The 56,919-nt window shown below is 51.4% G+C and carries 53 protein-coding genes and 3 pseudogenes (1 of these 56 only partly in view); 36 read left to right on the plus strand and 20 right to left on the minus strand.

Translation table 11 applies throughout. The features are described 5' to 3' along the window. The 3 genes from holA to HMPREF1028_RS01850 all read right to left on the minus strand — a co-directional run. Positions 1-654 (minus strand): DNA polymerase III subunit delta (holA, locus tag HMPREF1028_RS01840; RefSeq protein ID WP_009311102.1); only part of this gene is annotated, 654 nt, incomplete at its 3' end. Then, positions 654-1,133, minus strand: coding sequence for an LPS assembly lipoprotein LptE (gene lptE / locus HMPREF1028_RS01845; RefSeq protein ID WP_003741184.1), 480 nt, complete (start codon positions 1,131-1,133; stop codon positions 654-656). The genes lptE and holA, both read right to left, overlap by 1 nt. A gap of 190 nt (positions 1,134-1,323) precedes the next feature. After that, positions 1,324-1,947: a hypothetical protein gene (locus HMPREF1028_RS01850; RefSeq protein ID WP_009311103.1), complete on the minus strand. Its 624-nt coding sequence runs from the start codon at positions 1,945-1,947 to the stop codon at positions 1,324-1,326. A 161-nt stretch (positions 1,948-2,108) separates the two neighbouring features. Here HMPREF1028_RS01850 and pip point away from each other — a divergent pair, with 161 nt between their 5' ends. From pip to HMPREF1028_RS01875, 5 genes are all read left to right on the plus strand, one after another. Then, entirely contained in the window at positions 2,109-3,044 is a 936-nt protein-coding gene (gene pip, locus HMPREF1028_RS01855; protein WP_009311104.1) for a prolyl aminopeptidase, read from the plus strand. A 24-nt stretch (positions 3,045-3,068) separates the two neighbouring features. Continuing rightward, entirely contained in the window at positions 3,069-3,593 is a 525-nt protein-coding gene (locus HMPREF1028_RS01860; protein WP_009311105.1) for a DUF4189 domain-containing protein, read from the plus strand. 91 nt (positions 3,594-3,684) lie between these two features. Then, the gene (locus HMPREF1028_RS01865; protein WP_009311106.1) at positions 3,685-4,206 is read left to right on the plus strand and encodes a DUF4189 domain-containing protein; all 522 of its coding nucleotides are present in this window, start codon (positions 3,685-3,687) and stop codon (positions 4,204-4,206) included. Positions 4,207-4,297: 91 nt separating this feature from the next. Continuing rightward, on the plus strand, positions 4,298-4,810 hold the full coding sequence (locus tag HMPREF1028_RS01870; RefSeq protein WP_009311107.1) for a DUF4189 domain-containing protein: 513 nt from the start codon (positions 4,298-4,300) through the stop codon (positions 4,808-4,810). An 83-nt stretch (positions 4,811-4,893) separates the two neighbouring features. Next, complete coding sequence (locus tag HMPREF1028_RS01875) at positions 4,894-5,418, plus strand: DUF4189 domain-containing protein (RefSeq protein WP_009311108.1); 525 nt, start codon at positions 4,894-4,896, stop codon at positions 5,416-5,418. A gap of 8 nt (positions 5,419-5,426) precedes the next feature. Here HMPREF1028_RS01875 and HMPREF1028_RS01880 read toward each other — a convergent pair whose 3' ends face one another. From HMPREF1028_RS01880 to HMPREF1028_RS01890, 3 genes are all read right to left on the minus strand, one after another. Then, positions 5,427-6,329 carry a glycosyltransferase family A protein gene (locus HMPREF1028_RS01880; protein ID WP_009311109.1) on the minus strand — a complete coding sequence of 301 codons (903 nt, stop codon included), beginning with the start codon at positions 6,327-6,329 and terminating at the stop codon, positions 5,427-5,429. A 104-nt stretch (positions 6,330-6,433) separates the two neighbouring features. Continuing rightward, positions 6,434-7,627: an amino acid aminotransferase gene (locus tag HMPREF1028_RS01885; RefSeq protein WP_009311110.1), complete on the minus strand. Its 1,194-nt coding sequence runs from the start codon at positions 7,625-7,627 to the stop codon at positions 6,434-6,436. A 104-nt stretch (positions 7,628-7,731) separates the two neighbouring features. Further along, on the minus strand, positions 7,732-8,154 hold the full coding sequence (locus HMPREF1028_RS01890; RefSeq protein WP_009311111.1) for a VTT domain-containing protein: 423 nt from the start codon (positions 8,152-8,154) through the stop codon (positions 7,732-7,734). A 251-nt stretch (positions 8,155-8,405) separates the two neighbouring features. On the opposite strand from HMPREF1028_RS01890, the gene HMPREF1028_RS01895 reads away from it, so the two are divergent. From HMPREF1028_RS01895 to nagZ, 7 genes are all read left to right on the plus strand, one after another. Further along, complete coding sequence (locus HMPREF1028_RS01895) at positions 8,406-9,629, plus strand: sugar MFS transporter (RefSeq protein WP_009311112.1); 1,224 nt, start codon at positions 8,406-8,408, stop codon at positions 9,627-9,629. Between the two features lie 230 nt (positions 9,630-9,859). Continuing rightward, positions 9,860-10,492, plus strand: a complete 633-nt coding sequence (locus HMPREF1028_RS01900; RefSeq protein WP_009311113.1) for an alpha/beta fold hydrolase — start codon at positions 9,860-9,862, stop codon at positions 10,490-10,492. 180 nt (positions 10,493-10,672) lie between these two features. Then, positions 10,673-12,061: a Na+/H+ antiporter NhaC gene (gene nhaC / locus HMPREF1028_RS01905; RefSeq protein ID WP_003758210.1), complete on the plus strand. Its 1,389-nt coding sequence runs from the start codon at positions 10,673-10,675 to the stop codon at positions 12,059-12,061. Positions 12,062-12,173: 112 nt separating this feature from the next. Next, positions 12,174-12,806 carry an endonuclease III gene (gene nth / locus HMPREF1028_RS01910; protein ID WP_003758214.1) on the plus strand — a complete coding sequence of 211 codons (633 nt, stop codon included), beginning with the start codon at positions 12,174-12,176 and terminating at the stop codon, positions 12,804-12,806. Between the two features lie 222 nt (positions 12,807-13,028). After that, the gene (locus HMPREF1028_RS01915) at positions 13,029-14,531 is read left to right on the plus strand and encodes a DegQ family serine endoprotease (protein WP_036528958.1); all 1,503 of its coding nucleotides are present in this window, start codon (positions 13,029-13,031) and stop codon (positions 14,529-14,531) included. 189 nt (positions 14,532-14,720) lie between these two features. Continuing rightward, complete coding sequence (locus tag HMPREF1028_RS01920) at positions 14,721-16,241, plus strand: Na+/H+ antiporter NhaC family protein (protein ID WP_003765874.1); 1,521 nt, start codon at positions 14,721-14,723, stop codon at positions 16,239-16,241. A gap of 70 nt (positions 16,242-16,311) precedes the next feature. Beyond that, positions 16,312-17,400, plus strand: coding sequence for a beta-N-acetylhexosaminidase (nagZ, locus tag HMPREF1028_RS01925; protein ID WP_009311114.1), 1,089 nt, complete (start codon positions 16,312-16,314; stop codon positions 17,398-17,400). A gap of 311 nt (positions 17,401-17,711) precedes the next feature. Here nagZ and gdhA read toward each other — a convergent pair whose 3' ends face one another. Next, positions 17,712-19,049 (minus strand): NADP-specific glutamate dehydrogenase, encoded by a 1,338-nt coding sequence (gene gdhA, locus HMPREF1028_RS01930; RefSeq protein WP_003776652.1) that lies wholly within the window; start codon positions 19,047-19,049, stop codon positions 17,712-17,714. 531 nt (positions 19,050-19,580) lie between these two features. On the opposite strand from gdhA, the gene HMPREF1028_RS01935 reads away from it, so the two are divergent. After that, positions 19,581-20,375 (plus strand): thymidylate synthase, encoded by a 795-nt coding sequence (locus HMPREF1028_RS01935; protein ID WP_009311115.1) that lies wholly within the window; start codon positions 19,581-19,583, stop codon positions 20,373-20,375. Positions 20,376-20,435: 60 nt separating this feature from the next. Here the strand turns inward: HMPREF1028_RS01935 and lapB are convergent, their stop codons facing one another. After that, positions 20,436-21,605, minus strand: a complete 1,170-nt coding sequence (gene lapB / locus HMPREF1028_RS01940) for a lipopolysaccharide assembly protein LapB (protein ID WP_003761889.1) — start codon at positions 21,603-21,605, stop codon at positions 20,436-20,438. Between the two features lie 12 nt (positions 21,606-21,617). Then, positions 21,618-21,962: a lipopolysaccharide assembly protein LapA domain-containing protein gene (locus HMPREF1028_RS01945; protein ID WP_009311116.1), complete on the minus strand. Its 345-nt coding sequence runs from the start codon at positions 21,960-21,962 to the stop codon at positions 21,618-21,620. A gap of 388 nt (positions 21,963-22,350) precedes the next feature. On the opposite strand from HMPREF1028_RS01945, the gene ilvE reads away from it, so the two are divergent. From ilvE to HMPREF1028_RS02035, 18 genes and pseudogenes are all read left to right on the plus strand, one after another. Continuing rightward, positions 22,351-23,349 (plus strand): branched-chain-amino-acid transaminase, encoded by a 999-nt coding sequence (gene ilvE, locus HMPREF1028_RS01950; RefSeq protein ID WP_009311117.1) that lies wholly within the window; start codon positions 22,351-22,353, stop codon positions 23,347-23,349. A gap of 716 nt (positions 23,350-24,065) precedes the next feature. Beyond that, positions 24,066-26,811, plus strand: a pseudogene (locus HMPREF1028_RS12915) (right-handed parallel beta-helix repeat-containing protein). A 156-nt stretch (positions 26,812-26,967) separates the two neighbouring features. Beyond that, complete coding sequence (locus tag HMPREF1028_RS01965) at positions 26,968-28,275, plus strand: hypothetical protein (RefSeq protein WP_003776667.1); 1,308 nt, start codon at positions 26,968-26,970, stop codon at positions 28,273-28,275. Positions 28,276-28,401: 126 nt separating this feature from the next. Continuing rightward, positions 28,402-29,076 (plus strand): site-2 protease family protein, encoded by a 675-nt coding sequence (locus HMPREF1028_RS01970; protein WP_009311120.1) that lies wholly within the window; start codon positions 28,402-28,404, stop codon positions 29,074-29,076. Positions 29,077-29,209: 133 nt separating this feature from the next. Next, the gene (dusB, locus tag HMPREF1028_RS01975; protein WP_009311121.1) at positions 29,210-30,214 is read left to right on the plus strand and encodes a tRNA dihydrouridine synthase DusB; all 1,005 of its coding nucleotides are present in this window, start codon (positions 29,210-29,212) and stop codon (positions 30,212-30,214) included. Between the two features lie 38 nt (positions 30,215-30,252). Further along, positions 30,253-30,624, plus strand: coding sequence for a hypothetical protein (locus HMPREF1028_RS01980; RefSeq protein WP_009311122.1), 372 nt, complete (start codon positions 30,253-30,255; stop codon positions 30,622-30,624). 111 nt (positions 30,625-30,735) lie between these two features. Then, on the plus strand, positions 30,736-31,050 hold the full coding sequence (locus tag HMPREF1028_RS15680) for a LysE family translocator (RefSeq protein WP_009311123.1): 315 nt from the start codon (positions 30,736-30,738) through the stop codon (positions 31,048-31,050). Further along, the gene (locus tag HMPREF1028_RS01985) at positions 30,968-31,300 is read left to right on the plus strand and encodes a LysE family transporter (protein WP_283119081.1); all 333 of its coding nucleotides are present in this window, start codon (positions 30,968-30,970) and stop codon (positions 31,298-31,300) included. Before HMPREF1028_RS15680 ends, HMPREF1028_RS01985 begins: the two co-directional genes overlap by 83 nt. Positions 31,301-31,538: 238 nt before the next feature. Further along, positions 31,539-31,778, plus strand: a complete 240-nt coding sequence (locus HMPREF1028_RS01990) for a Fis family transcriptional regulator (protein WP_009311125.1) — start codon at positions 31,539-31,541, stop codon at positions 31,776-31,778. A gap of 31 nt (positions 31,779-31,809) precedes the next feature. Further along, positions 31,810-32,583, plus strand: a complete 774-nt coding sequence (locus HMPREF1028_RS01995) for a gamma-glutamyl-gamma-aminobutyrate hydrolase family protein (RefSeq protein ID WP_009311126.1) — start codon at positions 31,810-31,812, stop codon at positions 32,581-32,583. 46 nt (positions 32,584-32,629) lie between these two features. Continuing rightward, positions 32,630-33,493: an EamA family transporter gene (locus tag HMPREF1028_RS02000; RefSeq protein WP_009311127.1), complete on the plus strand. Its 864-nt coding sequence runs from the start codon at positions 32,630-32,632 to the stop codon at positions 33,491-33,493. A gap of 100 nt (positions 33,494-33,593) precedes the next feature. Further along, positions 33,594-34,412, plus strand: coding sequence for a hypothetical protein (locus HMPREF1028_RS02005; RefSeq protein WP_009311128.1), 819 nt, complete (start codon positions 33,594-33,596; stop codon positions 34,410-34,412). Positions 34,413-34,466: 54 nt separating this feature from the next. Continuing rightward, entirely contained in the window at positions 34,467-35,693 is a 1,227-nt protein-coding gene (locus HMPREF1028_RS02010; RefSeq protein WP_009311129.1) for a chloride channel protein, read from the plus strand. A 375-nt stretch (positions 35,694-36,068) separates the two neighbouring features. Further along, complete coding sequence (locus HMPREF1028_RS02015; protein WP_009311130.1) at positions 36,069-36,548, plus strand: hypothetical protein; 480 nt, start codon at positions 36,069-36,071, stop codon at positions 36,546-36,548. A 112-nt stretch (positions 36,549-36,660) separates the two neighbouring features. Then, complete coding sequence (gene purH / locus HMPREF1028_RS02020; protein ID WP_009311131.1) at positions 36,661-38,241, plus strand: bifunctional phosphoribosylaminoimidazolecarboxamide formyltransferase/IMP cyclohydrolase; 1,581 nt, start codon at positions 36,661-36,663, stop codon at positions 38,239-38,241. Positions 38,242-38,507: 266 nt separating this feature from the next. After that, a complete protein-coding gene (locus tag HMPREF1028_RS02025) occupies positions 38,508-39,221 on the plus strand; it encodes a YafY family protein (RefSeq protein WP_009311132.1) in 714 nt (237 codons plus the stop codon). A gap of 118 nt (positions 39,222-39,339) precedes the next feature. Continuing rightward, the gene (locus tag HMPREF1028_RS02030; protein ID WP_009311133.1) at positions 39,340-39,933 is read left to right on the plus strand and encodes a glutathione S-transferase family protein; all 594 of its coding nucleotides are present in this window, start codon (positions 39,340-39,342) and stop codon (positions 39,931-39,933) included. A 539-nt stretch (positions 39,934-40,472) separates the two neighbouring features. Then, positions 40,473-41,126: an isochorismatase family protein gene (locus HMPREF1028_RS02035; protein WP_009311134.1), complete on the plus strand. Its 654-nt coding sequence runs from the start codon at positions 40,473-40,475 to the stop codon at positions 41,124-41,126. A 170-nt stretch (positions 41,127-41,296) separates the two neighbouring features. On the opposite strand, the pseudogene HMPREF1028_RS15285 reads toward HMPREF1028_RS02035, so the two are convergent. The 4 genes and pseudogenes from HMPREF1028_RS15285 to fnr all read right to left on the minus strand — a co-directional run. Beyond that, a pseudogene (locus HMPREF1028_RS15285) lies at positions 41,297-41,359 on the minus strand (transposase); the annotation flags it as partial. A gap of 93 nt (positions 41,360-41,452) precedes the next feature. Next, on the minus strand, positions 41,453-43,045 hold the full coding sequence (locus HMPREF1028_RS02040) for an L-lactate permease (RefSeq protein WP_009311135.1): 1,593 nt from the start codon (positions 43,043-43,045) through the stop codon (positions 41,453-41,455). 542 nt (positions 43,046-43,587) lie between these two features. Next, positions 43,588-44,661, minus strand: coding sequence for an MBL fold metallo-hydrolase (locus tag HMPREF1028_RS02045; protein WP_009311136.1), 1,074 nt, complete (start codon positions 44,659-44,661; stop codon positions 43,588-43,590). Positions 44,662-44,740: 79 nt separating this feature from the next. Next, entirely contained in the window at positions 44,741-45,475 is a 735-nt protein-coding gene (gene fnr / locus HMPREF1028_RS02050) for a fumarate/nitrate reduction transcriptional regulator Fnr (protein WP_009311137.1), read from the minus strand. A gap of 143 nt (positions 45,476-45,618) precedes the next feature. Between fnr and hemN the strand changes: the two genes are divergently transcribed. From hemN to HMPREF1028_RS02070, 4 genes are all read left to right on the plus strand, one after another. Beyond that, positions 45,619-47,040: an oxygen-independent coproporphyrinogen III oxidase gene (gene hemN, locus HMPREF1028_RS02055; RefSeq protein ID WP_009311138.1), complete on the plus strand. Its 1,422-nt coding sequence runs from the start codon at positions 45,619-45,621 to the stop codon at positions 47,038-47,040. A 129-nt stretch (positions 47,041-47,169) separates the two neighbouring features. Then, positions 47,170-47,502 carry a hypothetical protein gene (locus tag HMPREF1028_RS02060; protein WP_003761972.1) on the plus strand — a complete coding sequence of 111 codons (333 nt, stop codon included), beginning with the start codon at positions 47,170-47,172 and terminating at the stop codon, positions 47,500-47,502. 235 nt (positions 47,503-47,737) lie between these two features. Further along, a complete protein-coding gene (locus HMPREF1028_RS02065) occupies positions 47,738-48,043 on the plus strand; it encodes a hypothetical protein (RefSeq protein WP_009311139.1) in 306 nt (101 codons plus the stop codon). Between the two features lie 132 nt (positions 48,044-48,175). Further along, positions 48,176-48,439 (plus strand): DUF1289 domain-containing protein, encoded by a 264-nt coding sequence (locus tag HMPREF1028_RS02070; protein ID WP_009311140.1) that lies wholly within the window; start codon positions 48,176-48,178, stop codon positions 48,437-48,439. Positions 48,440-48,590: 151 nt separating this feature from the next. Here HMPREF1028_RS02070 and HMPREF1028_RS15290 read toward each other — a convergent pair. The 6 genes and pseudogenes from HMPREF1028_RS15290 to HMPREF1028_RS02095 all read right to left on the minus strand — a co-directional run. Next, positions 48,591-48,653 (minus strand): annotated as a pseudogene (locus HMPREF1028_RS15290) (transposase); the annotation flags it as partial. 8 nt (positions 48,654-48,661) lie between these two features. Next, positions 48,662-49,999: a sodium-dependent transporter gene (locus HMPREF1028_RS02075; RefSeq protein ID WP_036492995.1), complete on the minus strand. Its 1,338-nt coding sequence runs from the start codon at positions 49,997-49,999 to the stop codon at positions 48,662-48,664. Positions 50,000-50,361: 362 nt separating this feature from the next. Next, positions 50,362-52,914, minus strand: coding sequence for a right-handed parallel beta-helix repeat-containing protein (locus HMPREF1028_RS02080; protein ID WP_009311141.1), 2,553 nt, complete (start codon positions 52,912-52,914; stop codon positions 50,362-50,364). A 194-nt stretch (positions 52,915-53,108) separates the two neighbouring features. Continuing rightward, positions 53,109-54,341: an MFS transporter gene (locus HMPREF1028_RS02085; protein WP_009311142.1), complete on the minus strand. Its 1,233-nt coding sequence runs from the start codon at positions 54,339-54,341 to the stop codon at positions 53,109-53,111. Positions 54,342-54,498: 157 nt separating this feature from the next. Next, positions 54,499-55,125 carry an alpha-ketoglutarate-dependent dioxygenase AlkB gene (locus HMPREF1028_RS02090; protein WP_009311143.1) on the minus strand — a complete coding sequence of 209 codons (627 nt, stop codon included), beginning with the start codon at positions 55,123-55,125 and terminating at the stop codon, positions 54,499-54,501. After that, complete coding sequence (locus HMPREF1028_RS02095; protein WP_009311144.1) at positions 55,115-55,948, minus strand: methylated-DNA--[protein]-cysteine S-methyltransferase; 834 nt, start codon at positions 55,946-55,948, stop codon at positions 55,115-55,117. The genes HMPREF1028_RS02090 and HMPREF1028_RS02095 overlap by 11 nt, the downstream gene beginning before the upstream one ends. Before the next feature lie 171 nt (positions 55,949-56,119). Between HMPREF1028_RS02095 and HMPREF1028_RS02100 the strand changes: the two genes are divergently transcribed. Then, positions 56,120-56,881, plus strand: a complete 762-nt coding sequence (locus tag HMPREF1028_RS02100) for an SDR family oxidoreductase (RefSeq protein WP_009311145.1) — start codon at positions 56,120-56,122, stop codon at positions 56,879-56,881. Positions 56,882-56,896: 15 nt separating this feature from the next. On the opposite strand, the gene HMPREF1028_RS02105 is transcribed toward HMPREF1028_RS02100, so the two are convergent. Continuing rightward, positions 56,897-56,919: the final stretch of an NAD(P)H-dependent oxidoreductase gene (locus HMPREF1028_RS02105; RefSeq protein ID WP_009311146.1), read on the minus strand. Its footprint extends 553 nt past the window's final position; the window shows 23 of its 576 coding nt (coding positions 554-576); the start codon falls outside the window, past its right edge; its stop codon occupies positions 56,897-56,899.

Here is a 56,919-nt window from a genome sequence, read left to right on the forward strand (position 1 = left end):
GCCGGAGAGCTGGAACACGTCGAAACGGGCGACGTTGGCGACGGCGGCTTCGGCATCGGCGATGTTGACGGTATGGTTTTGCGGGTGCAGCAGGGCGAGTTTGTCGATTTCTTGGCGGGCGGCGAGCAGGTTGCCTTCGACGCGTTCGGCAAACAGGGCGAGCGCGTCGGGTTCGATGTCGAGTCCGACCTTTTTCAGACGACCTTTTATCCACTGCGGCAGGGCTTGCGCGCTAATGGCTTTGGCTTCGAGTACCGTGCCTTTGGCGGCGAGCGCGGTGAACCATTTTGCCTGCGTTTGGGCTTTTTCGAGCTTGGGCAGCAGAATCAGGGTGACGGTGTCTTCGGGCAGGCGTTCGGCAAAGGTTTGCAGCGCATCGCCCCCGTTTTTGCCGGGCTTGCCGTTCGGAATGTGGATTTCCAAAAGTTTCAAATCGGCGAAAAGCCCCGCGCTGCCTGCGCTTTGCAAAAGTTCGTCCCAATCGGCGCCGTTGTCCGCCGTAAAGACTTCGCGGTTGAGGTAACCTTGTTTTTTGGCAGCGGCGCGCAGAGTGTCGAGGGCTTCGATGCGCAACAGGTCTTCTTCGCCGTGAATGATGTACAGCGGCGAAAGCGGCATATCCGCGCTGACCTGCTCGATATTCATGACCGCCATCAATACGCTTTCAGGAACGTCAGGCGGCGGACGATTTGGTCGGCGGCATCGGCGCGCATTTCCGCCCAGATGGTTTCGCTTTCTTCCTGTTTGCCCAACACTTCGCTGTCGTTGTAATCCATCGTGCGGTTGACGAGGATGGTCATCGGTTCGCCCACAGGCTCGCCGTTGCGCATGGCTTGGGCTTCGACGCGTAAGGTCAGCAGGTATTCGTTGACCAACGCGGCGCGGGTGATGGTGTAGATGTCCTGACGGGTTTCAATGTTCTTGATGTGCAAAGTCATTTGCGCTTCGGCGGCGGAAACGGGTTTGCCGTCGGCGCGGCGCAGGGCGTTTTCCAAAGCCTTTTGCATGACGGAGGCGTTTTGGATGTGCCAAGCGGGATATGGCAGCGTGCGTGCGGTGCCGCCCATGCCTTTGAGGTGGAAGCCGCAGGCGGACAGAAGCAACACGGCGGCGGTCATCAGGATTTTGTTCATTTCATTCTTTCGGTTGCGCGGGTATCGGGGAATTATAGCGGATAGTCGGGCGGTCGGGAAACGCGGCGGCAGAAGGGGGAAAGTGAGCAAAATATAAATATTGAATAATACAAAAAACTGAAAATATAAAAAAACCGCCCTTTGCGGCGGTTTTTATAAAAATTTTAAAATTATCAATTTCTTCAGAGAGTTAGAAATATTCCCATTTTAAACCTGAAACATCAAACTTGAACTGGCGCGCCCCTGTTTGGAAAAATTCAACCTCAATTATGGCTTTTTTCGACTTTTTCAAGTTGTTTGTAAAATTAGTTACGGATTTGCTGCTATTGATAAAGATAATGTCGTGATTTCCTGAGTCAGATCCAACCATATTGAAAGTCTGAATAGCCCCATTATCAAACTTAACTTTCATTGTACAACCAAGTCCGCATGTAAACTGTCCTTTTGAAATCCCAATAATTACATCATTTCCATATTCCGGATTTTTCCGAATTGTGATTTCTAACCTTGAACCACCGTTATATGGGAAATCAAATTCTGTAGTGTTTTCTGATTGAATGCTAGCCCAATGAGAAGTTTGATTTCTCATTTCATCTTTATTTTCTCCATAATTCCAATTTGATTGTTCTTTCTCAACTTTAGCATCTGTAGTATTTTCTACATTGGAAACAGATTCCTTCTGCAAGGCAGTATTATCTTGCTGACTACCATTTCCTTGCTGACTGTTATTGCCTTGATGATTATTACCAGAAAAAAGACCAATCACAAATAAACCGCCTAAAACAATAACGACCCATTTCAATACTTTTTTCATTTGTTAAACCCTTAAAATGTTAACCAATATTAAGTATTATAAAAAAATTTTAAAATTCGTCATGTTTTCCATATGACAACATAACTCAACAACAAATTATTACCTTTTAAGCCGTCAAATCCCTTATGTACAATCCTTTATCAGACAACAGGAGAAACATCATGCACCCCATCCGCGAACCCATCCGCAGCGGTCTGCTGCCCGTATCGGACATCCATCAAATCTATTGGGAAGAATCCGGCAACCCCGACGGGCTGCCCGTCATCTTCCTGCACGGCGGCCCGGGTGCGGGCGCATCGCCTGCCTGCCGCGGCTTTTTCAATCCCGACGTGTTCCGCATTGTCATTATCGACCAGCGCGGCTGCGGCCGTTCGCTGCCTTACGCCTGCACCGATGACAACACGACTTGGGACTTGGTTGCCGACATCGAAAAAGTCCGCGAAATGCTGGGCATCCGAAAATGGCTGGTGTTCGGCGGCTCATGGGGCAGCACCTTGTCGCTGGCGTATGCCGAAACCCATCCCGAACGCGTTGCCGGACTCGTTTTGCGCGGGATATTCCTGTGCCGTCCGTCCGAAATGGCGTGGCTGGACGAAGCAGGCGGCGTCAGCCAGATTTATCCCGCGCAATGGCAAAAATTCCTCGCGCCCGTCGCCGAAGAAAAACGTGGCGGCCTGATTGCGGCGTATCACGAAATGCTGTTCGGCGAAGACGAAGCAGGTCGTCTGAAAGCCGCCAAAGCCTGGGCGGACTGGGAAAGCTACCTGATCCGCTTCGAGCCGCAAGACGTCGATGAGGACGCTTACGAATCGCTCGCCATCGCCCGCTTGGAAAACCATTATTTCGTCAACGAAGGCTGGCTGAAGGGCGACAAAGCGATTTTGGCGAACACGGACAAAATCCGCCATATCCCGACCATCATCGTACAAGGGCGCTACGACTTATGCACCCCCATGCAAAGCGCGTGGGAACTGTCGCAAGCGCTGCCCGAAGCCGAACTGCGCGTGATTCAGGCGGGACACTCGTCGTTTGATCCGCCATTGGCAGCGGCGTTGGTGGAAGCGGTGGAAGATATGAGGGAACGCGCGGCGTGGTGAGACATGATTTGAAAGGACAAATTGATGAAAAAGCTGCTTTTAATCGCATTGGGCTTGGTAAGTTTTGATGTAAATGCCGACCCTACCTATGATGCAACCAGAGGGGCGTTACAAAACAATTCGGCATTGTGTGGTTATGGTTATAACCCGAACTGTTCTTCAGGCAGCCGTAGCGCACCGCCTCCTAAAAAAATCATTTACCATGACGTCTTGGTACCTTCTAAATTTGGGGCTTTGGCTGTTAGTGTGAAGGCTGGGCATATTGCCGGTTCGTTGAATCATAACTCTTTAGCCGAAGCAAAAAGAGAAGCAGTCAAACATTGCCAGCAAGGCAGTCGCAATACGCCTTGCAAAGCCATCACATGGGTAAGAAACGGCTGCCTCGCGGCTGCAAAAGGAAAAGTGAAAAACAACCTGTTTATTTTAGCCGATGCAGCAGGTCCGCAAGGAACGGTCGAACAGGAGGCTTTACAAAAATGCAGTAACAGAGGGGCAACGGAATGCGAAATCATCATGCCCGAAGGCTGCTCCCTGCCTCAATTGCAATAATCAAATTTTATTTAAAAGGTCGTCTGAGAACTATTTTCAGACGACCTTTTCTAAACCAAGTTAAAGATGAGCTGGGAGAAAGGATAAATTTATGAAAAAGCTGTTTTTGATAGTATTAGGACTGATCAGCTTTAATGCAAATGCTGATCCTACCTATGATGCAACCAGAGGGGCGTTGCAAAACAATTCGGCATTGTGTGGTTATGGTTATAACCCGAACTGTTCTTCAGGCAGTCGCAGCACTCCGCCTCCTAAAAAAATCATCTATCACGATGTGAAGGTTCCTTCCAAATTCGGGGCTTTGGCTTTCAGTGAAAAATCAGGTCACATCGGTGGGGCGTTAAATCAAAACTCAAAAGCCGAGGCACAAAGTGCAGCCATTAAGCAATGTGAGAAGGGGAGTAGAAATGCACCATGTAAAGCGATCAGTTGGGTTAGAAACGGCTGTATTGCCGCTGCTTCAGGCAAATTGAAAAACCAAACTAAAGTAATTGGAGGTGCGGCAGAACCCGGACTTGCAGAACAGGCTGCTATTACAAACTGCAAAAATGCAGGAATGACTGAATGCAAAGTCTTAATGCCCGAAGGCTGCTCCCTGCCTCAATTGCAATAATCAAATTTTATTTAAAAGGTCGTCTGAAAACTATTTTCAGACGACCTTTTCTAAGCCAAGTTAAAGATGAGCTGGGAGAAAGGATAAATTTATGAAAAAACTGTTTTTAATCGCATTGGGTTTGGTAAGTTTTAATGTTTATGCCAATGGCTGTGGTGGAGAATACCAAGCTGCCACGGGAACCTGCCGTATCATAGACGGAAGCGGTCGGCAAATTTTATACAATGTGCCGCCTCCCCAATCAGGTAACAGCACACCACCTTCGAAAAAAATAGTCTACGTCTCCAAATATGGTGCAGTAGCTACTAATGAAAAAACAGGTATTTCGAGCGGGGCTTTAAATAAAGATTCTATTGAGGAGGCTAAACATGAAGCAATTAAAGCGTGTGAGCAGGGCGGGCGAAATGCCCCGTGTAAAGTTGCCATTTGGGCAGGTAATGCCTGTTTAGCAGCGGCAACGGGCAAAGAAGGCAAGAAATTTAGAGTATTTTATACAGCTAGGGAAAAGCCAGGGCAGGCAGAACCCGCAGCATTGAAACAATGTAATAAAGCGGGATTGAAAAACTGTGAAATCACCATTCCTGAAGGTTGTTCTTTCCCTTAATTGTTATTTTTTGATTAAAGGGTCGTCTGAAAACTTTTTCAGACGACCTCCGATATCGTATTAATCCGAAAAAGGATGCCCTTATGAAAAAACTGTTTTTAATCGCATTGGGCTTGGTAAGTTTTAATGTTTACGCCAATGGATGTGGCGGAGAATACCAAGCTGCCACGGGAACCTGCCGTATCATAGACGGAAGCGGTCGGCAAATTTTATACAATGTGCCGCCTCCCCAATCAGGCAACAGCACCCCGCCTCCTAAAAAAATCATCTATCACGACGTGAAAGTTCCTTCTAAATTTGGGGCTATTGCCATTAATGAGAAAGCGGGTGCTGTCGCTGCATCGTCCAATATGCCTTCGATTGCTGAAGCCAAGCGCGAAGCAATTAGACTATGTGAAAGCGATGGGCGATATGCTCCTTGTCGGGATAATGGCTGGGTCAGAAACGGCTGTATTGCTGCTGCTTCGGGTAAGAAATCATCAAAATTTCAGTTGTTTAATGGGATAGGTGAGCGTGGCGAGGCTGAGCGTCTTGCGATAAATCATTGTAATAAAGCCAAAGCCTTCGAATGTCAGATTATTGTTCCCGAGACATGTTCTCTACCCTAAATTTCATACTATGAATAAAGGTCGTCTGAAAACAAGATTTCAGACGACCTTTTTGCTTCAAGCAATGTAATGCAGCCGTTCGGGAGGGCTTTGCGCTTATGCCCGCTTATTCGTACTCGGGATAGAGCGGCATGGTGCCGGCTTCTTCGAAGGTCGAGTGTGCTTTGTACTTCTTGCAGGCGGCGGCTGATGCGGCGGGTGACGGCTTCGGCTTCGTTTTGGTGGTCTATGGTCAGTCCGGGGACGGTTTTGCCGAAAAGTTCGGCATCGAGCAGACGCTCGGCGTGGATGCCGGGGCGGTAGTTGTGTCTGACGGCGGGGTCGCGTTCTTCAAAGAGGTAGCCGACGACGCTGTCGCGGGTCAGTGCGATGCCGAGTGCGGCATCTTCGCCGCCGAAGATTCGGAAGAGTTCGTCTTGCGGAAAGCCGCCGCAGGCGAGAAAGATGCTGCGGCGGAATACGGTGTTGCCGCCGACGGTCATTTGCAGCCGTTCCCATGCGGTGGGGAATTGCGGGTGGTTGAGGTAGTGTTCGGGAAAGCCGACGGGACGCAATTTGAGGCGGACCAGGCTGAGGTAGGAATAGGCTTCCAAGCCGAGGTAGGCGGCATTGAGGACGTTGTTTTCATAGACGTCGTCGGCGTCGAGGAAGGCGATGAAGTCGGCTTGGCTTTGCATGGCGCCCCAGTTGCGGGCTTTGGCGGCGCCGCCGTTTTCGAGCATGTATTCGCAGCGGACTTTGGGATGGATGGCGGCGAGGTCGCTCATGATAAGGCGTGTGTCGTCGATGGAGGCGTCGTCAATCAGCCAGACGTTTTCGACGGCAGGTTGGGAAACGGCGCTCTCGACAGCCGCTTGAAGGGTGGCGGCGGAGTTGTAGCAGGGGATGATGACGTCTAGTGTGGGTCTCATAATGTGATGCTTTAAGGGGGTTGTTGTGTCAAACGGTGGGGAAAGGTCGTCTGAAAACGGTATTTCGGGTTTTCAGACGACCTTTTGGTATTGCCTGATGCGGATTACAACACTTTTACGATGCTTTCGCACAGGTAGTCGATGTTGTCATCGGTAATGCCGGCGACGTTGATGCGGCCGGAGCGCACGGCGTAGATGGCGAACTCGTTTTTCAGGCGGTCGACTTGTTCGGGCGTGAGGCCGCTGAAGGAGAACATGCCGTTTTGTCCGATGATGAAGTCGAAGTCTTGATTTGCGCCTTTGGCTTTGAGCAGTTCGACGAATTTTTGGCGCATGGCTTTGATGCGGCCGCGCATTTCGTCGAGTTCGGCAATCCATTGTGCTTTCAAATCCGCGTCTTTCAACACGAGGGCGATGGTGTTCGCGCCATGTGAGGCGGGATTGGAGTAGAGGGTGCGGATGATGGTTTTGACTTGGCTGTGGGCGCGGGCGGCGGTCGCTTCGTCTTCTGCGACTAAGGTAAACGCGCCGACGCGTTCGTTATACATGCCGAAGTTTTTGGAATAGGAGCTGGCGATGAGCAATTCTTTGTTGTATTTCAGGAAGGTGCGCAAGCCGTATGCGTCTTCTTCGAGACCGTTGCCGAAGCCTTGGTAGGCGAAGTCAAACAGGGGCAGCCAGCCTTTTTCGGCGGAGAGTTTGGCGAGGGTTTCCCATTGTTCGGGCGTGGGGTCGATACCGGTGGGGTTGTGGCAGCAGCCGTGCAACAGGACGACGTCGCCTTTTTGCGCTTGGCCGAGGTCTTCAATCATGCCGTCCCAGTCTAGGCCGTGTTTGGCGGCGTCGTAGTAGCGGTATGGCTTGTCTTGGATGCCGACGGCTTTGAAGATGGCGTTGTGGTTGGGCCAGGTGGGGTTGGAAATCCAGACGGTTTGTGCGTTCAACTGGCGTTTGGCGAACTCGGCGGCAATGCGCAATGCGCCTGTGCCGCCGAGGCTTTGGGCGGTTTTGGCGCGGCGGCTGGCGACGATTTCGTGGTCTGCGCCGAAAAGAAGGATTTGGGTTTGCTCGTTGTAGTCGGCAACGCCGTCGATGGTGAGGTAGTTTTTGGTGGTTTCGCTCTCGAGCAGGCGTTTTTCGGCTTCTTTGACGGCTTTGACGATGGGGGTCGCGCCGGATGCGTCTTTATAAACGCCGATGCCGAGGTTGACTTTTTCGGGACGGGTTTCGGCTTTGAATGCTTCGCCCAAGCCTAAGATGGGGTCGGCGGGGGCGGCTTCGATGTGCTTGAAGAACATGGTTTCTCGCTTTGCAAAAAATGAAGGGACGGGATATTTCCTTTGGGATTTTACGCTGTTTCAGGTCGTCTGAAAATGAATGCGGCAGGTTTTGCGCAAATGGTTTACATCATGCCTTTGATGCCGGCGAGGATGATGCCGTAGCGCAGGATTTTTCCGGTCAGGAGCATGAGTGCGGAGGTATAGGGGTTGAGCCTGAGCCAGCCTGCGGCAATGGGCAGCGCGTCGCCGATGACGGGCAGCCAGGCAAACAAAAGGGGCAGGGTGCCCCAGCGTCGGAGCAGGCGCAGGGTCTTTTCAGACGACCTTTCAGACGACCTTTTCTTGGACGGAATCAGCCGCCCCATCCAATAGGAAACCATGCTGCCCAAGCCGTTTGCCAGTCCGGCACACAACCACGCGCCGTATGCCTGTTCGGGATAGGTGTAGATAAATGCGGCGAAGGCGGCTTCGGACGTGCCGGGCAGGATAGTGGCGGAGGTAAAGGCGGAGGCGGCAAGTCCGAGATAGGCGTAAATGAGGGGCATGGCGGATAAGTTTGCGTCAGGTCAAAGGTCGTCTGAAATAAGATTTTAAGTCGTTTGCGGGTAGGTTAATTGTAAAATTCAGACGGATTCTGTCTATAAAAATGCGTTATCGGACAGAATCTTGCTGAAACTCTATGTAGTCGGCGTGTTTCCAGTGTTTGCAAGAATGGCAAAAGCCAGTATGATTCGGCCCGTTATTAACGGATATTAACTGTTTGTACGGTCAATTCCAATAAATCGAAAGGCAAATCATGTCTGCGCCATCACAGCAAAACCATAATTCCGCGCTGGTCGTCCTGACCACGCTCTTCTTCATGATGGGTTTCATCACCTGCATGAACGACATCCTGATTCCGCATCTGAAAGAAATTTTCGAGCTGACTTATGTTCAGGCGATGCTGATTCAATTCTGTTTTTTTACCGCCTATGCCATCATGTCGATTCCGATGGGGCATCTCGTCGGTAAAATCGGCTATAAAAACGGCGTCATCGGCGGCTTCTTGCTGACCGCCGTCGGATGCTTGCTGTTTTATCCCGCTGCGGGCAGCCACTCTTACCCGACTTTCTTGGGCGCGCTCTTCATTCTTGCTTCAGGCGTAACCCTATTGCAGGTTGCAGGCAACCCGTATGTAACCTTGTTGGCGAAACCGGGCAAAGAATCCGCTACGCTGACTTTGGTGCAGGCGTTCAACTCACTGGGTACGACCATTGCCCCGCAAATCGGCGCATTCCTGATTCTGGCAGATGCAACGCAGACCGCCAGCAAAGCCGAACAGATTTCCTCCGTTCAAATCCCTTACTTGGGTTTGGCAGGCCTGTTGATTATCCTCGCCGTTTTCGTAAAAATGATCCGCCTGCCTGACGCGCGCAAAATCGCTGAAGAAGAAAGCGAACACAACCACGACGGCAAAAGCAGCGTGTGGCAATACAAACACCTCGTCCTCGGTGCGGCAGGTATTTTCTGCTACGTCGGTGCCGAAGTATCCATCGGCTCATTGATGGTCAATGTCTTGGGCTTCCTGAAAGGGATGGATCATGCTTCCGCCGCCCAATACCTGTCGTTCTACTGGGGCGGCGCCATGGTCGGACGCTTCCTCGGCTCGGCAGTTATGGCGAAAATCGCGCCCAACCGCTACCTTGCCTTCAATGCCACTATCGCTGTTGTCCTGCTCATCATCGCCATGATGACCGGTAAAGGCAATGCCGACGTCGCCATGTGGTCGCTGCTTGCCATCGGCTTCTTCAACTCCATCATGTTCCCGACCATCTTCTCGCTGGCGACCAAAAATCTCGGTAAATTCACCAATGCTGCTTCAGGCGTACTCTGTACTGCCATTGTCGGCGGTGCGATTGTTCCGGTCGTACAAGGTTGGGCGGTCGATACTTACAGCCTGATGTCGTCTTTTGTCGTATCAGCCGTGTGCTACCTCTACATCGTCTTCTTTGCCCTCAAAGGTTATAAAGCCGACGAGTAAGCATGGTTTGAACAAAAGGTCGTCTGAAAACTTGGAAATCAGGTTTTCAGACGACCTTTTTGCTTTGCGGCAGACTTTTAAACCTGATCCGTTCCAACAGAGGTCGTCTGAAAATACGGCAACAGATTTTAACCGGAGCTTAAACCCGTTTTCAAAAGACAAAATGCGTCCGCAATACGGTCTGACTGACTTATGGCATAATGCTGGCGGCAAAAATACAGGAGGTCTTCATGTCGAAAATCATCTTATTGCACGGACTGCACATGCATTCTTGGGTGATGAAACCTTTAGCGGATATGCTGGCAAAGCAGGGCTTTGACGTTGCCCTGTTCGGTTATTACAGCGTCTGGCACACCATGCCGCAGCACACGCAGGCATTGGCGGAATTTGTTGAAAAACACGATACGGGCGAGCCTCTGCATTTTGCCGGACACAGTCTGGGCGGGCTGGTATTGCGCCACTTTGCCGCCACCCATCCCGAAAAAATTACCGGACGCATCGTTACCTTCGGTACGCCCCACCAAGGCAGCCGGGCTGCGCAAAGGGTGTTCCGGCTTGGATTGAAAACCCCCGTACTCGGCGGTGCGTATCGCGATGCGCTCGACGGCGGCACGCCCGATTTGCCTGAACATATCGAATTGGGCAGCATCGCTGGTAACAAACCGCTCGGGCTGGGGCGCGTATTGGGTTTGCACGGCGAACACGACGGTACGGTTTTGGTCAGCGAAACCCGCTGTCCGAATATGCGCGACCACGTTATCTTACCCGTCAGCCACAGCGGTATGCTGTTTAAACACATTACTGCCGAGCAGACCGCAACATTTTTGCGCGAGGGGCAGTTTAATCATAATAAAAAGAAATAATACGGCTTTATTTTGAAAATAAGGATATTTTGTTTCAAAAAATCAAATTTAAAACCATATCGCATCAACTAAAATCCGTTATTACATTCATAAAAAATCACGGGGTCGTCTGAAAAGCGGTTTTTCAGACGACCCCGTGTGCTAAACTTCGTTAAATACACACAAAACAGGCAAAGCAATATGTTTGCATTCAAATCACTGCTCGATATGCCGCGCAAAGAGGCGCTTGCCGTCGTTGCGGCGTTAATCGGAGCGATGGGTTATACCATCATTTCGCTGGGCTGGCTGCCCCATATGTCCATCATCGCCGCCATTACCGTCCTCATCCTCTACGGTCTCGCGCGCGGGTTGAAATATAACGATATGCAAAAAGGCATGGTCGGCGCGGTGGGGCAGGGCATGGGCGCGATTTACCTGTTTTTCTTCATCGGGCTGATGGTCAGCGCGCTGATGATGAGCGGCGCGATTCCAACGCTGATGTATTACGGTTTCGGGCTGATTTCCCCTACTTATTTCTATTTCTCCGCCTTTGCGCTTTGTTCCGTCATCGGCGTGTCCATCGGCAGCAGTTTGACCACTTGCGCCACCGTCGGCGTTGCCTTTATGGGCATGGCGGCGGCGTTTCATGCCGATTTGGCGATGACGGCGGGCGCGATTGTTTCCGGTGCGTTCTTCGGCGACAAAATGTCTCCGCTCTCCGATACCACGGGCATTTCCGCCTCCATCGTCGGCATTGATTTGTTCGAACACATCAAAAACATGATGTACACCACCATTCCCGCGTGGCTCATCAGCGCAGCATTGATGCTGTGGCTCTTGCCCAATGTTGCCGCCCACGATTTGAACAGCGTCGAATCCTTCCGCAGCCAGCTCGAAGCGACGGGCTTGGTGCACGGCTATTCGCTGATTCCGTTTGCGCTGTTGGTCGTGTTGGCGCTGTTGCGCATCAACGCCGTCGTCGCCATGCTCTTTACCATCCTCGCCGCGCTTGCGGTAACTTATTTCCACAGCACGCCCGACTTGAACCAGCTCGGCGCATGGTTTTACGGCGGCTACAAACTCGAAGGCGAAGCGTTTCAAGACATCGCCAAACTTATTTCGCGCGGCGGTTTGGAAAGTATGTTCTTCACGCAAACCATCGTGATTCTCGGCATGAGTTTGGGCGGGCTGCTGTTTACGCTCGGTGTGATTCCGTCGCTGCTGGACGCCATCCGCGCGTTCCTGACCACTGCCGGACGCGCTACATTCAGCGTTGCCGCCACGTCGGTCGGCGTCAATTTCCTCATCGGCGAGCAATATTTGAGTATTTTGCTTTCCGGCGAAACCTTCAAACCCGTGTACGACAAACTCGGTCTGCATTCGCGCAACCTTTCGCGTACGCTGGAAGACGCGGGTACGGTCATCAACCCGCTCGTTCCGTGGAGCGTCTGCGGCGTGTTCATCAGCCACGCCCTCGGCGTACCCGTCTGGGAATACCTGCCTTATGCCTTCTTCTGCTATCTGAGCCTGATTTTGACGCTGCTGTTCGGTTGGACAGGTCTGACGTTGAGCAAGAAAGAAACTGCGTAAAGCGGCGGGATAGAAAGGTCGTCTGAAAACCTTCGGCATCGGTTTTCAGACGACCTTTTGCGTTATAATCGGGCAAACGATAAAGACACACACCAATCCTACCCGTACCCCCATGAACAAACAGATCCGCCAAGAAATTTTCGAGCGTTTCCGCGCTGCCAATCCCCATCCGACCACCGAGCTTCATTTCAATTCACCCTTCGAGCTTTTGATTGCCGTTTTGCTGTCGGCGCAGGCGACCGACGTGGGCGTGAATAAGGCGACGGCAAAGCTGTTTCCGGTTGCCAATACGCCGCAGGCGATGTTGGATTTGGGTTTGGACGGCGTAATGGAATACACGAAAACCATCGGGCTTTATAAAACCAAGTCCAAACACATCATGCAGACCTGCCGCATCCTGCTGGAAAAATACAACGGCGAAGTGCCGGAAGACCGCGAGGCTTTGGAATCGTTGCCGGGCGTGGGTCGCAAGACGGCAAACGTGGTGTTGAACACGGCGTTCGGCCATCCCGTCATGGCGGTCGATACGCATATCTTCAGGGTGTCCAACCGTACCAAAATCGCGCCGGGCAAGGATGTGCGCGAGGTGGAAGACAAGCTGATGCGCTTTGTGCCGAAAGAGTTTTTGATGGATGCGCACCATTGGCTGATTCTGCACGGACGCTACACCTGCAAGGCGCAGAAGCCGCAATGCGGGAAGTGCATCATTAATGATTTGTGCGAGTATGGCGCGAAGTTGATGTAAACATTGATAAATTGTAAACAATCAACAAAACAACCTTTCTATCAGGTTAAAATTTCTGACGGCATTTTTTTATTTAAAATGAAATGCTTGAAAAAATATGGGCAAAAGGTAAAATTCGACCTTATCGGGTTGGAAAACGATAAAAGTTTCAGACGACCCCCTGTTTTTAAGATGCAAGAACACAATCCGTTATTCGGAAAAGGAAACGCGGTGCGCGAAAAAATGAACAAATACAGATACTTTGCTTTGGTAACGGCTTCTGCGCTGGCCTTGGGCGGCTGTGACAAAATCAGCGGCTTCTTCGGCGGCGACAGTAAAAGCGAAGAATTCGTACAAAGAATCGAACCTTCCAAAGACGACGGCAGCGTCGGTATGCTGCTGCCCGATTTCGCACAATTGGTGCAAAACGAAGGTCAGGCGGTGGTCAATATTCAAGCCTCCCCCGCAGGGCGTGCCGCAGGCAGCGGGCAGTCTGAAGAGCAGGGCATGGATTTAAGCCAATTCCCTGACAACGACCCGTTTTACGAGTTTTTCAAACGCCTTGTCCCGAATATGCCCGATATGCCGGAAGACCAATCTGCCGACGAGGATTTGAACTTCGGCTCCGGCTTCATCATCAGTAAAGACGGCTATATCCTGACCAATACCCACGTCGTTGCCGGCATGGGCAATATCAAAGTCCTGCTCAACGACAAACGCGAATACACCGCCAAGCTGATCGGATCGGATACGCAATCCGATGTCGCGCTGCTGAAGATTGACGCTTCGGAAGAATTGCCCGTCGTCAAAATCGGCAATCCGAAAGATTTGAAACCGGGCGAATGGGTTGCCGCCATCGGTGCGCCGTTCGGCTTTGACAACAGCGTTACTTCGGGCATCGTGTCCGCCAAAGGACGCAGCCTGCCGAACGAAAGCTACACACCTTTCATCCAAACCGACGTTGCCATCAATCCGGGTAACTCCGGCGGCCCGCTGTTTAACCTGAAAGGTCAGGTAGTCGGCATCAACTCCCAAATTTACAGCCGAAGCGGCGGATTTATGGGCATTTCCTTCGCGATTCCGATTGATGTGGCGATGAATGTTGCCGAGCAGTTGAAAACCAGCGGTAAGGTTCAGCGCGGTCAGTTGGGCGTGATTATTCAGGAAGTGTCTTACGATCTGGCGAAATCGTTCGGCTTGGACAAAGCCAGCGGCGCGTTGATTGCCAAAGTGATGCCGAACAGCCCTGCCATGCAGGCAGGATTGCAAGTGGGCGACATCGTCCGCAGCGTTAACGGCGAAGAAGTGCGCGTGTCCAGCGATTTGCCGGTCATGGTCGGCTCGATGCTGCCGGGTAAGGAAGTTTCGCTGGAAGTATGGCGCAAAGGCGAGAAGATTAATGTGAAAGTCAAACTCGGCAGCATGGCGGAGCAGAACGAAACGTCTTCACGCGCTACCGAGCAGCCGCAGCAGGCAAATCCGGCGGACGGCTTTACCGTCGATAATACGGGACTGACCCTGCGCGTCGATGAAGGTGCAGGCAAAAGCCGCCTGATTGTTTCCCGCGTCAGCGGCGCGGCGGAACGTGCCGGACTCAAACGCGGCGACGAAATCCTCGCCGTCAGCCAAATCAGCGTCAACGACGAATCGAGCTTCCGCAGCGCGTTGGCAGGCGCGGGCAAAAATGTGCCGCTGCTGGTTCAGCGCGACGGCAATACGCTTTTCCTCGCCCTGACCCTGCAATAAGGTGCAACGCAAGCGCCATTCAATGATAGAATACCCGCCATCCTAAGGTGGCGGGTATTTTGTAATTTTAGCAACTGATTGATTTGTTTGTTTTTTGATGGTTTTGCTCTTTTGGCTTTGTCAACAATCGCATTCAAAGGTCGTCTGAAAACGTTCCGCTCCGATTGACTTCCTATTAATAAAAATATTATGCACCTGATTGATTATTCACATTCGTTTTTATCCGTCGTGCCGCCGTTTTTGGCATTGGCGCTTGCCGTCATCACCCGCCGCGTGCTGCTGTCTTTGGGCATCGGTATCTTGGTCGGCGTTGCCTTTTTGGTCGGCGGCAGCCCGATTGACGGACTGACACACCTGAAAGACATGGTGGTCGGACTGGCTTGGGCAGACGGCGATTGGTCGCTGGGAAAACCTAAAATCCTGATTTTCTTATTGTTGCTCGGTATTTTCACTTCTCTTTTAACCTTTTCGGGCAGTAATCAGGCGTTTGCCGATTGGGCGAAGCAACACATCAAAGGGCGGCGCGGCGCAAAAATGCTGACTGCCTGTCTCGTATTCGTTACCTTTATCGACGACTATTTCCACAGTCTCGCCGTCGGCGCGATTGCCCGCCCCGTTACCGACAAATTCAAAGTTTCCCGCGCCAAACTCGCGTATATCCTTGACTCTACCGCTGCGCCGATGTGCGTACTGATGCCGGTTTCAAGCTGGGGCGCATCGATTATCGCCACGCTGGCAGGTCTGCTCGTTACTTACCACATCACCGGATACACGCCGATGGGTGTGTTCGTCGCCATGAGCCTGATGAATTATTACGCCCTGTTCGCCCTGATCATGGTGTTTGTCGTCGCTTGGTTTTCTTTCGACATCGGCTCGATGGCGCGCCTTGAAAAAGCGGCATTGCAGGAAACCCATGACGAATCCGCCGGCTCTGACGGCCCTAAAGGCAGGGTTTACGCGCTGATTATCCCTGTTTTGGTGTTGATCGCATCCACCGTTTCCGCCATGATTTACACAGGCGCGCAGGCAAGCGAAACCTTCAGCATTTTGGGCGCGTTTGAAAATACCGATGTAAATACCTCGCTGGTGTTCGGCGGTACTTGCGGCGTACTCGCCGTCGTCCTTTGCACGCTCGGCACCATCAAGGCCGCCGACTATCCCAAAGCCGTCCGTCAGGGCATATCTTCGATGTTCGGCGCGATTACCATCCTGATTCTTGCCTGGCTCATCAGCACCGTCGTCAGCGAAATGCACACCGGCGACTACCTCTCCACGCTGGTTGCAGACAATATCCATCCCGGCTTCCTGCCCGTCATCCTCTTCCTGCTTGCCAGCGTGATGGCGTTCGCCACAGGCACAAGCTGGGGCACGTTCGGCATTATGCTGCCGATTGCCGCAGCGATGGCGGTTAAAGTCGATGCATCGTTGGTTATCCCGTGTATGTCCGCCGTGATGGCTGGCGCGGTTTGCGGCGACCACTGTTCGCCCATTTCCGACACCACCATCCTGTCTTCCACCGGCGCGCATTGCAACCACATCGACCACGTTACATCGCAACTGCCTTACGCCCTGACCGTCGCAGGCGCGGCAGCGGCAGGCTACCTCGTGTTGGGCATGACGCAATCGGCTTGGCTGGGCTTTTTCGCCACCGGCGTCGTCATGACCGCCCTCATCTTCATACTGAAAGACAAAAAAGGCAAAGCTGCCTAATGTGTTTTCCCGTTTTCAGACGACCTTTGATACTTTAAGGTCGTCTGAAAACATTTTAAGGAATCCAAAAATGAACGCTCCCCATTCCATCCCGCGCGGCCCCGTTATGGCAGACGTCGCCGCCTACTGTCTGACCGAAGAAGAAAAACAACGCCTGATCGACCCGTCTATCGGCGGCGTCATCCTGTTCCGCCGCAACTTCCAAAACGTCGGGCAGCTCAAAGCCCTTGTTCAAGAAATCAAAGCACTGCGCACGCCCGAACTCATCATCGCCGTCGATCACGAAGGCGGCAGGGTACAACGCTTCATCGAAGGCTTCACCCGACTGCCCGCCATGAACACTTTAGGACAGATTTGGGACACCGAAGGTGAAGCCGCCGCCAAAGAAAAAGCCGAGCAGGTCGGCTGGGTATTGGCGACGGAGCTGACCGCCTGCGGCATAGACCTCTCCTTCACGCCCGTCCTCGACCTCGACTGGGGAACATGCCCCGTCATCGGCAACCGCAGTTTCCACCGCAACGCCGACACCGTAACCCAGCTCGCCCTTGCCCTGCAAAAAGGTCTGAACCGAGGCGGCATGAAATCCTGCGGCAAACATTTCCCCGGACACGGATTCGTCGAGGGCGACAGCCATTTGGTGCAACCCGAAGACACGCGCAGCCTTGCCGAACTCGAAGCCGCCGACATGATTCCGTTCCGCGCCCTAAGCGGCGCAGGCATGGCGGCGGTCATGCCCGCCCACGTCGTTTATCCGCAAATTGACGGCAAGCCCGCCGGTTTCTCCGAAAAATGGCTCAAACAAATCCTGCGCCAAGACATCGGATTTAAAGGCGTTATCTTTTCAGACGACCTCACTATGGAAGGCGCAGGCGCAGCGGGCGGCATCAAAGAACGTGCAAACGCTTCCTTTACAGCAGGCTGCGACATCGTCCTCGTCTGCAACCGTCCCGACCTCGTGGACGAACTGCGCGACGGCTTCCAAATCCCCGTCAATCCCGATTTGGCAAGCCGCTGGCAATACATGGCGAACACATTGGGCAAGGAAGCCGCCCAAGCCGTGATGCAAACGCTCGATTTCCAAGCCGCACAAGCCATGACCGCGCAACTTGCCACGCCTAAAGACACCGCCGGCGGCGTGAAAGTCGGCGAAGCGTTTTAAAGGCGTTTGGTTTAGAAAGTATGAAAGAAGGTCGTCTGAAAAGCTGAATTGGGCTTTTTCAGACGACCTTTTGTCCGTTTATAGTGGATTAACTTTAAACCAGTACGGCGTTGCCTCGCCTTGTCCTGATTTAAATTTAATCCACTATAAAAAACGAGGCAGGTTTGAAATCACATTAAGGTGCGCTTTATTGTGTGTCTGCCTTTGAATCCGCTATAAGCAGTTCCGAACAGTAAAAAAGGTCGTCTGAAAACCTTGAATTAAGGTTTTCAGACGACCTTTCCACATCCTAAAGTCAGGACAATACAGGCTTATACGATACCTTGCGCCAGCATCGCATCGGCGACTTTGACGAAACCGGCGATGTTCGCACCGTTGACGTAGTTGGTTTTTCCGTTTTCAGTGCCGTATTTCAGGCAGGATTCGTGGATGCTTTGCATGATGTCGAACAAGCGTTGGTCGACTTCTTCGCGGCTCCAAGCCAGACGGACGGCGTTTTGGCTCATTTCTAAGCCTGAAGTTGCCACGCCGCCGGCGTTGGAGGCTTTGCCCGGTGCATACAGGATGCCCGCTTTGACGAACTGATCGACCGCGCCCAAAGTAGAAGGCATGTTCGCACCTTCGGCAACGACGTAGCAGCCGTTTGCCAGCAGGGTTTTGGCGGCTTCTTCGTCCAATTCGTTTTGGGTCGCGCAGGGCAGGGCGACTTCGGCGGCAACGCCCCACGGTTTTTGGTTTTCAAAGTATTTCAAACCTTGCTCTTTGGCATAGGTGGAAACACGTTCGCGACGGACTTCTTTCAGCTCGATAAGCGCGGCGAGTTGGTCTTCGGTCATGCCGCTGTCGGGGAAGAGGACGAAGCCGTTGGAGTCGGAAACGGTCAGCACTTTCGCGCCCAGCTGGATGGCTTTTTCGGCGGCGTATTGGGCAACGTTGCCGGAGCCGGAAATCAGCACGCGTTTGCCTTCAATCGAGTCGCCGCGTGTTTGCAGCATGGATTGGGCGAAGTACACGGTACCGTAGCCGGTCGCTTCAGGACGGATGAGGCTGCCACCCCATTCGAGGCCTTTGCCGGTCAGGACGGAGGCAAATTCGTTGCGGATTTTTTTGTATTGTCCGAAGAGGAAACCGATTTCGCGGCCGCCTACGCCGATGTCGCCCGCAGGTACGTCGGTGTTCGGGCCGATGTGGCGGTAGAGTTCGTTCATAAAGGCTTGGCAGAAACGCATCACTTCGGCGTCGGATTTGCCTTTGGGATCGAAGTCGGAGCCGCCTTTGCCGCCGCCCATAGGCAGGGTGGTCAAGGCGTTTTTGAACACTTGTTCAAAGGCGAGGAATTTCAATACGCCCAAATCGACGGTCGGGTGGAAGCGCAAGCCGCCTTTGTAAGGACCGATGGCGGAGCTCATTTGAATGCGGTAACCGCGGTTGACTTGGACTTGTCCTTTGTCGTCCACCCAAGTGACGCGGAACATAATGACGCGCTCAGGTTCGACGATGCGTTCAAGTAGGTTTTGTTGGGTGTATTTCGGGTTTTTTGCCAAAAACGGGCCCAAGCTCATGAATACTTCTTCAACCGCTTGGTGAAACGGCTCTTGATTGGGGTTACGTTGTTTGAGGTTGGCAAACAAGGCGTTCAAATCGGTCATTTTATGCTCCCTGTGGATTAGATTGGAAAGGATGATGAATTTGTGGAAAGTAATATAAACCTAATTTTTTTGCCTGCCAAGCAGTTTTGATGAAAATTGTTGACATTATTTTTTTGAGAATTTTATTATTTGGTATATATAACCAATAAAATATAAAAATATTTTTGAAAATTCCATCATTTTAAAATAAATTGGCTATATATTCTAAGTAATTAAACTAGAAATTTGAAACGAGAGAGTGTAAAAAATTCGATTCAACGCAAATTTTCATGTGAAAACGGTCAATATTGTCAACAATTTTACGAAAATTACCCTTGGAAAACAGGATTAGGAAAGAAAATAACACCTTAAAAAACGAATTTTGTTTCAGATAGAAAAACGTGTTTCAGGACAATCCATAACGGATAATGCCAAGGTCGTCTGAATCTAGTTTCCAGTTTTCAGACGACCTTGATTATGCTGTTAATCGACAAATTGCTATACAATACGCCCCAAATCATCTCCAACAACACACACTCTTAAAGGACACCAATGAAAGCCTACCTCGATTTAATGCGCCATGTTCTCGAAAACGGTACCGATAAATCCGACCGTACCGGTACAGGCACTCGTTCGGTGTTCGGCTATCAAATGCGCTTCGATTTGAGTCAAGGCTTCCCGCTGCTGACCACCAAAAAGCTGCACCTGCGCTCGATTATCCATGAGCTGCTTTGGTTTCTCAAAGGCGATACCAACATCAAATATTTGAAAGATAACAATGTTTCCATTTGGGACGAATGGGCGGACGAAAATGGCGACTTGGGGCCTGTGTACGGCTACCAATGGCGCAGTTGGCCTGCACCCGACGGCCGCCATATCGACCAAATTGCCAACGTCGTGGAGCAAATCAAGAAAAACCCCGATTCCCGCCGCCTGATTGTGTCGGCATGGAATCCCGCGCTGGTGGATGAAATGGCATTGCCGCCTTGCCATGCGCTGTTTCAGTTTTACGTTGCCAACGGTAAATTGTCCTGCCAGCTTTACCAACGCAGCGCGGACATTTTCCTCGGTGTACCGTTCAACATTGCCAGTTACGCGCTGTTGACCATGATGATTGCCCAAGTCTGCGGGTTGGAGGCGGGCGAATTTATCCATACCTTGGGTGATGCGCATCTGTACAGCAACCATTTCGAACAGGCAAAACTGCAATTGAGCCGCGACACCCGCACGCTGCCGGTGATGAAAATCAATCCGGAAGTCAAAGACTTGTTTGCATTCAAGTTTGAAGATTTCGAGTTGGAAGGTTACGACCCGCATCCGCACATCAAGGCCGCCGTAGCGGTGTAGGGTGTGGAATAGATAAAAGGTCGTCTGAAACTTTTCAGACGACCTTTTTGTTGGTTTGCTTCACACTTCGATTTTATTGGGTGTGAAGGTTTCCCATTTGTTGCAGGCGGGGCAGTGCCAGAAGAAGACTTGGGATTTGAAGTGGCAGTTGCGGCAGCGGTACATGACGCTGCGTTGGAGTTGGCGGCCGATGACGGAACGCATCATGTCGGCGTCGGCTTTCCATGCGGGATTCATGTCGCTGATTTTCAAACCGAGCAGGCGGTATACGCCGTTGAGGTCGGGTTTTTGACGCACGAGGTCGATGGCAAGTTGGGCGGCTTCGCTTTCGCCTTTGAGCAGCAGGGCTTTTTCGTAGATGACGTTGATGAGGTCTAAATCGGGGAAGGTCTGCATGTAACCGATGAGCCGGTTCAGCCCTTCTTCCTGTTTGCCTTGGGCGGCGTAGGCTTCGTAGAGTTTTTCGCCAACCATGCTCAGGTAGGCATGGTTTTGCTGCTCGATGGCGCCGTATGCCTCGACAGCGGCGGGGAAATTGCCCTGTTTGGTTTCGATGTCGCCCAAAATCATGTTGGCGCGGGCGCATTTTTTGTTGGCGTCCAAGGCTTTTTGGACGTTGTAACGGGCGGCGTCAAGATTGGATTTGAACAGCGCGGTTTGGGCAAGTTCGCAATAAAACTGTGCAATTTCAAATTGGTAGGTCTGCTCGTCGTGGCTGAGGAGTTGCGCGGTTTCAATGGCTTTTTCCCAGTCGCGGTCTTGCTGGTAGATGCTGAGCAGGTGCTGACGGGCTTCGCGCGCCATGTTGCCTTCCTGCAAGCCGATGAAGATTTGTTCGGCGCGGTCAACCAAGCCTGCGCTTTGGTAGTTTTGCGCGAGTTCGAACAGCACCCGCGCGCGTTTTTCGTTGACGGTATCGGGCGAGTCGAGCAGGGCTTGGTGCATATTGATGGCTTTGTCGTTTTCGCCGCGCTGACGGTAGAGTTTGCCCAAAGTCAGGTTGAGGTCGTAAGACTGCGGCTGCTGGTCGATGACTTCCGCCAGTTCGCGGGCGGCACGGCCGCTGTTGCGGTCAACCAATGCGTCCAGACTTTTGTAAAAGCCGGCAGGCACGCTTTTCGCCTGTTTCAACACAGTTTTCATGTCGATACGGGCGGCAAACCAGCCCATGGCGAAGAAGACGGGCAAAAGGGTAATGGGCAGGAGGATGACCCACAATTCGTTGTCCATGTGATTCCTTTTTTAAGGCTTGGGCGTTTGTACGGGTTGTTTGGCAGGGGCAGTCGTTTGCGGTGCGGGTTGCTGCGGTACGGGGGCGGCAAGGTCTTTTTCGCTCAAATGCGCGTGTTTTTTGACTTCGGCACGCAGGCGGTTGTTTTCGCTGCGCAGCGCCAAAAGTCTGCCGAACAGGGCGAACATGCCGAACACGATGCCGATGACAAACGCACCGAAGAGGACGACAATCAGCGGTAAATCGGCTTTCTGACCGGGCAGGTAGTGGAAGGCGACGCTGTCGGTATTGATGACGGCGAGCAGTAAAAACAATAATAAAATGATGACTTTGATAATGGTGTAAATCAGTTTCATGGATGTCTCCGGCGGTATGCCTGTCGGAAAGTTTTGAAAAGGTCGTCTGAAAATTCAGTAGGGCGGTCGATAGGGATTCCGTTTCCGAACCCGTTTGCCGCAGATGCGGCTTAGTTTAAACGATTTGGATTGTTTCGGATAGGATGTGCGGCAGTTTTCAGACGACCTTAGGCTTCATTATATATATGTAGTACACGGTAGGCATGATTGCTGACAATTCGTATGCGTATCGGAATGGATGGTTTTCCGTATTTCGTTATCAGGCAAGGGCTTGGGCGAAAGCTGTTTGCGAAACAAGTATTCGGACTTGTCAAAACCATCCGTACAGGCGTATCTTTCAACTTTTAATATCTAAACAGAACCAAACAGAATAAGAAAGGCAATCACCATGAGCAGACCCGTACCCGCCGTGTTCGGCAGCGTCTTCCACGCCCAAATGCCCGTTATCGCCCACAAGGACGGCAAATGGCAGCCGACCGAATGGCAAACTTCCTCAGACCTCACCCTCGCGCCCGGCGCGCACGCCCTGCATTACGGCAGCGAATGCTTTGAAGGCTTAAAAGCCTTCCGTCAGGCAAACGGCAAAATCGTCTTGTTCCGCCCGACGGCAAACATCGCCCGTATGCAGCAAAGCGCAGACATTTTGCACCTGCCGCGCCCCGAAACCGAAGCCTATCTGAATGCCCTGATCGAATTGGTCAAACGCGCCGCCGACGAAATTCCCGATGCGCCTGCCGCGCTGTATCTGCGCCCGACGCTCATCGGTACCGACCCCGTTATCGGCAAAGCCGGTTCGCCGTCCGAAACTGCGCTACTCTATATCCTCGCGTCTCCGGTTGGCGACTATTTCAAAGCCGGTTCGCCCGTGAAAATTTTGGTTGAAACCGAGCACATCCGCTGCGCACCGCACATGGGTCGCGTCAAATGCGGCGGCAACTACGCCTCCGCCATGCCTTGGGTACTGAAGGCAAAAGCCGAACATGGTGCAAATCAAGTCCTGTTCTGCCCGAACGGCGACGTACAGGAAACCGGCGCGTCCAACTTTATCCTGATTAAAGGCAACGAAATCATCACCAAACCGTTGACCGACGAATTCCTCCACGGCGTTACCCGCGATTCTGTGCTGACCGTCGCCAAAGACTTGGACTACACCGTCAGCGAACGCAATTTCACCGTGGACGAACTCAAAGCCGCAGTCGAAGAGGGCGCGGAAGCGATTCTGACCGGCACCGCCGCCGTCATCTCGCCCGTAACCTCTTTTGTCATCGACGGCAAAGAAATCGAAGTGAAGAGCCAAGAACGCGGCTACGCTTTGCGCAAAGCCTTGACCGACATCCAATACGGTTTGGCGGAAGACAAACATGGCTGGTTGGTTGAAGTGTGCTGATTTGATTTCGTATTAATAGAACAGATCCAAAGGTCGTCTGAAAGAAAATTTCTTTTCAGACGACCTTTTTATTTTGTAAACAGATTTTGTCGTGCCATTTGTAAAAAAATATCCCGATGTTTGGTGTGTTGTTGTGAAAAACAGTCACTATTTGAACTAAAAAATAAAAAATTTTTCTATTTTTCAAATAATTAAAAAATTTTAATATTTGCTAAGTTATGAAAATGTAATTATACCAATTAAATATGCTAGAATCATTTCATTACTCGTTTGGTATATTTGATTGCTGAGAAATGTCGAAAAAAGGGACTTAAATCGACATCGCAGTGAACTAAATAGATACTCTAGAACTCTGATAGACTTAGGTTTTCGTTTTTTAATGTAAAGCAGTGTTTAATATATTAATGTGACATCACAAGATGACTGTTCCAAAGAGAGAGCTTTGGAATGACTTTTACAAGATCATGAAAAGTCGTCTGAATGTTATAGGGATATTTAAGTGCGGTTTTATGTTTAAAAGGCGGAAGGATTAAAAAAAGAGCGTCAGGTTTTGAGGTTTTAGAATGAGTAATAATCGTTACAGCTATTTAAATGACGATGGAAATGATTTCAAATCATTCGAACGACATATAAAAATCGCTGAAAAAGGGTAGGAAAGCATTGCTTTCGTTGCCTCAGACGCAAGTCTGCGGCTTTTAAACTAGGGAAAATATATTATGTCAACTAAAACCACGTACTCTTTCTTCAATCTCGGACAAACAAGAGTTCACACTAAAAGTCAAACTTCTCAATCTAATCATGCAGTAGCCGCAAGCCAAGAGCATGCCGGCCATGCTCCTTCTGCATTGAACAAATTGATTTACGACCATTCTTTTGGCGGTCTGAATCTGGCAGCAGCCCTCCCTAAACAATTGAGGGGACAGGATAAAATTTTTGGTCTGCAACATACGCCCTCTGCCGATACTGCCGCAGTCAATACTTCAAAAAATACCAAACCGGCGCCGGTTGCCGACCGCAGTAAATTAACCAGCAAAGAAATGGCCATCATGTCTCAGGTTCTCCGTGCTGATGTTGTTGCACGCAAACAGGCAGAAGCTCAAGCAGCCAAAGAGCAGGTTATGGCAAAATACCAAGCTGCTAGACAGGCAGCTGTTGCCGCCGCCGCTGCAAGACATGCAGAAGCTATGGAAAAGGCAAAAGCCGCTGCTGCAGTACGTCAAGCCGAAGCCTTGGAAAAAGCCAAAGCAGCATCGGCAGCAAGACAGGCTGAAGCGTTAGAAAAATCAAAAGCCGCACATGCAGCCAAACAAGCGGAAATTGCCGCTAAAACCAAAGCAATCCTGGCTGAAAAACAGGCTGCCGAGAAAGCGCAACATACTGAAAATGATGTTGCACACCATCATCAAACCAACGGTAAAGTGGCGCATTCAGCACCAGCGGTAACGGTTTCCCACAAACATGAAGATAATCAGGCTGGTGACAATAAAGAAACGGACTCGACACAATACTTCAAAATCCAATGAAGCCCATACTGCTAGGCAGGCCGAACATCAAGCCAATCATCAAGATGAAGTAGATGAAGTAAAAGAAGGGGAGGTTTCCAACTACACCGTTCATCAATCGAAAGAATTTGGCAGATACATCGACGTCAATGATTTTGGCGCAGATCCGACCGGGAAAAAAGACAGCTTGGCAGCCATCAAAGCGGCATTGACTGCGGCACACAAAGAAAAAGCCATGCTGTTCATGGACGGTACTTACTATATTTCCGATCAAATTGTCATCAATGGCAATAATTCAGGGGCTAAAGGTATTTTTGGTTCGGGCATGGGCAAAACGCTGATCACCTTTGATAAAGCGCAGGTCGGTGTGTTCAACCCCAATACCAATCACGATGATATTCGCGCATTTGCCGGTATTTTGGTGGATGGACAAAGCCATAAAACGATTGCGAATCTTTCTGTTAAATATACCAATCCGGACTTTTACCGGAAGGGCTTGAGCTACTTCGGAAAAGTCAGCGGCATTTTGGTCAACGATGCCGACCATACTTTAATCAGCAAAGTCGAGGTATCCGGAGTCAACCGTGCCGGTGTGATGTTTACATCGACTGATGCATTGGTTCGGGAAGCAGGTAAGAGCCAAACTTACAAAGCACGCGTCCAAAGCGGTGAGATCAACGAACAATATGACCATCTGCCTTTGGGTGAGAACAACCGTATTGTCGACTCCTATCTGCACCACAACCGTGTTGCCGGCGCGATGGTCGGATATCAAAAGAACTTTGTCGGCGAAGGCAATAGATTGGAGTGGAACGGTCACGAGGCTGATGGCGGTACAGGTTATGGCATGACTGCCATGGCAGGCAGCTACAACTACGGCATTACTTTCCGCAACAATACAACCGACCATAACTACCGTAAAGGTTTGGATGTACATGATGGCACCGGTATCGTTATCGAAAACAACGTCTTAAACGGCGACCGTCTGTATGGTATCGCTGCCTACAACCGCCAATTTTCCATGGATAACGTGAAAATTAAAGACAACGTTATTACGCAAGACCCGAATTTCCGTCTTTATATGGATGATGATTTAGGTAGGTATTACCACATGTATTCCGGCATCCAAGTGCAAACCAATACCCAATTGCGCGATTTGCATACGGCGGATAAAGGTTATTACGACATCAGCGGCAATACCATTAAAAATTTGGCAGTGTACCAAAACCACATCCAAACTTATGGCATCGAATTCCGTAACCATGAAAACAAAATGGATTACACGCTGAATATTACCGACAACAAAATCGACGGTGAGTCCACCAAATACCTGATGGCAGTGATTAACAACACATATGATCATGTCAGCAAACACGACGGTATCGGTACGGGCACCATCAATATCAGCGACAATACTGCCAATATCGGAAAAATTGCACCGGGAGCCGTGCCGTTCTATTTTGAAGAACACCGCTCGGATGTCCCCCTGCATGGTTCGATAACGTTAAACAACAACAATATTACCGTTCGCGAAGAGTCGGCCGGTTATCGTGAATTCGCCTATATGCGTACCAATGCCAAAGAGTACAACGTGACCAACAATACGTTGTCCCTCCACGGCAAACTGAACGATGCCATTGTGGATGTCAACAGTACCGGTGACGGCGTAGGAAAAGCCACGTTGAATGTTGCCAACAATACCCTGCATACCGACATCAAAGGCAAACTGTATGCGACTTGGTTGAAGCATGAGGCAGATGTCGATACCTTTGCCGGCAGCAATACCCATAATGGCGACCAATTGAAAGATGTGAATACAACCGGTAAGGACATCGCGCTTTCTGATGTATTGGGTCATGTGCATAACAAAGTTGAAGCAATCCACGATACTGTTTATGCCAACCACCCGAAATATCCGACCATGATTGATGATCAGACTTACCATAACGGCATTTTGTAATGGTGTTTAAAAGGTCGTCTGAAACGGTAAATTGCCGTTTCAGACGACCTTTCAGCGTTTTTAGAAACCGAACAATACAATGATGTTGTCACATTAAATTATTTGTGTTAAAAGTCATTTACATTCCCATTGGATTGTTTTTTTAAGGAACAGTAAATGAAAAAGACGTTTTGTCTAGTATTGGCGGCGGCATTTGGTTTGAGCGCATGCAGCAGCCTTGAAAACAAATCTGCCCATGAAATGATGGCAATTTCCCTTGATCGCGTCTATACGGATGATTACAGCTATAACATTGATAGCGAAGTGAAGTTTCATACTTCTACTGCCGAAGCAGGGGTAGCGCCGGAAAGCGAGAAAAAAGCCCGTTTGGAAGAAACAAAGAAGGATCAAGCCGAACTTGACAAACAAGTCAAAGAATTGAACGAAGACGGAATCGAACTTTCGGAAGAAGATCAGACCAAGCTGAAAGAAGCCTTGCTGGACACCGACAATGATAAATGGTTCCCTGAAATGATCGATAAGTGGCAAGAATATCCGGTTGTCGGACGTTATTTGGAAGGTGTGCGTTTGAAATCGCATATAGCCATTGACCTGCCTGCCAAAAAAGCCGAATGGATTCCCGCTATTTCCATTAACCATCGCAATGAGCAATTGAATATCCAATCTCCCATGCTGATTGATGGTGAAAATCTCAGTCTGACTATTGACCAGCCATTGCTCAGTTCGATGATTATGAGCATCTTTACGAGCGAAGAGATCCGTAAGCGTTTGGCTGAAGAGCAACCTATCAGCATACAGCTTAAAGATGAAGAGATGGTCAAAGGCATTCCTTTGCGTCATGCCGCAAAGGCGGCATTCAAAGCCTATATTGAAGCCAGCAAAGCTGCTCCTGCTGAGGCATACCGCCTTGAAAATATGGATGAATTCGGTAAGCAAAACAAAGCAAAATACCGCATCCATTACACCCATAAAGACGAATATGACCCGCTCTTTATCAACGCTTTCGCTAAAGAATTCAAAAAAGAATTTGATGCTCTGAAGAAAAAACCGGAGGAAGGCTCTACGGCTGAAGGCTACGAGAAAGTTGAAAAATTCTTTGGCGAGTTTATAGACAGTACAAAAGAGAAAGGCCTCTCAATGCACTCCGGCTTTGAAAAGATGGTCGGCATGCCTCTCTATTATGACTACTATCTGAATGGAAAAGGCAGATTGTTGGCAACGCGTATTTATACGCAGGTCAACAGCAAAAGCAACACTCAGGCGTTGAACATCGTTATGGAAAGTATTTACCACAATTACGGCAAACCCGTATTCAAGTTTAAGCCTGCAAGCGAAAAAGTCATCGACATAAAAGAGTTGACAGTACCTATCATATCTAGATTATTGTTGCCATCGGGTTATGACCCAGAGGCAGAAACTGATTCCGAAGAAAATACTGAAGAACATTCAGCAACTGAAGAATAATCATCTGCCGACAGGCCGCCGAGATTCTCGAGCGGCCTGCTTATTGCAAATTTGACAGTGTTTACCTACGATGCGCCCTTGGTGCATTTCGTCTGAGTTTTTCAGACGACCTTTTTAAGGAAAACTATGTTTGGAAACTTTGATTTCAGTTATGTGCTGCTTGCTATCCCACCGGTGATGCTTTCCTTGGTCATGCGTGAGATTGCACGCGGTTATGTTGCATATCGCTGTGGCGACCCCACCGCATTACAATTCGGACGGTTGACATTAAATCCGATGGCGCATATCGATTTGATAGGAACAATCATCGTACCTGCGTTGAGCCTGGCGTTAACACCGTTTGTTTACGGCTGGGTACGCCCCATACCGATTAATGCCCGCAATTTTAAGAATGTGCGCAGCGCGCGGAGATGGATTGCCGTTGCCGGTCCAGTAACCAATCTGATTCTGGTGTATTTCTGGGCGATGCTCTCGTTTTTAGGTGGCGCGGTCCCAGAGGCGTATGTTGACCCATTAATGATCATGACCCAGTTTGGTATGACAATTAATATAGTTTTGATCGTCATTAACCTGCTTCCGATTTTGCCGCTCGATGGTGGTGTCATTCTTGACTCTTTCCTCAATGCAAAATGGTCTATGAAGTTTCGTCAAATCGAACCTTATGGAACATGGATTGTTTTGGCTTTGCTTCTTACGGGCGCGTTGTCGGGTTTGATTGACTTATTTTCTCTGATGATAGGGAGTTCAGTCTCTATCTTTACCGCATTGATTTTGGCAGGTATAGCCGACTTAGTAAAATAGCAAGGTAAATGGAAAACAAAGGTCGTCTGAACTTTTTCAGACGACCTTTTTTCCTATCCGTCAAAGTAAATCCCATTGGAAACCCTGCTTAAAAATTGTACAATGGCAGCCCTTTCCATACGGCGGTTTGACCATGCGCATCGGCGGCTACATTATCGACAATCCCATTGCACTCGCCCCGATGGCGGGCATTACGGACAAACCGTTCCGCCGACTTTGCCGAGATTTTGGCGCGGGTTGGGCAGTGTGCGAAATGCTGACCAGCGACCCGACGCTTAGAAATACCAGAAAGACCCTGCGCCGCAGCGATTTTGCCGATGAGGGCGGCATTGTTGCCGTCCAGATTGCCGGCAGCGATCCGCAGCAGATGGCGGATGCCGCGCGTTACAACGTCAGCCTTGGGACGCAGGTTATCGACATCAACATGGGCTGTCCCGCCAAAAAAGTCTGCAATGTTCAAGCCGGCAGCGCGCTGATGCAAAACGAGCCGCTGGTTGCTGCCATTCTCGAAGCCGTCGTCCGCGCGGTGGACGTTCCCGTTACCCTTAAAACCCGTTTGGGCTGGCACGACGACCACAAGAACCTACCTGCCATCGCCCGTATCGCCGAAGATTGCGGCATCGCCGCCCTTGCCGTCCACGGACGCACACGCACGCAAATGTACAAAGGCGAAGCGGCTTATGATCTGATTGCCGAGACCAAAGGTCGTCTGAACATCCCCGTCTGGGTCAACGGCGACATCACTTCGCCGCAAAAAGCCGCCGCCGTCCTCAAACAAACCGCCGCCGACGGTATCATGATAGGGCGCGGCGCACAAGGCAGGCCGTGGCTCTTCCGCGATTTGAAACATTACGCCGAATACGGCGTTTTGCCGCCTGCCTTGAGCTTGGTAGAGTGCAACGCCACCATTTTGAACCACGTCCGCGCCATGCACGCGTTTTATGGCGAAGTCGCCGGCGTGCGCATCGCCCGCAAACACATAGGCTGGTACATCGACGAAATGCCCGACGGCGAGCAGACACGCCGGGACATCAACCGCTTGGACAGCGCAGCGGCACAATACGATACCCTTGCTGCCTATCTTGAGGCACTTTCAGAGAAAACCGACCGCTGGGTGTGTGCATATCGTGAAGGGTAGGGCGTTTCAGACGACCTTTTTATTTTTGGGAAGTAAATATGAAATTGACGCCACGTCTCAAACGCTTCGGTATAGCCGCGCTGTTGCTGACAGGATACGGGTTTTATGCTTATGACTACAATCTGATAGCTTGTAAATTAATGGATCGCAATTGGAATGACGACAAGGGCAGGTGCATGAATCCCGATTGTCGTCAACATGATGCGTGTATGTTGAGTGCGTTTAAGAGTAGAGCGACATGCGAAACCATCCGCCCCGGTGACAGTTTGGACAAGGCTTGGTATGTACTGGGCGAACCTTGGTATGAGAAAAACGGGCGTTTCTTTTGGGATGATAAATATGGAGATCATGTAGCAGAAATCGAACCGGACGGAGAAAAGGTTGGCAAGATTACCTGCTTGGGGGAGTAGGTTGCGTGGACTGTAATCCGGCATGGTGAAGGCTTGATGGTTAATCTTCATTCATTCTTAAAGGCTGATGCGCCTTTCTACAACCCCCTCTTTAATACAAAGGGCTTCAGTATGACTTTTTGGCATGGCTTTTGGATCATCACCGGCGTACATTTTTTGGCGTGCATGTCGCCCGGCCCTGATTTTGTACTCGTTTCGCAGCAGGCGTTGAGCCGGGGGCGGGCTGCCGGAATGTTGACCGCGCTGGGCATTGCGTTGGGATTCGGTATCCACATTATTTATTCCGTACTCGGCTTGGTCACGCTGGTGGCTCAGTCCGCCCCGCTTCTAACTGCGGTCAAAATTGGCGGCGGCTTGTATCTGCTGTATATCGGCTATAAAGGTTTGCACAGCGAAAGCTGCGGGCGGGACGGTCGAAATCCGTAAGGACCATATGGCGGATGAACCGACACGGAAAACGATATGGCGCGGGGTGTTGTGCAATGTGCTGAACCCGAAGGCGGTCGTGTATATGCTGTCGCTGTTTACCGTCGTGTTGTCGCCGGATACGCCGATGTGGCAGATGGGGGTTTACGGCGTGTGGATGGCGCTGATGCTGTTCGTTTGGTTCAGCCTTGTCGCGCTGATGTTGTCCGCCCCTGCCGTGAGCAAACGTTTTCAGCGTTTCGGTCATTGATAGACCGATTTTGCGGCGGGGCGTTGGCTTTGCTGGGGATTAAGGTTATCAGCGGGTAGCTTGGGTTGTCGGGCCAACAGGATGATTCTTATCCGGAAATGGCGGCAATATCAGGTCGTCTGAAAACACAGTTTTATCGAAATAAAAAACAATCTATTTAATTCAAACTCAACAAACGTCGTCTGAACCCCGTTTCAGACGACCTGTCATCTTTAAAAACAACGAAGGAGGATATGTTATGAAACAACCCATCCCCGATATTGCGCAATGCGTTGAACAGAATTTGCAACAGTATTTCAAAGACTTGAACGGTACGGAGCCTTGCGGTGTGTACGATATGGTGTTGCACCAAGTGGAAAAGCCGATGCTTGTGTGCGTGATGGAACAATGCGGCGGCAATCAGTCCAAAGCGGCGGTGATTTTGGGGTTGAACCGCAATACGCTGCGTAAGAAACTGTTGCAGCACGGTTTGCTGTAAATATCGGTCTTGTTGCAAAGGGAGAAAACTGATGAAGCAGGAACTTCGCCATGACGGCGGTACGCGGGGGAAAACGTTGAACGTCCATTTCGTCCTACACGAGGATTTTGAAGTGCCGGGCGCGTATTGGGATTGGGCGCGGTCGCGCGGGCATCGTACGGCGTCGACTAAGGTTTATGAGTCGGAAGCGTTGCCCGAAAACGCGGACGGTATCGATTTTCTGATTGTCATGGGCGGACCGCAGTCGCCCGATGAAGACAGGCAGGCTTTTCCGTATTATGACCCTGAAGCCGAGCTGCGCCTGATACGTCAGGCGGTGGCGGCGGATAAGTACATTGTCGGCGTGTGCTTGGGCGCGCAGCTTTTGTCCGTCGCCTACGGTGCACGGCACGGGCGTAGCCCGCACCGCGAAATCGGCGTGTATCCGGTCGAGTTGACGCAGGAAGGTTTGAACGACCCGCATACCGCCTTGTTGGACGCGTCTTTCCTTGCGGGGCATTGGCACGGGGATATGCCCGGACTGACGGATGAGGCGGCAGTATTGGCGGCGAGCAAAGGCTGTCCGCGCCAGATTATCCGCTTCTCACCCAAGCATTATGCGTTTCAGGCGCATTTGGAATTCGACCGCGCCGCCGTCGGCCTCTTGATTGCCGCCGACGGGCGCGAAAACTTGGCGGCGCAAAGTAGGACGCAGGCTTATGTGCAGCATCCCGATGAAATCGAGCGTTTCGATTTTACGCAGATGAACGCGAAACTCTTTGCCTTTTTGGATTCGTTGACCGAATCGGGGCAGGGTGGGGCGTGATGTCCTGCCTTTCATCAGTGCATCCTTTTATCCGACGACTTGAGCCATGATTTACCAAATACTCTCCTTATTGATTTGGGGCAGCTCGTTTATCGCCGCCAAATATACTTACGAGATGCTTGATGCCGCGCTGATGGTCGAGGCGCGGCTGTTGATTGCCGCGTTGATGGTGCTGCCTTCCTGTTGTCGCCATTTCAGCAAGATTCCGCGCCGCGAGTGGAAGCCATTGTTGTGTATCGCCTTTATCAACTACGTCGTGGTGTTGCTGCTTCAGTTTATCGGCTTGAAATACACGTCCGCCGCCAGCGCGATTACCATGGTCGGGCTGGAACCCTTGCTGGTGGTGTTTGTCGGTCATTTCGTTTTTAACGATAAAGCCAAGATTTACCACTGGATTTGCGGGGCGGCGGCGTTTGCCGGCATCGGGATGATGGTGCTGGGCGGTGCGGAAGAGGGCGGCGCGGTCGATTGGTTCGGCTGTTTGCTGATTCTGCTTGCGGGATTCGGTTTCGCCGGCGTGATACGGCCGAGCCAGCAGATGATTGCCCGCATCGGTGCGCCCGCATTTACTTCTGCTTCCATGGCGGCGGCGGCGGTGTTGTGCCTGCCGTTTTCACTGGTGTTGGCTCAGAGCTATGAAGTCCACTGGTCGTGGGGCGGCGTGCTGTCGGTTTTGTATTTGGGGGTGGGATGCAGTTGGCTTGCCTATCTCTTATGGAACAAGGGCATGAACAAAGTCCCTGCCAATGTCTCCGGCCTCTTGATTTCGCTCGAACCTGTCGTCGGCGTCATCATGGCGGTATGGATTCTGGGCGAACATTTGTCCGCCGTGTCCGCTTTGGGCGTGTTCATCGTCATCGCCGCGACGTTTGTCGCAGGATGGCTGTCGAACAGAGGAAAGAATGCGTAAGGGGTCGTCTGAAAACGTGTGAATCGGGTTTTCAGACGACCTGAGAAGGTACGCGAGTATCTTGTTTTAATGTGGTTTTAAAAATATCAGGAGATTTTCGATGAAATATATGATTGCCCTGCTGCTTGCCGCCTGCCCCGTTTTGGCATCGGCTACGCCCAATAACGACAAAGCTGCCGTCCAAGCAGTGATTGCCCGGTATTACAACCATCCGCTTACCGCTGAAAACTGCCAGCTTGCCAAGCTGCCGAAAGACAGTAATCAGATGTCCGACGTCATGTATTGCATGAAACCCGTTGCCGACCATACCGTTACCCGCAACAGTACGCCTACGCGCTATGTGTTGTACACGGGTTTTGCCTACGATATGAAGCTCAAAGTCAAACGGGACGCGCATGCTTCTTCGGGTCTGGCGGAATTGTTTGTTTTGGAAAAAACAGACGGAAAGTGGGCAATCAAACAACATGGAAGCGATGAAATCGGCGCATGGGGGGATGTGCCGGAGAATAAGGATTGGCGGTTTGTCCAAATGGGAGAGCAAAACTGGGGCTACACTGTCGAATCAGGCTATACGGGTCAGGGCGAAACGACGACCGGAGAAAATTTTCTGTTTACCGATAATAGCAACCGTGTCCGTAAAAGCTTCATTATCAACGGTAGAGATAATGGCGCACATTATGGCAATTGTGATGAATACAAAGGGCGGGAAAAACGCGATTGTGAAAACAGCTATGCCAGCATCGATGCGAAAATTACCTTGGACAAAAGCCGTCCTTCAGTCTCAGGCGTTTGGGCATTAAGCGCAACGGTGCAGGGGGTGGATGGCAAAAAACGTTATAAAAATCAGAAATATGCGATTCCTTACAACGGCAAGACACACGTTGCGCCGAAAAGCTATCCGCTCAATATTAAACATTGAGGCCGTTTGATTTTTTAACGAACCGCCGAACCCTGTCTCAAAAACAAAATCCCCATGAAACATACGCACAAACTTTGGATAGCCCTCATCCTCACCGGCATCGTCGGCGGCATGGTCGGCATTGCTTTGACGGAGCTTATGCACTTTATCCAGCACACGGCTTACGGTTACGGCACAGGCGGCGGGCATGTTTCCTTTCGGGAAGGCGTGGTTCAAACGTCGTCTGAACGCCGCGTCCTCGTATTGATTTTGTGCGGCGTCGCGGTAGGGTTCGGCTGGTGGTCGCTCAAACGTTTCGGCAGGCCGCAAATCGAAATCAAGGCAGCCTTGAAGCAGCCCTTGCAGGGGCTGCCGTTTTTGACCACCGTTTCCCATGCGCTGCTGCAAATCATCACCGTCGGACTCGGTTCCCCGCTCGGACGCGAAGTCGCCCCGCGTGAAATGACCGCCGCGTTTGCATCCGTCGGCGGCAGGCGTTTGGGTTTGGACGAAGACGAAATGCGCCTGCTGCTCGCCTGCGCGTCGGGTGCAGGTTTGGCGGCGGTCTATAACGTCCCGCTCGCCTCCACGCTCTTCATCCTCGAAGCCATGTTGGGCATTTGGACGCAGCAGGCAGTGGCCGCCGCATTGCTGACTTCCGTCACCGCCACCGCCGTCGCCCGCATCGGCTTGGGCGACGTGCAGCAATACCATCCCGCCCATCTCGATGTGAACATCCCGCTGCTGTGGTTTGCCGCCGCCATCGGTCCCGTTTTGGGCGCAACGGCGGTATGGTTTCAGCGCAGTGCCAAAAAATTTCCCTTCTTAAAGCGCAACGACCCGAAAATCATTCCTTTGGCGATTGCCTTATTCGCCCTTATCGGCATCGTTTCCGTTTGGTTTCCCGAAATACTGGGCAACGGCAAGGCGGGCAACCAGCTTACGTTTGGCGGCATGACCGACTGGCGGTACAGCTTGGAAATGACCGCCGTCAAATGGTTCGTCGTCCTGCTCGCACTCGCCGCAGGCGCATACGGCGGGCTGATTACCCCGTCCATGATGCTCGGCAGCACCATCGCCTTCGCCGCCGCAGCCGCGTGGAACACCTTCTTCCCCGCCATGTCGTCTGAAAGTGCCGCCGTTATCGGCGCGGCGGCTTTTCTCGGCGTTTCCCTCAAAATGCCCCTGACCGCCATAGTCTTCATCCTCGAACTCACCTACGCCCCCGCCGCCCTGCTGATGCCTTTGTGCATCACGATGGCGGGCGCAGTGGCAACGGCAAGGAAAATGGGGTTTGAATAAGCAGGGTGGGGAAAAGGGTCGTCTGAAAACCGTCGGCGCGGGTTTTGTCCGAGCTGTCAGCCGCAGGACGGGCATATCTGAATCGTTAGCCTTATGCAGGCAATAATGACGGAAGGGAACGGCAGAAAGGTCGTCTGAAAATCAATTCAGACGACCTTTTTTCTAGAAAAATTGTCAACAATATTTCCAGAAAACTGCTGCCAAAAACCCGAAACTAGGGGATAATACCGCCCTGAAAATTCATCCCATAATGTTTTGCCAAGATTGAAGACGTATTCTGTCAAACTGACCGCCAGTGTCTTCAAACTTGCATAAGGCAGTTGGAAAACTAAGAAAGTAGCTTATTCACTCCCGATTTTATAGAAAGAAACTGTTATGCAAAAAAAACACCTGATTTTTTTTCTTGCTGCCTTTGCTGCTGCGCCTGTGTTGGCAAAACCTGTTGTTGTTCAAGAAGTGCAACTGCTCGGTAAATGGCAGTGCGTTGATTATAATGGAACCCTGAGGACGTTTACTTTTGACAGTGAGCAAAAAGTAAGTGCGATTGTGGATGCGAATTTTCCTTCACCTGATGATGAAACCCTAGCTTATCGGGTGTTTGCAGACGGTACTTGGACGGTGAACGGAGGAAAAATTGGTTTGAACATTAAAACCACCGATGTTCAAAGACAACATAGCACAGCTAAAATTCGCACCATTCCGTGGCGTGAAGTGGATAAGGAAATGTTTGCCCAGATGAGAAACGGCATTGGTAAATCAGATAAATTGCAAATGCAGGTTAAAAAAATCGGGAATGACAGCCTAAGCGTCCGTATGCAGGGTGATAGACAAGATATTGCTTGCCGCAAGGTATAAATTTATTGAATTGCCCAAGAGAACGCCATCGGAGCTAAACATCTCATCAAATTTTGTTTCATTTTTGCGCTAGCAGCGTGTATCGATTAAACCTTCAAAAAAAGGAATCCCCATGCCTTCCATCAAACGCGCCCTGATCAGCCTGTCCGACAAGACAGGCGCAGTCGAATTTGCCCAAACCCTGCACAAACTCGGTGTCGAAATCCTCTCTACCGGCGGCACGGCGAAGCTGCTTGCCGATGCGGGCGTTCCTGTGATTGAAGTCGCCGACTACACCGGTTTCCCCGAAATGCTCGACGGCCGCGTGAAAACGCTGCATCCGAAAATCCACGGCGGTATTTTGGGGCGGCGCGATTTGGGCGAACACGTCGCCAAGATGGAAGAGCACGGCATCGGCAACATCGACCTCGTGTGCGTCAACCTTTACCCCTTCGCCGCCACCATCGCCAAGCCAAACTGTACGCTGGAAGATGCGATTGAAAACATCGACATCGGCGGCCCGACCATGGTGCGCTCCGCCGCGAAAAACTGGAAACACGTTGCCATCGTTACCGACACCGCCGACTTCCCCGCCATTGCCGCCGAAATGGAAGCCAACGGCGGCGCGTTGAGCGACAAAACCCGCTTCAACCTGTCGCGCAAAGCGTTCAGCCACACCGCCCAATACGACGGCATGATTTCTAACTACTTAACCTCGCTTTCAGACGACGTCTTGAGCGGCACGCCCCAAATCGGCGAATTTCCCAGCCAGTTCAACCAAAGCTGGATTAAAGTGCAAGACATGCGCTATGGCGAAAACCCACACCAACGCGCCGCGTTCTATCGCGATATTTATCCCGCCGCAGGCAGCCTCGCCGCCTACAAACAACTGCAAGGTAAGGAATTGTCGTACAACAACATCGCCGATGCCGATGCTGCCTGGGAAGCCGTCAAATCCTTCGATGCGCCCGCCTGCGTGATTGTGAAACACGCCAATCCGTGCGGCGTCGCCGTTGCAGCCGATACATTGACCGCCTACAAACTCGCCTACGCCACTGACACCACCAGCGCGTTCGGCGGCATCATCGCCTTCAACCGCGAAGTGGACGGCGAAACCGTGAAACAGATTACCGACAACCAATTTATGGAAGTCTTGATGGCGCCGAAATTTACCGCCGAAGCCCTCGAAATCGCCGCCGCCAAGAAAAACGTGCGCGTATTGGAAGTGCCTCTAGAAGCAGGTGCGAACCGCTTCGAACTCAAACGCGTCGGCGGCGGGCTGCTGGTACAAACGCCCGACATCCACCGCATCAGCCGCGCCGATTTGAAAGTTGTCTCCAAACGCCAACCGACCGAGCAGGAATGGAACGATTTGCTGTTCGTCTGGAACGTCGCCAAATATGTCAAATCCAACGCCATCGTGTTCGGCAAAGGCGGTCAAACCTACGGCATCGGCGCAGGCCAAATGAGCCGCGTGGACAGCACCCGCATCGCCGCCCGCAAAGCGCAGGACGCAGGCCTAGACTTAAACGGCGCGTGTGCTGCTTCGGACGCATTCTTCCCCTTCCGCGACGGCGTGGACGTGATTGCCGAACAAGGCATCAAAGCCATCATCCACCCCGCAGGTTCGATGCGCGATCAGGAAGTCTTCGATGCGGCGGATGAACACGGCATTGCCATGGTGGTAACGGGCGTTCGCCATTTTAGGCATTGATTCAAGTTTGATTGAAGCAAAGGTCGTCTGAAAACTATTTTCAGACGACCTTTCGTGCAATTGCCATGACTCCTTAACCGCTTGGTAGTAAACGAAATCGAATCGGAACCCTTGCCCATTCAAGCCCGAACCCGCTACTCTTCCGCTTCCCATGACGGCCATGCCTGATGCAGCAATGCGTAGGCAATCAGGCTGCCCGGTTATCCGCATATTTCAGAAATCAAACAAACTGCCCCCTTCCTCACAGGAAATCAAGGAGAGCCACCATGCCCAACCGTACTGATCGCCTGCTCAAACTCTTGCAGCTTTTGCGCACCAGCCGCCATCCGAAAAGCGCGCGGCTGCTGGCGCAGGAGCTGTGCATCAGCGTGCGCTCGGTATACCGCGACATCGACACGCTGCGCCATCAGGGCGCGGTGATAAACGGGGAAGCGGGCGTGGGCTTTGTGTTGCAGCAGGATTGCAACCTGCCGCCGCTGATGTTCAGCGAAAACGAGCTCGAAGCACTGATGCTAGGCATGCGCTGGGCGGCGGCTCATGCTGATGGCGAAATGGCGGAGGCGGCACGCTCGGTGTTGGGTAAAGTGCACGCAGTGCTGCCCGCGCGCTTGGCGGAGCAGGCAGAAGCCCATGCGGTGTATCCGATTAACTGCGCGACGACGTTCGGACACGACGAAGAACACGTTCTGGCGCAGGTGCGGCAGGCTTTGCGGCAGGAGCAGACACTCAGTTTCAGCTACACCGATGTGCAAGGGCAGGCCAGCCGACGCACGGTGTGGCCGGTGGCGTTGGGCTATTGGGACAACGTGCGGCTTCTGGCGGCTTGGTGCACCTTGCGGCAGGCATTCCGCCATTTTCGTTGCGACCGCATCGCGCAAATTCAAACCGGCGCAGCCTATCCCATGCCGCACCGCCTGCTGCTGCAACGCTGGCGGCAGCATGAAGGGCTGGATTTGAGCGCGTTTGATTTGAGCCGCTAGTGCGATGCGGTTTGACCAAGACCATGCTGCTGACAGAAACTGACACAGCCATGAGGTATCCTGACTGGGTTTTAGACAGCCTGCAAACACCTCACCCACAATTGGACAAGGAAACATCATGAGCAAAATCACCCTCTATACTGCAAATCCTTCACGCGGCACCAATGTACGCTGGATGCTGACCGAATGCGGCGCGGATTACGACAACGTAGTGCTGGATTACCCGCAGCTCAAAGAGGCGGACTATCTAGCCATCAACCCGATGGGCAAAGTACCTGCTATCAAACATGCTGGGCAAGTGATTACCGAATTGCCCGCCATTCTCACCTATCTGGCCGAGCTTTTCCCCGAAAAACGGCTGATCCCGGCTGCGGGTACTCCGGAGCGCGGGCAATACTACCGCTGGCTGTCGTTTGGTTCTCAGCTCGAATACGCTATTCTCGACCGCTGGCGTCAGGTGCCGCAGAGCGAGGAATGGCGCCGTTCCCTCGGCTACGGCGATTTCGATACCGCGCTGCATACCCTGCAAACCCTGCTGTCCGACGGCCGCGAATACGCCGTGGGACAATATTTTAGCGCACTCGATATATACTTGACCGCTCTCTTGAGCTGGGGCATGTTCCGCGCCCAAGTGCTGCCGAACGCTGAACCGTTTGCCGGCTATATGCAGCGGCATTTGCAACGGGAAGCGGCGAAGGCGACGTTGAAATAAGGTGCTGCGCAAAAAAAAAGGCTACCTGAATCTTCAGGTAGCCTTTTTTTGTTAGAAATTCCTAGGGACTGTGTTGCACGTTTTATTTGTTTGGGGCTGTGGCGGTTGGTATGGCAAGGTTTTTGTACCGTTTATTTTTACCATTGGGGAGAAAAATCAGCTTGCGATAGGGATATTGCCAACAATTTTTCGCTTTCTAGAGGCATATTTTTCTTTTAAACAACAGTTTTATTCATGGTGTCCCATATTTTGAAAATACAGGGGAATCATGGAATTAATAAAAAATTAATGAATAAAAATAATCGCTTAAAAATGATAATTGATTAGAGTGTTAACCTTAAATACAACAAAAATTATATTTACTGCGAGTATTGTTACAAATCTTAAAATATTTACTAGCTATACAACGATTATCCTGATATTATACCGTTCATCATAAATACACCGATTATCGTTAAATTAAACCATTTGTCTGGTCAGTGATTGAACGGAGCAATCCTGATTCTGTTTGCAGAATTAAATATAGAGAGCCATATCCTATGACTACCGTTGCAATCGACATCCAACCGCAATTTCGCTTTACCTGTATGGCTGCTAATGCAACCCATTTTTTGTTGCGTCCGGAAAATATGGTTAATGAACTTAACCGCCAGGCAGCGTTGGCAGATAAAAGGGTTTTAATTGAGAATGTGAGCATTGATCCGGAGAGCATTTGTGCGACCGTCGTCAATCGCAACGGTGTCATGTTTGGTCGACCGTCCGGTTTTTTCAGCCAATGCGCCGGAGGTTGTCGCGGAACGCATTTGCTCCAAGGCTTGCCCTCTCCGGCAGATTACGATCATGCGCTCGAATTAAGCGGTAAACATGTTCACGGTGCTTGTTTTCATGAAGCCAATGAGGCAAACAGCACAGGCCTGTTGGAATGGCTGCACGAACAAAAAGCCGATACTGTCATTATTGGCGGATTGGCCATCGAAGAAACTGTCGCCAATACGGCCAAGCAATTGTCTTGGTACAGCGATAATCTTCATATTATTGTCAATCTCGGTGCCTGCCACGGCTATGCGCCTGAAAGCACCATCGAGACTATCTACCAAATGCGGAAAATGGGCATCACTGTTGCTTCAAATGCCGAAGCCATTCCAGAGCTGATGCGTCGTTTCTCCGGCATAAACCAGGTTAAAGTGTCGTAATCTCTTGCTATTACTCCCAGCTGCAAGAGTTTCTTAGGGTCGCCGTTTGGCGGCCCGTTTTTTTATCTGCTTTTTTTATAGTGGATTAACTTTAAACCATTACGGCGTTGCCTCGCCTTAGCTCAAAGAGAACGATTCTCTAAGGTGCTGAAGCACCAAGTGAATCGGTTCCGTACTATCTGTACTGTCTGCGGCTTCGTCGCCTTGTCCTGATTTAAAGTTAATCCACTATATGATGGTAGGGAAGGGGAGTATTGACTAACTGTTTGCTTCATAAAAAAGGTCGTCTGAACATTTTTCAGACGACCTTTTGCGTTACAAGGTTCTTACCTTAGAGGGAAGAAAATAATTGCTATGGCGACAGCAATCACACCGTAAATTGCCATGGGAATGACGGTTTTCTTGATAATCGCACCTTCGGCGTTTTTCACGTCCAGTACGGTACATACGGCGATGATGTTGTTGATGCAGACCATGTTGCCCATTGCGCCGCCGACGGATTGCAGGGCGAGGATGAGGGTAACGGACAGACCGGTATCAATAGCGATTTGTTGCTGAATCGGGCCGAATGTCAGGTTGGATACGGTGTTCGAACCGGAGAAGAATGCACCGATAGCGCCAAGGTAAGGGGAGAAGTAAACCCAGTGTTCGCCTGCCATCGCGGCAAACTCTTTACCGATGATTTTCACCATGGAGTCGTCGCCGCCAACCATCATCAGTTGAACCATAATCAGCGCGCCCATCAAGGCAAGCAGCGGTTTTTTGGTTTGGTTGAACGTTGCAGCGTAGAAAGCCCAGGCGTCTTTGAATTTGGTTTTATAAAGCAGGATACAAATCCAAACGGTAAAGACAAACGGAATCCATGCGGGAACGTAGAGGGTTTGGTAGGACGCGTTGACGCCTTGTCCGAAAATGTTGCCGAAGGTAATGGTCAAAGAGTCGCTGACGGTGATTTTGCTCAAATCAAACGGCAGTTGGAAGCTGAACCATTCTTCTTTGCTGGTCAGCAGGCCTTTGATGCCGAGCTGTTTGATACGGGTAACGACCAGCATACCGATAAGCATACCCAGGGGGGCAAGTGCTTTGGCGACTTGGGCGAAAGGTACTTTTTCGGCATTCGGGTCTTTCGGATGGTCTTTGCTCAAACCCCAGCCATGGTTGGCGGCGAATACAGACACCATCAGACCGATTGCGCCGGCAACGAGTGATGGGAATTCTTCGTTAACCATCGCCAAGGCGACATAAGGAATGGTACAAGAGAAAACGGCGATACCGATGAAGCCTAAGTTTTTACGGATTTCAGACCAAGGCACGATGAAGCTCAAGCCGATGACGGGAATGACGAAGCCTGCGAAGAAGTGCATCACGCCGGTTTGTCTGCCGATGGCAAGGATATTTTCGGCACTCAGGTTTAATGGTGCAAAACCGAACCAAGTCGGCGTACCGACCGCGCCGAAAGATACCGGCACGGAATTCATAACCAGCGTAAAAATCGCCACTTTCAACGGGTTGAAACCCAGACTCATCAGAATCGGGGCGGCAATCGCAGCAGGTGTACCGAAGCCGGATGCACCCTCAATCATAAAGGCGAACGACCAGCCGATAATCATCAGCTGCGCCACAGGATTCGGGCTGATGGTCGCCAGCCATTTGCGGATAATGTCGATACAGCCGGTGGTTTCCATCATACGGTTGAACATGATCGCACCGAAAATCACGGTAATTGGCGTCAGTGTGGAAACCAGGCCGGACGCTGCGGTTGCGTTGAGCAGCATAGCGTCGTCTTTGAAATAAAACAGCTTGATGGCGTAAATCAGCGCGGCGGTAATCGGCAGCGCAATATAGGAAGGCATACTGTTTTTCTTAACCATCAGCCAAATCAGCAGGATGATGGGAAAAATGCTGAGGAATAGTGCCATGGTGAATCCTTAAATCGGCGTTGTTTATCAATTTTTATCATGATGTCGGATGCGGGAGAGATACCGAACCTTAATCTGAGAGTAATTACCAAATAAATTGGTAATACCAATTCAAAAGAATGCCGCATACTTTACGTAATACGATGTAATCGGTCAAGTGATTTATACGCGAACCGCGCGTTGCAAAATAAGGTTTTCGGCTGAGGGGAAATTAGTTTTTTATTATCAGAATATTGCAAAACGGATAAGCGGGAGAAGGAGAGAAATGTTGGAAATGCTGCAACAGGTAAATTCAAAAAAGGTCGTCTGAAAACAGCTTCTGCTTCGTCGGTATAGTGGATTAACTTTAAATCAGGACAAGGCGACGAAGCCGCAGACAGTACAGATAGTACGGAACCGATTCACTTGGTGCTTCAGCACCTTAGAGAATCGTTCTCTTTGAGCTAAGGCGAGGCAACGCCGTACTGGTTTAAAGTTAATCCACTATATTTATGACTTGATGGAACTTGCTGTATTTGTTTTCAGACGACCTTTAGGCAGCTTTATTGTAAAGGTTCGGCAAACCAGTCTTGCGTGGCGGTATTGGCATCAAAGACTTGTCCCATTAGCGGAGTCAACGGATTGACACCCAAGCTGCGTGCCAGCGGGATGCTTTGAAGCAGGGGTTCGTTCCAAGCGTGCAGTGCCATGGCGTAGGCGCCCCAGTGGATGGGCATGAAGCGTTTGGGGGCAAGCTGCGCGGCATAGCGGGCGGTTTGTTCGGGGAAGAGGTGATTGTTGGGCCAATGTTCGCTGTATTGCCCGTTTTCGATGAATGCGATGTCGAACCCGTTGAATTTTTCGGCGATTTTGTCGAAATGGCTGCCTTGTGCCGAGTCGCCGTGAAAATAGAATTTTTCGCCGCCGTGTTCGATGACGAAGCTGGACCACAGGGCTTGGTTGTGGTCGGTCAGGGTTCGGGATGAATCGTGACGGGCAGGTAGTGCGGTGTAGCGGATGCCGTTGCGTTCGGTACTTTGCCACCAATCGAGTTCGGTAATGCGCTCTTGCGGCACGCCCCATTTTTTCAGCAGTACGCCCATACCGAGTGAGACGACAAAGTGGCTGCTACCTTTTGAATTGAGTGCCTGCACGCTGTCTTTTTCGAGGTGATCATAGTGGCTGTGTGAAATCAGGATGACATCGACAGGCGGCAGTTCGTCGATTTCTGCGGGCGCAGGCTGGAAGCGTTTCATGGTGATGGGGATGGGGGAGACGGAATTGCCGAAAACGGGATCGGTAATGACGGTTTGCCCGCCGATCCGCATCAATAGGGTGGAATGTCCGAACCAGACGAAGCGGCTTTTCCCTTCGGGTGCGGCGAGGAAGGTTTGCCAATCGGGCTTGACGGTAGGCAGAGGTTTGGGCGGGCGCGTTGCCTGCGGGTCGGTCAGGATCTTCCAAAATGCGCCGGTCAGGCCGGTCGGTTTCTGCTGCGGTTCGGGGTTGAAGAAGGTTTGCGTTTTCGGGTCGTAATGGTCGCTTGCGGGGTAAACGGGATGTTGGTCGGGATAGAGCCAGTAGGTGAGCAGGGCGCAGGCAGCGGTCAAGGTAATGAGTTTTTTCTTGTGTTTCATAATTGGTTTTTATGAAGAAGGTCGTCTGAAAATTTTTCAGACGACCTTGGATTCTGTTTGAAAATAGTCTCGGTATCCATCAGATGGCGTGCGAACAGCCGGACACCATTTTTTTGAGGGCTTGCGAGTCGAGGATTTTGATGTGTTTGTGTTCGACCGAAATTAAGCCTTCGTGGTGGAATTTGGAGAGCGTGCGGCTGACGGTTTCGAGTTTCAGCCCCAAATAGCTGCCGATTTCTTCGCGCGACATCCGCAGAATGAAATCGTTGGCGGCAAATCCGCGCGAGTAAAGGCGTTGGGACAGGTTAAGCAAAAACGCCGCCAGACGTTCTTCGGCGCGCATATTGCCTAAAAGCAGCATCACGCCTTGGTCGCGCACGATTTCGCGGCTCATCAATCTGAAAAAATGACTTCTCAGGCTGGGGATGTTGTGTCCCAGCTCTTCGATGTGGGTGAAGGGCAGCTCACACACTTCGCTGTCTTCCAAAGCCACCGCGTCGCAGCTGTGGACATGGGAGCAAATGCCGTCCATGCCGATGAGTTCGCCGGACATAAAAAAGCCGGTAACCTGATCGCGACCGTCCTGGCTGGCAACCGTGGTTTTGAAAAAACCGGCACGGATGGCAAACAGCGACGCGAAAGGCTCACCGGTGCGGAACAGATATTCACCCTTCTTCAAGCGGCGGCTCTGTCGGATGACCGCGTCCAATTGTGCAAACTCATTGGGCAAAAGCCCGACAGGCAGGCAGAGTTCACGCAGCGAACAGGAAGAACACAGGGTTTTCATCTGATGCATAGCATTGTGTGTGGTCATAAAACACCCTTAAAATTAAGGTTTTTATCCTGTCATGATTACGTAAGTTATTGACACATATCAAGACAGGTTTATCATACTGTGGCATTCTACCAAACTATCCGAAAATTGCCTAACATCATTACTCTAATCACGCACACGCCATGAAAGTAATACCGATACAAAATAATCACAATAGAAACAATGACAAGCCTGAGTTCGACCGCGAACTCATCGCCAGCCTTCCTTCCAGCGGTCCGCGCTACACTTCCTACCCGACAGCCGACCGATTCCATGACGGATTTCGCGAAGCCGAATATATCAATGCCTTGAATCAGCGCGGTATGGGGGCTTTGAACAAGCCCCTTTCGCTTTATATCCACATCCCCTTCTGCAACACCATTTGTTACTACTGCGGCTGCAATAAAATCATCACCAAAGACAAAAGCCGCGCCGATGCCTACATCGAATACCTTGAAAAAGAAATGGAGCTGCTCGCCCCGCATCTGGGCGGACGGCATCAGCTCGCGCAACTGCACTTCGGCGGCGGTACGCCGACCTTTCTGAGCGACGACCAAATCGAACGCGTATTCCGCATGATACGCAAACATTTCCAACTTATCCCCGGCGGCGAATACTCCATCGAAATCGACCCGCGCAAAGTCAGCCGCGAAACCGTCCTCATGCTCGGCAAGCTCGGCTTCAACCGCATGAGCGTCGGTATTCAGGACTTTGACCCCAAAGTGCAGGCAGCAGTCAACCGCATCCAAAGCTACGACGAAACCAAAGAAGTCATCGATGCCGCCCGCGAAGCCGGATTCAAATCCGTCAGCGTCGATTTGATTTACGGTCTGCCGCACCAAACCGCCGAAAGCATTAAAACCACCATCGACACTGTCTTGTCGCTCGATCCCGACCGCCTTGCCCTTTATCACTACGCCCACCTGCCGCATATCTTCAAGCCGCAACGCCGCATCGATACCGAAGCCGTTCCCGGCAGCGAAGAAAAACTCGATATGCTGCAATACTGCGTTCAAACCCTGACCGAACGCGGTTACGTCTTCATCGGTATGGACCATTTCGCCAAACCCGATGACGAACTTTCCATCGCCCTCAAAGAAGGCTTCCTCCAGCGCAACTTCCAAGGCTACTCGACCTACGCGGACTGCGATTTGGTTGCCATCGGCGTATCCTCCATCGGCAAGATCGGCAGCACCTACTCCCAAAACGAACGCGACATCGATGCCTACTATGCTGCCCTCGATGCCGGACACCTGCCCATCATGCGCGGCTACCAGCTCAATCAGGACGACCTTTTGCGCCGCAATATCATCCAAGATTTGATGTGCCGCTTCGCCTTGGATTACCGAATCTACGAAAGCGTGTTCGGTATCCCGTTCGACCGCTATTTCAAAGACGAACTTGCCGACTTGGAACAACTCGCCTCCCTCGGACTCGTCCGCCTGAAACCGCACGGGATGACCGTTACCCCCAAAGGCCGCTTCCTGATACGCAACATCGCCATGGTGTTCGACTACCACCTGCGTCATAGGGAAACCAAAGCCCAATATTCGCAAACGGTGTAAAGAGGAATAACAAAGGTCGTCTGAAAATTTTCAGACGACCTTTGTTTTTATTTTCAAGACTTTCGGGTAACATCAAACCATATTTGCCGGTTTGCCGTGATTCAAGTCAATTTGTTCTAGATGCGCCCTATGATTACCGAACAGCAAAACGATATCCTCAGCATCAATCAAGTGCAGCTTCTCCTTGCTGAAAAACGCACGGCGCTTGCTGTCATGCGCACGGGTATTGCTGTTTTTGCGCTGCCGTTGTCTATTTTCAGCGCGCTGATTGCGACATCGAAATGGTATGAAGTTGTCGATGTCTGGCCTTTGCTTGCGTTGGTCAGCCTGATGAACATCAGCTTGATTGTTTTCTCGGTTTATCTGATTACCCGCTCGCTCCGTAGAATGCACCAATACGACCGAATGATTGCCGATATCAAATACAACAATCAGTCTTTGCGTAAACTGCTTGAGTCATAAAATCCAGACGGTTGGGGTAGGGCATAGGTCGTCTGAAAATCAAAATATAGAGGAATTTTAGTTATTTAGTATAGTGGATTAAAATAAAAATGAGACAAGGCGGCAACGCCCGCCGTGTACGGGTAGTACATAAGGGCGTTGGCAACGCCGTATCATTGCAATTTTAATCCACTATAAAACATGGCTCCCCCTCTATTTGAAGCGACACGATACCATCGCAGTATCAGGATATAAAATGAACATTAAACATAAAGAATGGATAAAAATCTTACTCTTCCCTCATTTAATAACGGCCGGTCTCTTAGGTCCGACAATAATTATTTTTTGGTTAGGTGGATTTGTCGGTCTCTACTCTGCTATAAACGTATTCAGTGAATTAGGTCGGCTGAAATATTATATTTATATTGGACTTCCTTTGATTTTTGCGGTGCTTTCACTTGGGTTGTATTGGAAAAATCTGAGGATAGGGAAGATGCTGATTTCTTCTGCGATATATTTATGGTTTCTCTTAGGGTTTTTATGCCTAGGGTGGCAGATATAAACTTATTGAAATGACCAACTCACTTGGATATTGGTAGGAATCCTGCCGGATGCACTGATCGTGTTCAGACGGAAGCGAAAGCAGTCTGCAATTTTGGTTTGTCCGGTCTTTTGTCTCAAACGCTTTAAAAATATGGAACAACCTGATTTTTTTCCCATCCCCAGCCCCTGTATCGGCGTCTGTGAAGCCAATGCCAAAGGCTATTGCAAAGGCTGTCTGCGCAGCCGTGAAGAAAGGCTTTATTGGCAAAAAATGACCGATGATCAAAAGCATCAGGTCATGCGTCTTCTCGGTATGAGGAAAACCAAAATCCGCAACCGCCAGCTCGATGCCATGGCAGCGCCAGAAGTCGGTGTGGAGGCGCAAAGCGGGTTTTTGTTTGAGGATGAGGGATAAGGTGATGAAACATAAAAAGGACGGGTTTGCATTCCGTCCTTTTTTATTTGTCGAAAATATAGTGGATTAACTTTAAACCAGTACGGCGTTGCTTCGTCTTAGCTCAAAGAGAACGGTTCTCTAAGGTGCTGAAGCACCAAGTGAATCGGTTCCGTACTATCTGTACTGTCTGCGGCTTCGTCGCCTTGTCCTGATTTAAATTTAATCCACTATAGTGGCAAATCAAATGATTTGAAGAGAATTGATGAAGACCACGATAATGGCAATCGGAGCGATGTAGCGCAACGCGCCCAGCCATAGATATAGAAGCGTTTTCGGTACGGTACTGCCCATGCCGGCATGGGTCAAAACGGATTGCCTGTCTTGAATCCAGCCGGTAAAGATAGAGATGCTTAATGCGCATAGCGGCATAATGATGGCAGTAATAATGTAGTCCCATAAATCAAAAATAGATTTATTGAAAATAAGCACATCGCTCCATACGCCGAAGGATAGGGCAGAAGGGATGCCGACAATAAAGATGGCAATGCCGATGGCCCAAGTGTGCCGGCTGCGTTTGCGTTCATCTTGGCGGATGGTTGCCGCAATGACGGTTTCCAGCATGGAAAACGCTGAAGTCAGCGTGGCAAAGACAACCAACATCATGAACACGGCAAACAGATAGTTGCCGGACGGAATTTTCATGAATACGGCAGGCAAGACCACGAAAATCAGACCGGGACCTTGGCTGGGCGTGGCGCCCAATGCGAATACCGCCGGAAAGATGACCAGGCCTGCCAGCAGCGATACCAACAGGTTCATCCACATAATGATATTGCCCGAGCGGAACATATCCTGATCTTTACCCAAATACGATGCGTAGGTGATCATTGCCGATACACCGATACTCAACGCAAAGAAAGCCTGACCCAGCGCGGTCAGCATCGTTTCCGATTTGATTTTCGACCAATCCGGTTTCAATAAAAAACTGACGCCTTCCATTGCGCCGGGCAAGGTCAGCGAGCGGATTGCCAAAACGATAAACAAAATAAACAAAGCAGGCATCAGATAGCGGTTTGCTTTTTCAATGCCGTCAGAGATTCCGCCTTTGACTACCCAAATGGTAATCAGCATGAACAGCCCTTGATAAAGAATCGAACTTGTCGGATTGGAAATTGTTTTTTCGAATAGGGCGCCAAAATCAACGTTCGGGGCAATTTCGCCGGTGAAGCTGTGTACGACATAATTCAAAACCCAGCCGCCGACTACGCTGTAAAACGACAATAAAATGAAGCACGCAGCCACACCGATCCTGCCGACCCAAGGCCAAAGCGAGCCGGGACGCAGGGTTTTGAACGAATCGATGGCGTTTTTACCGCCTGTGCGCCCGATATAAAACTCGGCAAGCTGTACCGGCAACGCCACGATAATCGTGAAGATGACAAACAGAAGGACAAAAATTGCCCCGCCGTTCGTACCGGCGGTATAAGGGAATTTCCAAATCGCACCCAAACCGATGGCAGAGCCTGCCGCGGCAAGGACGAAACCGATTTTGGAAGACCAAGAGGATGAATGACTCATAGCGGGATATGTTGAGAAATAAAATTGGCTGAATTGTAACAAAGCGTAGTCGGGGATAATACTGGATGGCGGACGCGGCGGAAAATAACGCATGGATGGTGCGTAGAACGATAAGCTTTTGGCGTGAATTTTTTAAATGGCTATGATTTGAGAAATGATTTAAATTAAAATGTGTAAAAAAAGATATTTTGTGCCAAAAATTGAGAGAGGTCGTCTGAAAACCGGTTCAGACGACCTCTTGTTTGTGCGGACAGCGTGAACATTTCAGCCTGACTTCGGCATACAGTTACATCAGCCTGATATCCTGCGAGGGTGTGGAATTCAGGATCAAACCACACGCCTCCTAAATTTCCATCAGGCCGCTATAAAATTGTCGGTTGCGTTACGGCATCGTAGTGCTGTACGTTTTCCGTATCGGCGGTGTAGCTAAAGCTGCCGACCCCGCTGTTGACCGTTTCAAACCTGCCGGTTTGACCGCTTGCCGACAGTTTGTCCAGCAGGGTTTCTACGGTAAATGTCCCTTCGTCCAATCGGAATTCTCCGACAGAAGCAGTGTTGCTGCCTTTGAGATATTGGTTGTCGATGGTGATTTTGCCGCCTGAGTTGGCAATGGTGATTTCCCAATCGATTGCCCCGCTTGCGTTGGTGCTTGCATTGATATGCAAATCTTTGACGGCGATGCCTTGTCCGAATTGGAGGGCGTTGTTGCCGTGATTGTCGGAAATGGTGTCGTGTCCCTCTCCGAAGCAGAAGACATAGGTATCATTCCCTGCGCCGCCATACAGGATATCGTCATCCAAGCCGCCAAACAGTAGGTCGTCGCCGGAGCCGCCATACAGTACGTCTTTGCCCGACTCGCCATAAAAGACATCGTTGTTTTCGCCGCCGAACAACGTATCATTGCCCGCCCCGCCATTGAGATGGTCGTCTCCGCCGTTGCCGAAAATCACATCGTTTCCCGAATCTCCATTGACGGTATCTCTGCCGTCGTCGCCTCGGACGATATCGTCGCCATCGCCGCCACTGATGAAGTTGGTTCCACCGCTGACGAATACGGTATCGTTGCCGCCGCCGGCATAAATGCTGTCATCGCCGCTTTTGCCGTCAATATGGTCTATGCCGTCTGTGCCTTTGATGCTGTCGTTGCCTGCCGTGCCTGTAATATAGGTCACGCTGACGGATTTGAAGCCGGCGGCTTCGTTGGCGTAATAGTAATTTTGATCGGGAATATTGCTGAGTTCCTGACGGGTAATGGAGGTAACTTTTTCCGGTTGATCAACGGCGGACGGGGCAGAAACCGCCGCATTTCCGATGATGTTGTTGCCGGATAGGGCGATGCCTTTGCCGTTTGAAATCGGCAATGTCTGAGTAATGGCTGTATCGGACAGGTTGTCGGCGATGATGTTGTTTTCGACTTTGACGTTTTTGATTGCGCCATGCTCTTCTTCAAAGTCGATAGAACCTTTTTCGCGTCCGTATGTGTCGGTTCGGGTGCCATTGCCGATTAACAGATTGTCCCGAACCGAAATACCTTTTTTGTTCAGATCAAAATTGTGTCCTTGGAAAACGGTGTTGAGGCGTATGCCCGACCATGCGGCATTGTCGCGAATCAGGTTGCCGGCTACTTCATGTCCGGCGCCGCCGAAGATGCCGATACCTGCCGCGCGCCAGCCGAGTTCAACGGTGTTGTTTAGGAAACGGTTGTTTTCGGCTACTTTGGATTCTGTTTGGTCTGCAATGCTCGACCATGTCGCCAGACCGTCGTCGCCATTGCCTCGGATGTTGGAATTGATGACGGTCGAATGGCTGGTTCCCTGCGCAAAATTAATGCCGTCTGCGAGATTGTTCCGGATGAGGGCGTTGGAGACGGTCAGTCCGTCTGTGTAGTGCAGTGGGTGTTCATTGTCCACTTTGGCGTAATCGCCGGTCCAGATGCCTACTTCAAAATGCTCAATGGCGATGTCGTGGATGGACGAGCCTTTGCCCAAAGTGCCGGAAATGCCTTTGTAGTTGGCTTGTTGGTGGAAACGGGATGCTAAATTTGAATCCATCGACAGATTGCCGAAATCAATATTGTTGCTGCCGTGTTCAAACACGATGCCGCCGCCTTTTTTCACTGTGCCGTTTTCAAAAACGGGCGGTTCCTCGCTCGTGAAATGCAGTTTGGTATGCCACCTGCCGGCACCGCCGATGCTGATTCCTTTAGGGGCATAGATGTGGAGCTGGTGGTCGAAATCAAACTGCCCTTCGGGAATGTAAACGGATTTTCCGGAGGTTTTTGCCGATTCGATTGCCTCCGTCAGGGCTTTCGAATCATCGATTCCGTCGTTTGCTTTTGCGCCGAAATCGGTAATGCTGACGCTGTTTGCAGGCTGTTTGATCGCGGCAGGGGCTTTTTCCAATTCAACGAAGTCGATACCGACCGGGGTGTTGCCTGATTTGTTGACGATGGTCACGGTGTCGCCGCTTTGGATGGATGTATTTTTCAACAGCGTACCCGCTTCGTCGAACTGGAAGCGGGCGACACGGTCGGCAGCAAGCGTATCGTGGATTTTGATGTCTTCGCCTTTGTGGTGCTCATAATTTTCCAAATACTGCCAGTTGTGTTTTGATGATAAATCAAGGTTAGCTACGGGTTTGCCGTTTACTTGGATTTCAACTTTGCCGGTTGCCCCGTCGGGAACGGTATAGCGGAGGGTGGCGGCATCCGCATCCGCCTTTGCTGTAAACGAAACGGCGGCATTGACCGGCAGGTCAACGTAAGACTGTTTGCTGGCTTCGTGGGCAGTGGAGTGTATGGAAGCGGCTTTTTTGACTGTTGCACCTGCTGAGAGTGTACCCTGGTCGGCTTCATAAGTCGTGTATGCGGCTTTGGCACCGTAGCGGGAGGGATCGTAGGTAACAGTTTCTGACATTAATATGTTCCTTTTGAAATGGTCTGTCATTTTGAACGGTAAAACATAATAGGCAATGCAACCGCTGAAAAGTTCTATGTCGATTTAAAAGGAAACGTCGTCTGAAAGTGGGGATCGCTCAGAAGGGTTGTAGATGATGTGTTCTGTTTTTATTCGGGAAACCGTTGCACTTCAAATACGAAGGTACAGGGCTTTCATGACAGCTCGTCTGAATCAAACAGGCTTTTGCATGCATACAGCAGCCCGCCCGCCAATACGGCAAGGCCCACCGCCGCCCAGTACGCATCGGCATAGCCGACCGACTTTGCCAGCCGCAGGGCGGCGAAACCGGCCGCGTAACTGCCGAGCAGAACCACGGAAAATTGCAGGCTGCTGTCGAGTGCGGCGGTGGCGCGGTCGGATTTGTCCATCACCAACGCCAGTATCACTGGCAGCAGCAGCGTGTAGCTCAGGCTCAGGGCGATGATTTGCGCGGGCGGCAGCCAAGGGTGGACGCGGGCGAGCGCGTCGATGGCGGTCATGGATGCCAAAAGCGGCAGTTGCAGCGCGTAGAGCAGGAAAACGAGTTTGCGGCGCGGATAATTGCGCGAAAACCAGCCCGACAGCGGCGTCACAATCAGGCAGGCAACAGGAATACCCACCGCCAGAATCCCGCCCGTCTCCTTCGGGGTGAAGTCCAGATCCGCCAGCTTGGGCACAAAAGTCGCCGCAGCAAACGCATACGGCGCGGCAACGGCAAACAGCAAAACCAGCCACCGCCAGCCCGTTTCAGGCTGCCGCCAAAAGGAGACCAGCCGCGTCGCCAACGCCGTCAAACCGCCTTGCGCCGTCGGACTTTCCGGCTCGCGGTAGCACAAGAGTTGCAGCAACATCAGCAGGCTGAACGCCAGCATAAAGCCCGCCGCTGCCGTCTGTCCATATTCCTGATACAGCCACAACACCAGCGCGCCGCCGATCATCTTGCCACCGCGCGCCGCCATCGTCTGAATCACGCCGCCGAAACCGCGTTCGCGGTGCGGCAGGACGATGCACGACAAGCCCAGCATCGCGCAGCCGTACACCGCCGACATCGCCGAGAGCAGTACGCAGCAGATCAAAAGCAGCGGGAAGTTCTGCGTTATGTCGGTGCAGGCCATCAGCCCGAACACCGCCGAAAGCCCCAGCGTCGCCGCCAGCAGCCAGCCGCGAAACCGCCCGAACCGCCCCGCCGGCCGCCGCTCCATCAGCGTGGCAAACAACACTTTTGCCGCTTCGATACCGCCGATTAAATGTATCCAGCTCAATTGGTTCAGGCTGTAACCGTGGTTTTTCAAAATAGCGACCAGCGCGACCAGATAAAAACCGGTCAGCGTGAATTTGTAGGTGCTGCCGCAGATAAGCAGCAGCCAGTCGCGCGGGGCGGGGGATGTCGGGGTTTGTTGGGACATGGATGGCTCCCTATTGCGAGTGTACGGGAATGATGTGGGTGCGGTAGGTCGTCTGAAAAACGTTTCAGACGACCTACGGCTTTTCTGTTTTACATTTTCAAGCAGTTTTTCAGACGACTTTCGGGGGCTGTCTGAAATGGAAAAAAGCAGCCCCTTTTTATCCTTTCATCACCCGAAACGTCAGATTAATCCGCGGCTTTTGGATGCGGGTGCTTTTCAGGATGGTGTGCAGCCAGTGTTTCTGCGTTTCGCCGTGCATCAAAATGAGCTGTCCGTGTTCCAGCCACATTTCGCGTTTTTCCTTGCTTTCTTTGTGTTTGAAGGCAAATTTGCGCGTTGCGCCGAGGCTGAGGGAGGCGATGGCACTGTCTTTGACTAGCCCTTGCCCTTCGTCGCTGTGCCACGCCATGCCTTCGTTGCCGTTGTTGTAGCGGTTGAGCAGGCAGGAGTTGAAGCGGGTGGGGCAGATGTCGGTGATGGCGGCTTCCACGCGGTTTTTGAGCTCGGGCAAGACGCCGCTCCACGGCAGGGCGATGCGGTTTGCGCCGGAATAACCGTAGTTGTAGGACGTGTCGCCGTACCACGCGACTTCGCGGGCGGTGATGATGTGCTTGCCGTATATCACGGCTTCGTCGTGCCGCCAGGGAATATCGCGCTGCAAAATTTCAAAATAACGGTCGGCTTCGGCGGCGGTGAAAATCCGTCCGAAATCGCTGACGATGCCGTCGTAGGGCAGAAGGTTGACGTGCGGGTTGGCGGTTTTTGGGAAGAGGTCAAGCGTCATCAGTGTCTCCCAATTCTTGCGCCAAAATGGCGATTTTTCGCCCGCGTTGCCAGCGGTAGCCGCCGATGATGCCGCTTTCGCGGATGACGCGGTGGCAGGGGATGAGTAATGCAACGGGATTCTGCCCGATGGCCGTCCCAACGGCTCGCGCGGCGTTGGGTGAGCCTATGCGCTGCGCCACCGTGCCGTAGCTTTGCAGGCTGCCTGCGGGAATATCGAGCAAGGCCTGCCACACTTTGAGCTGGAAGGGTGTGCCTTTGATGTGCAGGGTAACGCGGCCGTGCCGGGTGCGGAAGATGTCAGCGACCTGGCGGTGGAATGCGGTTTCCTGCCCGATGAGGCAGGCGTTCGGATACTCGGTGCGCAATTCGTCCAGGGCAGCGGAGGGGTCGTCTGAAAAACGCATGAAGCAGATGCCTTTGTCTGTTGCTGCTGCCAACAGGTCGCCGAAGGGGCCGGGAATCAGGCTGTAATTGATTTGTAGGCCTGCTCCGCCGTTTTTGTATTCACCCGGGGTCATTTTTTCGATGCCGACAAATAAGTCGTGCAGCCGCCCCGTGCCGCTCAGTCCGCCGCTGTGCGCCGCTTCCGCCACGCTTTCGCTATTTTTCAGGGCGGCCTTGGCGCGGTTGATGCTGATGTGTTGCAGCATTTTTTTCGGGCTGATGCCCGCCCATGCGGAAAATTCACGCTGCAAATGTTCGGGGCTGACATGAACCACTGCCGCCACCTGAGCCAAATCGGGCTGCTCGGCGGCATGGTCGTAAAGGTATTCGATGGCGCGGGCAATACGGAGGAATTGGCGGGTTTGATTTAAGTTCATAAATTATCCTGTCGTTGTATGGGATAGGATAGCCTGAAAGTCGACAAGAAACGACCCGATTATTGATGGAAAGATTGTTTGTCTGTCTGAAATTCATCAATAATCGGGTCGTCTTTATATCGCGGCTTCCTTAAACTTGCATCGTCTTTAACCGCATATGTAAGGAACGTTATGTCAAGCTTATTGAATTTGAACAATAAAACCGCCGCCGTTATCGGCGCGTCGTCGGGTATCGGTCGCGCGGTTGCACTGCTGTTGGCGGAGCACGGCGCAAACGTTGTCTTATGCGCCCGCCGTGCCGACAAACTGGAGGAAACCGCAGCCCTGATTCGCTCGCGCGGCGGACGGGCTGTTGCCGTGGCAGGCGACGCGGCGCTGCCTGAAACGCACGAAGCCGTCGTCCGCGCGGCAGAACGAGAGTTCGGTGGCCTAGATATTGCCGTCAACAATGCAGGCATTATCAGTGCATACAAACCTTTGGCCGACATCTCGCCCGACGAATGGCGCGATACGTTGGACGGTAACCTAACCGCTGCCTTTCTGGGCGCGCGCAGCCAAATTCCCGCTATGCTCGCACGCGGCGGTGGATCGATTGTGTTCACATCCAGCTTTGTCGGCACCAGTTGTGCCCTGCCGAACAAAACCGCCTACGGCTGTGCCAAAGCCGCACTTGCTGCTCTGGCAAAAGGCATCACCGCCGATTATGCCGCCCAAGGTATCCGCGCCAATGCCCTGCTTCCCGGCGGTACGGATACGGAAATGATGACTACCGACCCGCAGCAGCGGGCATGGGCGGAAGGGTTGCATGCGGTCAAACGCATCGCCCGACCCGAAGAAATCGCCGCCGCGATTTTGTTCCTCGTCAGCCCGATGGGCAGTTTTGTAACGGGTACGGCGTTGTTTGCGGACGGCGGAAATTCGGCGGTGAAGTAATAGACCGTCTGAAGATTAAACGCTTCGGCTCAAATCTG

Origin of the sequence: Neisseria sp. GT4A_CT1 (assembly GCF_000227275.1) — a bacterium.
In the GTDB taxonomy this organism is placed as follows: domain Bacteria; phylum Pseudomonadota; class Gammaproteobacteria; order Burkholderiales; family Neisseriaceae; genus Neisseria.

What these genes read in the sequence shown, in the direction of transcription:
- HMPREF1028_RS01900 (WP_009311113.1), top strand. Translation starts at nt 9,860, where the DNA reads ATGTCGAAAATCATCTTATTGCACGGACTGCACATGCATTCTTGGGTG.
- HMPREF1028_RS01880 (WP_009311109.1), bottom strand. Translation starts at nt 6,329, where the DNA reads ATGAGACCCACACTAGACGTCATCATCCCCTGCTACAACTCCGCCGCC.
- nagZ (WP_009311114.1), top strand. Translation starts at nt 16,312, where the DNA reads ATGAACGCTCCCCATTCCATCCCGCGCGGCCCCGTTATGGCAGACGTC.
- dusB (WP_009311121.1), top strand. Translation starts at nt 29,210, where the DNA reads ATGCGCATCGGCGGCTACATTATCGACAATCCCATTGCACTCGCCCCG.
- pip (WP_009311104.1), top strand. Translation starts at nt 2,109, where the DNA reads ATGCACCCCATCCGCGAACCCATCCGCAGCGGTCTGCTGCCCGTATCG.
- HMPREF1028_RS02095 (WP_009311144.1), bottom strand. Translation starts at nt 55,948, where the DNA reads ATGAACTTAAATCAAACCCGCCAATTCCTCCGTATTGCCCGCGCCATC.
- hemN (WP_009311138.1), top strand. Translation starts at nt 45,619, where the DNA reads ATGAAAGTAATACCGATACAAAATAATCACAATAGAAACAATGACAAG.
- HMPREF1028_RS01895 (WP_009311112.1), top strand. Translation starts at nt 8,406, where the DNA reads ATGTCTGCGCCATCACAGCAAAACCATAATTCCGCGCTGGTCGTCCTG.
- HMPREF1028_RS01970 (WP_009311120.1), top strand. Translation starts at nt 28,402, where the DNA reads ATGTTTGGAAACTTTGATTTCAGTTATGTGCTGCTTGCTATCCCACCG.
- HMPREF1028_RS02015 (WP_009311130.1), top strand. Translation starts at nt 36,069, where the DNA reads ATGCAAAAAAAACACCTGATTTTTTTTCTTGCTGCCTTTGCTGCTGCG.
- HMPREF1028_RS02060 (WP_003761972.1), top strand. Translation starts at nt 47,170, where the DNA reads ATGATTACCGAACAGCAAAACGATATCCTCAGCATCAATCAAGTGCAG.
- HMPREF1028_RS02045 (WP_009311136.1), bottom strand. Translation starts at nt 44,661, where the DNA reads ATGAAACACAAGAAAAAACTCATTACCTTGACCGCTGCCTGCGCCCTG.
- HMPREF1028_RS01920 (WP_003765874.1), top strand. Translation starts at nt 14,721, where the DNA reads ATGCACCTGATTGATTATTCACATTCGTTTTTATCCGTCGTGCCGCCG.
- gdhA (WP_003776652.1), bottom strand. Translation starts at nt 19,049, where the DNA reads ATGACCGATTTGAACGCCTTGTTTGCCAACCTCAAACAACGTAACCCC.
- HMPREF1028_RS01870 (WP_009311107.1), top strand. Translation starts at nt 4,298, where the DNA reads ATGAAAAAACTGTTTTTAATCGCATTGGGTTTGGTAAGTTTTAATGTT.
- HMPREF1028_RS01885 (WP_009311110.1), bottom strand. Translation starts at nt 7,627, where the DNA reads ATGTTCTTCAAGCACATCGAAGCCGCCCCCGCCGACCCCATCTTAGGC.
- HMPREF1028_RS02010 (WP_009311129.1), top strand. Translation starts at nt 34,467, where the DNA reads ATGAAACATACGCACAAACTTTGGATAGCCCTCATCCTCACCGGCATC.
- HMPREF1028_RS02085 (WP_009311142.1), bottom strand. Translation starts at nt 54,341, where the DNA reads ATGTCCCAACAAACCCCGACATCCCCCGCCCCGCGCGACTGGCTGCTG.
- HMPREF1028_RS02100 (WP_009311145.1), top strand. Translation starts at nt 56,120, where the DNA reads ATGTCAAGCTTATTGAATTTGAACAATAAAACCGCCGCCGTTATCGGC.
- HMPREF1028_RS02040 (WP_009311135.1), bottom strand. Translation starts at nt 43,045, where the DNA reads ATGGCACTATTCCTCAGCATTTTTCCCATCATCCTGCTGATTTGGCTG.
- fnr (WP_009311137.1), bottom strand. Translation starts at nt 45,475, where the DNA reads ATGACCACACACAATGCTATGCATCAGATGAAAACCCTGTGTTCTTCC.
- HMPREF1028_RS01965 (WP_003776667.1), top strand. Translation starts at nt 26,968, where the DNA reads ATGAAAAAGACGTTTTGTCTAGTATTGGCGGCGGCATTTGGTTTGAGC.
- HMPREF1028_RS01935 (WP_009311115.1), top strand. Translation starts at nt 19,581, where the DNA reads ATGAAAGCCTACCTCGATTTAATGCGCCATGTTCTCGAAAACGGTACC.
- nth (WP_003758214.1), top strand. Translation starts at nt 12,174, where the DNA reads ATGAACAAACAGATCCGCCAAGAAATTTTCGAGCGTTTCCGCGCTGCC.
- HMPREF1028_RS02070 (WP_009311140.1), top strand. Translation starts at nt 48,176, where the DNA reads ATGGAACAACCTGATTTTTTTCCCATCCCCAGCCCCTGTATCGGCGTC.
- HMPREF1028_RS02090 (WP_009311143.1), bottom strand. Translation starts at nt 55,125, where the DNA reads ATGACGCTTGACCTCTTCCCAAAAACCGCCAACCCGCACGTCAACCTT.
- HMPREF1028_RS01980 (WP_009311122.1), top strand. Translation starts at nt 30,253, where the DNA reads ATGAAATTGACGCCACGTCTCAAACGCTTCGGTATAGCCGCGCTGTTG.
- HMPREF1028_RS02065 (WP_009311139.1), top strand. Translation starts at nt 47,738, where the DNA reads ATGAACATTAAACATAAAGAATGGATAAAAATCTTACTCTTCCCTCAT.
- lapB (WP_003761889.1), bottom strand. Translation starts at nt 21,605, where the DNA reads ATGGACAACGAATTGTGGGTCATCCTCCTGCCCATTACCCTTTTGCCC.
- lptE (WP_003741184.1), bottom strand. Translation starts at nt 1,133, where the DNA reads ATGAACAAAATCCTGATGACCGCCGCCGTGTTGCTTCTGTCCGCCTGC.
- HMPREF1028_RS01990 (WP_009311125.1), top strand. Translation starts at nt 31,539, where the DNA reads ATGAAACAACCCATCCCCGATATTGCGCAATGCGTTGAACAGAATTTG.
- HMPREF1028_RS02075 (WP_036492995.1), bottom strand. Translation starts at nt 49,999, where the DNA reads ATGAGTCATTCATCCTCTTGGTCTTCCAAAATCGGTTTCGTCCTTGCC.
- HMPREF1028_RS02080 (WP_009311141.1), bottom strand. Translation starts at nt 52,914, where the DNA reads ATGTCAGAAACTGTTACCTACGATCCCTCCCGCTACGGTGCCAAAGCC.
- HMPREF1028_RS01945 (WP_009311116.1), bottom strand. Translation starts at nt 21,962, where the DNA reads ATGAAACTGATTTACACCATTATCAAAGTCATCATTTTATTATTGTTT.
- HMPREF1028_RS01865 (WP_009311106.1), top strand. Translation starts at nt 3,685, where the DNA reads ATGAAAAAGCTGTTTTTGATAGTATTAGGACTGATCAGCTTTAATGCA.
- HMPREF1028_RS02030 (WP_009311133.1), top strand. Translation starts at nt 39,340, where the DNA reads ATGAGCAAAATCACCCTCTATACTGCAAATCCTTCACGCGGCACCAAT.
- HMPREF1028_RS01860 (WP_009311105.1), top strand. Translation starts at nt 3,069, where the DNA reads ATGAAAAAGCTGCTTTTAATCGCATTGGGCTTGGTAAGTTTTGATGTA.
- HMPREF1028_RS02005 (WP_009311128.1), top strand. Translation starts at nt 33,594, where the DNA reads ATGAAATATATGATTGCCCTGCTGCTTGCCGCCTGCCCCGTTTTGGCA.
- HMPREF1028_RS15680 (WP_009311123.1), top strand. Translation starts at nt 30,736, where the DNA reads ATGACTTTTTGGCATGGCTTTTGGATCATCACCGGCGTACATTTTTTG.
- purH (WP_009311131.1), top strand. Translation starts at nt 36,661, where the DNA reads ATGCCTTCCATCAAACGCGCCCTGATCAGCCTGTCCGACAAGACAGGC.
- HMPREF1028_RS02035 (WP_009311134.1), top strand. Translation starts at nt 40,473, where the DNA reads ATGACTACCGTTGCAATCGACATCCAACCGCAATTTCGCTTTACCTGT.
- ilvE (WP_009311117.1), top strand. Translation starts at nt 22,351, where the DNA reads ATGAGCAGACCCGTACCCGCCGTGTTCGGCAGCGTCTTCCACGCCCAA.
- HMPREF1028_RS01995 (WP_009311126.1), top strand. Translation starts at nt 31,810, where the DNA reads ATGAAGCAGGAACTTCGCCATGACGGCGGTACGCGGGGGAAAACGTTG.
- nhaC (WP_003758210.1), top strand. Translation starts at nt 10,673, where the DNA reads ATGTTTGCATTCAAATCACTGCTCGATATGCCGCGCAAAGAGGCGCTT.
- HMPREF1028_RS01915 (WP_036528958.1), top strand. Translation starts at nt 13,029, where the DNA reads ATGAACAAATACAGATACTTTGCTTTGGTAACGGCTTCTGCGCTGGCC.
- HMPREF1028_RS01875 (WP_009311108.1), top strand. Translation starts at nt 4,894, where the DNA reads ATGAAAAAACTGTTTTTAATCGCATTGGGCTTGGTAAGTTTTAATGTT.
- HMPREF1028_RS01890 (WP_009311111.1), bottom strand. Translation starts at nt 8,154, where the DNA reads ATGCCCCTCATTTACGCCTATCTCGGACTTGCCGCCTCCGCCTTTACC.
- HMPREF1028_RS02025 (WP_009311132.1), top strand. Translation starts at nt 38,508, where the DNA reads ATGCCCAACCGTACTGATCGCCTGCTCAAACTCTTGCAGCTTTTGCGC.
- HMPREF1028_RS02000 (WP_009311127.1), top strand. Translation starts at nt 32,630, where the DNA reads ATGATTTACCAAATACTCTCCTTATTGATTTGGGGCAGCTCGTTTATC.
- HMPREF1028_RS01850 (WP_009311103.1), bottom strand. Translation starts at nt 1,947, where the DNA reads ATGAAAAAAGTATTGAAATGGGTCGTTATTGTTTTAGGCGGTTTATTT.